This window comes from Ramlibacter sp. P4_H7 (assembly GCF_056400765.1).
In genome coordinates, this window is sequence record NZ_JBFUKP010000001.1 from 548,767 (window position 1) to 603,767 (window position 55,001).

Annotated in this window: 54 protein-coding genes and 5 tRNA genes (2 of these 59 only partly in view); 17 read left to right on the plus strand and 42 right to left on the minus strand. The window is 67.6% G+C overall.

Features of this window, described 5'->3' with window-relative positions; all coding sequences use genetic code 11:
• Window positions 1–61: the 3' portion of a MurR/RpiR family transcriptional regulator gene (locus AC1DSA_RS02755; protein ID WP_477885801.1), read on the plus strand. Its footprint begins 788 nt before the window's first position; the window shows 61 of its 849 coding nt (coding positions 789–849); the start codon falls outside the window, past its left edge; the stop codon is at window positions 59–61.
• Between the two features lie 71 nt (window positions 62–132).
• On the opposite strand, the gene AC1DSA_RS02760 is transcribed toward AC1DSA_RS02755, so the two are convergent.
• The 8 genes from AC1DSA_RS02760 to AC1DSA_RS02795 form a co-directional block, all read right to left on the minus strand.
• Window positions 133–1,134, minus strand: coding sequence for an ABC transporter ATP-binding protein (locus AC1DSA_RS02760; RefSeq protein ID WP_477885968.1), 1,002 nt, complete (start codon window positions 1,132–1,134; stop codon window positions 133–135).
• 59 nt (window positions 1,135–1,193) lie between these two features.
• Entirely contained in the window at window positions 1,194–2,201 is a 1,008-nt protein-coding gene (locus AC1DSA_RS02765) for an ABC transporter ATP-binding protein (RefSeq protein WP_477885802.1), read from the minus strand.
• The gene (locus AC1DSA_RS02770) at window positions 2,201–3,133 is read right to left on the minus strand and encodes an ABC transporter permease (protein ID WP_477885803.1); all 933 of its coding nucleotides are present in this window, start codon (window positions 3,131–3,133) and stop codon (window positions 2,201–2,203) included. Before AC1DSA_RS02770 ends, AC1DSA_RS02765 begins: the two co-directional genes overlap by 1 nt.
• A gap of 4 nt (window positions 3,134–3,137) precedes the next feature.
• The gene (locus tag AC1DSA_RS02775; protein ID WP_477885804.1) at window positions 3,138–4,712 is read right to left on the minus strand and encodes an ABC transporter substrate-binding protein; all 1,575 of its coding nucleotides are present in this window, start codon (window positions 4,710–4,712) and stop codon (window positions 3,138–3,140) included.
• 51 nt (window positions 4,713–4,763) lie between these two features.
• Complete coding sequence (locus tag AC1DSA_RS02780; RefSeq protein WP_477885805.1) at window positions 4,764–5,987, minus strand: M20 aminoacylase family protein; 1,224 nt, start codon at window positions 5,985–5,987, stop codon at window positions 4,764–4,766.
• Window positions 5,987–6,967, minus strand: a complete 981-nt coding sequence (locus AC1DSA_RS02785; protein ID WP_477885806.1) for an ABC transporter permease — start codon at window positions 6,965–6,967, stop codon at window positions 5,987–5,989. Before AC1DSA_RS02785 ends, AC1DSA_RS02780 begins: the two co-directional genes overlap by 1 nt.
• 83 nt (window positions 6,968–7,050) lie before the next feature.
• Window positions 7,051–7,812, minus strand: a complete 762-nt coding sequence (locus AC1DSA_RS02790) for a DUF3047 domain-containing protein (RefSeq protein WP_477885807.1) — start codon at window positions 7,810–7,812, stop codon at window positions 7,051–7,053.
• Between the two features lie 89 nt (window positions 7,813–7,901).
• Entirely contained in the window at window positions 7,902–9,032 is a 1,131-nt protein-coding gene (locus tag AC1DSA_RS02795) for a porin (protein WP_477885808.1), read from the minus strand.
• A 298-nt stretch (window positions 9,033–9,330) separates the two neighbouring features.
• Here AC1DSA_RS02795 and coq7 point away from each other — a divergent pair, with 298 nt between their 5' ends.
• Window positions 9,331–9,948, plus strand: a complete 618-nt coding sequence (gene coq7, locus AC1DSA_RS02800) for a 2-polyprenyl-3-methyl-6-methoxy-1,4-benzoquinone monooxygenase (RefSeq protein WP_477885970.1) — start codon at window positions 9,331–9,333, stop codon at window positions 9,946–9,948.
• A gap of 30 nt (window positions 9,949–9,978) precedes the next feature.
• On the opposite strand, the gene AC1DSA_RS02805 is transcribed toward coq7, so the two are convergent.
• Window positions 9,979–10,443 (minus strand): OsmC family protein, encoded by a 465-nt coding sequence (locus AC1DSA_RS02805; RefSeq protein ID WP_477885809.1) that lies wholly within the window; start codon window positions 10,441–10,443, stop codon window positions 9,979–9,981.
• Window positions 10,444–10,739: 296 nt separating this feature from the next.
• Here AC1DSA_RS02805 and ilvA point away from each other — a divergent pair, with 296 nt between their 5' ends.
• Window positions 10,740–12,311 carry a threonine ammonia-lyase, biosynthetic gene (gene ilvA / locus AC1DSA_RS02810; RefSeq protein WP_477885810.1) on the plus strand — a complete coding sequence of 524 codons (1,572 nt, stop codon included), beginning with the start codon at window positions 10,740–10,742 and terminating at the stop codon, window positions 12,309–12,311.
• A gap of 8 nt (window positions 12,312–12,319) precedes the next feature.
• A complete protein-coding gene (locus tag AC1DSA_RS02815; protein WP_477885811.1) occupies window positions 12,320–13,066 on the plus strand; it encodes an adenosylcobinamide-GDP ribazoletransferase in 747 nt (248 codons plus the stop codon).
• On the opposite strand, the gene AC1DSA_RS02820 is transcribed toward AC1DSA_RS02815, so the two are convergent.
• The gene (locus AC1DSA_RS02820) at window positions 13,039–13,530 is read right to left on the minus strand and encodes a type II secretion system protein N (RefSeq protein ID WP_477885812.1); all 492 of its coding nucleotides are present in this window, start codon (window positions 13,528–13,530) and stop codon (window positions 13,039–13,041) included. The two genes, AC1DSA_RS02815 and AC1DSA_RS02820, sit on opposite strands and share 28 nt — an antisense overlap.
• Window positions 13,531–13,552: 22 nt before the next feature.
• Between AC1DSA_RS02820 and gspG the strand changes: the two genes are divergently transcribed.
• Genes gspG through gspE form a run of 10 tightly spaced genes read left to right on the plus strand, consistent with a single transcriptional unit; the run spans window position 13,553 to window position 22,532 of the window.
• Entirely contained in the window at window positions 13,553–14,011 is a 459-nt protein-coding gene (gene gspG, locus AC1DSA_RS02825; protein WP_477885814.1) for a type II secretion system major pseudopilin GspG, read from the plus strand.
• Entirely contained in the window at window positions 13,959–14,450 is a 492-nt protein-coding gene (locus tag AC1DSA_RS02830) for a GspH/FimT family pseudopilin (protein WP_477885816.1), read from the plus strand. Before gspG ends, AC1DSA_RS02830 begins: the two co-directional genes overlap by 53 nt.
• Window positions 14,447–14,806: a type II secretion system minor pseudopilin GspI gene (gene gspI, locus AC1DSA_RS02835; RefSeq protein WP_477885818.1), complete on the plus strand. Its 360-nt coding sequence runs from the start codon at window positions 14,447–14,449 to the stop codon at window positions 14,804–14,806. Before AC1DSA_RS02830 ends, gspI begins: the two co-directional genes overlap by 4 nt.
• A complete protein-coding gene (locus tag AC1DSA_RS02840) occupies window positions 14,806–15,459 on the plus strand; it encodes a PulJ/GspJ family protein (protein WP_477885820.1) in 654 nt (217 codons plus the stop codon). The genes gspI and AC1DSA_RS02840 overlap by 1 nt, the downstream gene beginning before the upstream one ends.
• Window positions 15,456–16,415: a type II secretion system minor pseudopilin GspK gene (gspK, locus tag AC1DSA_RS02845; RefSeq protein ID WP_477885822.1), complete on the plus strand. Its 960-nt coding sequence runs from the start codon at window positions 15,456–15,458 to the stop codon at window positions 16,413–16,415. The genes AC1DSA_RS02840 and gspK overlap by 4 nt, the downstream gene beginning before the upstream one ends.
• 30 nt (window positions 16,416–16,445) lie before the next feature.
• Window positions 16,446–17,654 carry a type II secretion system protein GspL gene (gspL, locus tag AC1DSA_RS02850; protein WP_477885824.1) on the plus strand — a complete coding sequence of 403 codons (1,209 nt, stop codon included), beginning with the start codon at window positions 16,446–16,448 and terminating at the stop codon, window positions 17,652–17,654.
• Entirely contained in the window at window positions 17,651–18,130 is a 480-nt protein-coding gene (gene gspM / locus AC1DSA_RS02855) for a type II secretion system protein GspM (protein WP_477885826.1), read from the plus strand. The genes gspL and gspM overlap by 4 nt, the downstream gene beginning before the upstream one ends.
• 3 nt (window positions 18,131–18,133) lie before the next feature.
• Window positions 18,134–18,925: a type II secretion system protein N gene (gspN, locus tag AC1DSA_RS02860; RefSeq protein WP_477885828.1), complete on the plus strand. Its 792-nt coding sequence runs from the start codon at window positions 18,134–18,136 to the stop codon at window positions 18,923–18,925.
• Between the two features lie 17 nt (window positions 18,926–18,942).
• Window positions 18,943–21,126: a type II secretion system secretin GspD gene (gspD, locus tag AC1DSA_RS02865; protein WP_477885830.1), complete on the plus strand. Its 2,184-nt coding sequence runs from the start codon at window positions 18,943–18,945 to the stop codon at window positions 21,124–21,126.
• Between the two features lie 2 nt (window positions 21,127–21,128).
• A complete protein-coding gene (gspE, locus tag AC1DSA_RS02870) occupies window positions 21,129–22,532 on the plus strand; it encodes a type II secretion system ATPase GspE (protein ID WP_477885832.1) in 1,404 nt (467 codons plus the stop codon).
• Here the strand turns inward: gspE and AC1DSA_RS02875 are convergent.
• The 3 genes from AC1DSA_RS02875 to AC1DSA_RS02885 all read right to left on the minus strand — a co-directional run bounded on the left by AC1DSA_RS02875 (window position 22,529) and on the right by AC1DSA_RS02885 (window position 23,772).
• A complete protein-coding gene (locus AC1DSA_RS02875) occupies window positions 22,529–22,744 on the minus strand; it encodes a hypothetical protein (protein WP_477885833.1) in 216 nt (71 codons plus the stop codon). The two genes, gspE and AC1DSA_RS02875, sit on opposite strands and share 4 nt — an antisense overlap.
• Window positions 22,741–22,953 (minus strand): hypothetical protein, encoded by a 213-nt coding sequence (locus AC1DSA_RS02880; RefSeq protein WP_477885835.1) that lies wholly within the window; start codon window positions 22,951–22,953, stop codon window positions 22,741–22,743. Before AC1DSA_RS02880 ends, AC1DSA_RS02875 begins: the two co-directional genes overlap by 4 nt.
• A 96-nt stretch (window positions 22,954–23,049) precedes the next feature.
• Window positions 23,050–23,772 carry a haloacid dehalogenase type II gene (locus AC1DSA_RS02885; protein ID WP_477885837.1) on the minus strand — a complete coding sequence of 241 codons (723 nt, stop codon included), beginning with the start codon at window positions 23,770–23,772 and terminating at the stop codon, window positions 23,050–23,052.
• A 58-nt stretch (window positions 23,773–23,830) separates the two neighbouring features.
• Here AC1DSA_RS02885 and AC1DSA_RS02890 point away from each other — a divergent pair, with 58 nt between their 5' ends.
• Together AC1DSA_RS02890 and AC1DSA_RS02895 are read left to right on the plus strand one after the other, a co-directional pair.
• Entirely contained in the window at window positions 23,831–24,820 is a 990-nt protein-coding gene (locus AC1DSA_RS02890; RefSeq protein ID WP_477885839.1) for an MlaD family protein, read from the plus strand.
• Window positions 24,817–25,425, plus strand: a complete 609-nt coding sequence (locus AC1DSA_RS02895; RefSeq protein WP_477885841.1) for an ABC-type transport auxiliary lipoprotein family protein — start codon at window positions 24,817–24,819, stop codon at window positions 25,423–25,425. The genes AC1DSA_RS02890 and AC1DSA_RS02895 overlap by 4 nt, the downstream gene beginning before the upstream one ends.
• A 6-nt stretch (window positions 25,426–25,431) precedes the next feature.
• On the opposite strand, the gene AC1DSA_RS02900 is transcribed toward AC1DSA_RS02895, so the two are convergent.
• The 20 genes from AC1DSA_RS02900 to AC1DSA_RS02995 form a co-directional block, all read right to left on the minus strand.
• On the minus strand, window positions 25,432–25,989 hold the full coding sequence (locus AC1DSA_RS02900) for a cytochrome b (protein WP_477885843.1): 558 nt from the start codon (window positions 25,987–25,989) through the stop codon (window positions 25,432–25,434).
• An 88-nt stretch (window positions 25,990–26,077) separates the two neighbouring features.
• A tRNA-Phe gene (locus AC1DSA_RS02905) sits at window positions 26,078–26,153 on the minus strand.
• Window positions 26,154–26,202: 49 nt separating this feature from the next.
• On the minus strand, window positions 26,203–26,916 hold the full coding sequence (locus tag AC1DSA_RS02910) for a response regulator (RefSeq protein ID WP_477885845.1): 714 nt from the start codon (window positions 26,914–26,916) through the stop codon (window positions 26,203–26,205).
• Between the two features lie 44 nt (window positions 26,917–26,960).
• Window positions 26,961–29,273: a sensor histidine kinase gene (locus AC1DSA_RS02915; protein WP_477885847.1), complete on the minus strand. Its 2,313-nt coding sequence runs from the start codon at window positions 29,271–29,273 to the stop codon at window positions 26,961–26,963.
• Complete coding sequence (locus tag AC1DSA_RS02920) at window positions 29,219–29,836, minus strand: DUF4390 domain-containing protein (protein WP_477885849.1); 618 nt, start codon at window positions 29,834–29,836, stop codon at window positions 29,219–29,221. The genes AC1DSA_RS02915 and AC1DSA_RS02920 overlap by 55 nt, the downstream gene beginning before the upstream one ends.
• Window positions 29,811–31,151 carry a 16S rRNA (cytosine(967)-C(5))-methyltransferase RsmB gene (gene rsmB, locus AC1DSA_RS02925; protein WP_477885851.1) on the minus strand — a complete coding sequence of 447 codons (1,341 nt, stop codon included), beginning with the start codon at window positions 31,149–31,151 and terminating at the stop codon, window positions 29,811–29,813. Before rsmB ends, AC1DSA_RS02920 begins: the two co-directional genes overlap by 26 nt.
• Window positions 31,152–31,232: 81 nt before the next feature.
• Window positions 31,233–31,796, minus strand: coding sequence for a LemA family protein (locus tag AC1DSA_RS02930; RefSeq protein WP_477885853.1), 564 nt, complete (start codon window positions 31,794–31,796; stop codon window positions 31,233–31,235).
• 68 nt (window positions 31,797–31,864) lie between these two features.
• The gene (gene rpoC / locus AC1DSA_RS02935; protein ID WP_477885855.1) at window positions 31,865–36,091 is read right to left on the minus strand and encodes a DNA-directed RNA polymerase subunit beta'; all 4,227 of its coding nucleotides are present in this window, start codon (window positions 36,089–36,091) and stop codon (window positions 31,865–31,867) included.
• A 20-nt stretch (window positions 36,092–36,111) separates the two neighbouring features.
• Window positions 36,112–40,224, minus strand: a complete 4,113-nt coding sequence (gene rpoB, locus AC1DSA_RS02940; protein WP_477885857.1) for a DNA-directed RNA polymerase subunit beta — start codon at window positions 40,222–40,224, stop codon at window positions 36,112–36,114.
• A 301-nt stretch (window positions 40,225–40,525) separates the two neighbouring features.
• Window positions 40,526–40,903 (minus strand): 50S ribosomal protein L7/L12, encoded by a 378-nt coding sequence (gene rplL / locus AC1DSA_RS02945; RefSeq protein ID WP_477885859.1) that lies wholly within the window; start codon window positions 40,901–40,903, stop codon window positions 40,526–40,528.
• Window positions 40,904–40,948: 45 nt separating this feature from the next.
• Window positions 40,949–41,455 carry a 50S ribosomal protein L10 gene (rplJ, locus tag AC1DSA_RS02950; protein WP_477885861.1) on the minus strand — a complete coding sequence of 169 codons (507 nt, stop codon included), beginning with the start codon at window positions 41,453–41,455 and terminating at the stop codon, window positions 40,949–40,951.
• A gap of 266 nt (window positions 41,456–41,721) precedes the next feature.
• Complete coding sequence (gene rplA / locus AC1DSA_RS02955) at window positions 41,722–42,432, minus strand: 50S ribosomal protein L1 (RefSeq protein ID WP_477885863.1); 711 nt, start codon at window positions 42,430–42,432, stop codon at window positions 41,722–41,724.
• Window positions 42,433–42,864: a 50S ribosomal protein L11 gene (gene rplK, locus AC1DSA_RS02960; protein WP_477885865.1), complete on the minus strand. Its 432-nt coding sequence runs from the start codon at window positions 42,862–42,864 to the stop codon at window positions 42,433–42,435.
• Between the two features lie 142 nt (window positions 42,865–43,006).
• A complete protein-coding gene (gene nusG / locus AC1DSA_RS02965; RefSeq protein WP_477885867.1) occupies window positions 43,007–43,612 on the minus strand; it encodes a transcription termination/antitermination protein NusG in 606 nt (201 codons plus the stop codon).
• Entirely contained in the window at window positions 43,612–43,995 is a 384-nt protein-coding gene (gene secE, locus AC1DSA_RS02970) for a preprotein translocase subunit SecE (protein WP_477885869.1), read from the minus strand. The genes nusG and secE overlap by 1 nt, the downstream gene beginning before the upstream one ends.
• Before the next feature lie 96 nt (window positions 43,996–44,091).
• Window positions 44,092–44,167 (minus strand) — tRNA-Trp (locus AC1DSA_RS02975).
• A 52-nt stretch (window positions 44,168–44,219) separates the two neighbouring features.
• The gene (gene tuf, locus AC1DSA_RS02980) at window positions 44,220–45,410 is read right to left on the minus strand and encodes an elongation factor Tu (protein ID WP_171561488.1); all 1,191 of its coding nucleotides are present in this window, start codon (window positions 45,408–45,410) and stop codon (window positions 44,220–44,222) included.
• Between the two features lie 42 nt (window positions 45,411–45,452).
• Window positions 45,453–45,527, minus strand: a tRNA-Thr gene (locus AC1DSA_RS02985).
• 39 nt (window positions 45,528–45,566) lie between these two features.
• Window positions 45,567–45,640, minus strand: a tRNA-Gly gene (locus AC1DSA_RS02990).
• A 107-nt stretch (window positions 45,641–45,747) separates the two neighbouring features.
• Window positions 45,748–45,833, minus strand: a tRNA-Tyr gene (locus tag AC1DSA_RS02995).
• Between the two features lie 169 nt (window positions 45,834–46,002).
• Between AC1DSA_RS02995 and AC1DSA_RS03000 the strand changes: the two genes are divergently transcribed.
• Window positions 46,003–47,136, plus strand: a complete 1,134-nt coding sequence (locus AC1DSA_RS03000; protein ID WP_477885871.1) for a patatin-like phospholipase family protein — start codon at window positions 46,003–46,005, stop codon at window positions 47,134–47,136.
• Here AC1DSA_RS03000 and AC1DSA_RS03005 read toward each other — a convergent pair.
• The 9 genes from AC1DSA_RS03005 to pepN form a co-directional block, all read right to left on the minus strand.
• Window positions 47,133–47,888, minus strand: coding sequence for a uracil-DNA glycosylase (locus AC1DSA_RS03005; RefSeq protein ID WP_477885873.1), 756 nt, complete (start codon window positions 47,886–47,888; stop codon window positions 47,133–47,135). The two genes, AC1DSA_RS03000 and AC1DSA_RS03005, sit on opposite strands and share 4 nt — an antisense overlap.
• Before the next feature lie 2 nt (window positions 47,889–47,890).
• A complete protein-coding gene (trpC, locus tag AC1DSA_RS03010; RefSeq protein WP_477885875.1) occupies window positions 47,891–48,685 on the minus strand; it encodes an indole-3-glycerol phosphate synthase TrpC in 795 nt (264 codons plus the stop codon).
• Window position 48,686: 1 nt separating this feature from the next.
• Window positions 48,687–49,718, minus strand: coding sequence for an anthranilate phosphoribosyltransferase (gene trpD / locus AC1DSA_RS03015; RefSeq protein WP_477885877.1), 1,032 nt, complete (start codon window positions 49,716–49,718; stop codon window positions 48,687–48,689).
• 19 nt (window positions 49,719–49,737) lie between these two features.
• Entirely contained in the window at window positions 49,738–50,400 is a 663-nt protein-coding gene (locus AC1DSA_RS03020; RefSeq protein ID WP_477885879.1) for a LysE family translocator, read from the minus strand.
• Between the two features lie 10 nt (window positions 50,401–50,410).
• A complete protein-coding gene (gene ltaE, locus AC1DSA_RS03025) occupies window positions 50,411–51,454 on the minus strand; it encodes a low-specificity L-threonine aldolase (protein WP_477885880.1) in 1,044 nt (347 codons plus the stop codon).
• Window positions 51,451–52,023: an anthranilate synthase component II gene (locus AC1DSA_RS03030; RefSeq protein WP_477885881.1), complete on the minus strand. Its 573-nt coding sequence runs from the start codon at window positions 52,021–52,023 to the stop codon at window positions 51,451–51,453. The genes ltaE and AC1DSA_RS03030 overlap by 4 nt, the downstream gene beginning before the upstream one ends.
• Window positions 52,020–53,540, minus strand: a complete 1,521-nt coding sequence (gene trpE / locus AC1DSA_RS03035; protein WP_477885883.1) for an anthranilate synthase component I — start codon at window positions 53,538–53,540, stop codon at window positions 52,020–52,022. Before trpE ends, AC1DSA_RS03030 begins: the two co-directional genes overlap by 4 nt.
• Before the next feature lie 248 nt (window positions 53,541–53,788).
• Window positions 53,789–54,799, minus strand: a complete 1,011-nt coding sequence (glsA, locus tag AC1DSA_RS03040; RefSeq protein WP_477885885.1) for a glutaminase A — start codon at window positions 54,797–54,799, stop codon at window positions 53,789–53,791.
• Between the two features lie 26 nt (window positions 54,800–54,825).
• On the minus strand, window positions 54,826–55,001 hold the final stretch of the coding sequence (gene pepN / locus AC1DSA_RS03045) for an aminopeptidase N (RefSeq protein ID WP_477885887.1). The gene runs 2,467 nt beyond the window's last position; the window shows 176 of its 2,643 coding nt (coding positions 2,468–2,643); its start codon lies beyond the right edge, outside the window — the gene reads right to left on this strand; the stop codon is at window positions 54,826–54,828.

Genomic DNA, 55,001 nt, shown 5'->3' on the forward strand with positions numbered 1-55,001 from the left:
CCGGCTGCAGCCGCTGCTGCGCGAGATGAAGAACAACCTGCGGACGAAGCGCTACGCGTGAACGCTGGGGTTCCTTCGTCACCTCCAGCCTACCGTGGCGCCGCAGGCTGGAGGTAAGCGCAGCGAACCCGTCTAGATCCGCCCCTCCTGCACCGCGTGGCAGGCCACCCGAACCCCCTGGATCTCCAGCAGCGCGGGACGCTCGGCACGGCAGCGGTCGTTGGCATGCGGGCAGCGCGGGTTGAAGGCGCAGCCGCTCGGCGGGTTGAGGGGATTGGGGACTTCGCCCTGCACCGGCGTGCGCGCGCGGCCCGTGTCCTTCATCTTCGGGATCGCGTCCAGCAGCATGCGGGTGTAGGGATGCCGCGGCTGCGCGAACAGGTGGTGCTTGCCGGCGAGCTCCACCAGCCGGCCCAGGTACATCACGCCCACCTGGTCGCTCACGTGGCGAACCACCGCCAGGTTGTGCGAGATGAAGAGGTAGGTGAGGCCGTGCCGGCGCTGCAGGTCCTTCATGATGTTGAGCACCTGCGCCTGCACGCTCACGTCGAGCGCGGAGGTCGGCTCGTCGCACACCAGGAACTCCGGCTGCGTGGCCAGCGCACGTGCGATCGAGATGCGCTGGCGCTGGCCGCCGGAGAACTGGTGCGGGTACTTCACCATGTCCAGCGGGCTCAGGCCCACCGACTGCAGCAGTTCGCCGACGCGGGCCTTCAGCTCGATGGCGTTGGTGATCAGGCCGTGTTCCTTCAGCGGCTCGGCCACGATGTCTTCCACCACCCAGCGCGGATTGAGGCTGGCGTACGGGTCCTGGAAGATCATCTGGATGCGGCGACGCAGCTGTCGCCCCTCCGGCGTGCGGAAGGCCGCATGCGCATCCTGTCCGTCGAAGGTGAAGCCGCCGCGGGTGGGTGCGTACAGGCCCACCAGCAGCCGGGCCACCGTGCTCTTGCCGCAGCCGGACTCGCCCACCAGCGCCAGCGTCTGCCCCTTCTCGATCTCGAAGCTCACGCCATCGACGGCATGCAGCAGCTGGCGCGGCTTGCGTTCCAGCATGCGGTTGAGCCAGGGCGCGGAAACGTCGAAGGTCTTGGCGAGGTCGTGCGCCTGCACCAGCGGTGCGCCGCGCGCCATTCCTGCGGGCTGCGCGGGGGAGCCAGGCAACGCGTCCGCGACGGGCAGGACGGTGCTGCTCATCCGGGCAGCTCCGCGTTCGCGTCGTGCAGCCAGCACGCCGCACGGGTGGCGCCTGCGTGGAGCAGCTCCGGCCGTTCGTGCATGCAACGGGCGAAGGCGCGCGGGCAGCGCGGGTGGTAGGCACAACCCGCAGGGATCGCATTCAAACGGGGCATCGCACCATCGATCTGGTTCAGCTGTTCGCGATCGGAATCCATGTCGGGAATGGACGCCATGAGTCCCAGGGTGTACGGGTGCGCGGGCTGGTGGATCACCTCGTGCACCGGTCCGAGCTCGACGACGCGGCCGGCGTACATCACGGCGACCCGGTCGCAGGTTTCGGCGATCACGCCCATGTCGTGCGTGATCAGCATGACGGCGGCGCCGCGGTCCCGGCAGATGCGCTTGAGCAACTGGATGATCTGCGCCTGGATCGACACGTCGAGCGCCGTGGTGGGTTCGTCCGCCACGATCAGCTTGGGCTCCGCAGCGAGCGCGAGCGCGATCACCACGCGCTGGCGCATGCCGCCGGAGAACTGGTGCGGATAGTGATCGATGCGCTCGGCGGCGGCCGGAATGCCGGTGTCTTCGAGCAGCCCGACGGCGCGCCGCCGCGCTTCCTCGCGGCTGACCGGCAGGTGGGCCTGGATCGTCTCGATCAGCTGGCGCCCGATCGTGTACAGCGGATTGAGCGAAGTCAGCGGGTCCTGGAAGATCGCGCCGATCTTGCGGCCGCGGATGTGGCGCAGCCGTTCGAACGGCAGGTTGTCGATGCGTTCGCCTTCCAGCACCACTTGGCCGGAGGCGATGCGTCCGGGGGGTTCCAGCAGGCCGATGATCGCGGCGCCAGTGAGCGACTTGCCCGCGCCGGACTCGCCGACCACGCCGAGGATTTCGCCGGGCGCGATGTCGAAGGACACATGGTCCAGCGCGCGCAGCGTGCCGCGCCGGGTGGGGAACTCGACGACGAGGTCCTGGACCTGGAGGAGCCGGCCCGCGCCGGAATCAAGCGTGGAGGCGGACATCAGCGCAGGCGCGGGTTCAGTGCGTCCCGCAGCCAGTCGCCCAGGAGGTTCACGGACAGGGCGATCAGGATCAGCATGAGGGCGGGGAAGACGGTGATCCACCACTCGCCGGAAAAGAGATAGTTGTTGCCGACCTGGATCAGGGTGCCCAGCGACGGCGAGGTCGGCGGCACGCCCACGCCCAGGAAGGACAGGGTGGCCTCGGTGATGATGGCGGTGGCAAGCTGCACCGTCGCCAGGACCATCACGGGGCCGGTCACGTTGGGCAGCACGTGGTGCATCATGATGCGCACGGGCGCCACACCCGTGACGCGCGCGGCCTGCACGTATTCCTTGTTGCGCTCCACCAGCGTGGATCCCCGCACCGTGCGCGCGTACTGGACCCAGCCGGTGAGCGTGATCGCCAGGATCAGGACGCCGAAGGCCACCGTGTTGTGCGCATTGGGAAACAGCGCGCGACCCACGCCGGCGATGAGCAAGGCCACCAGGATGGGCGGAAAACTCAGCATCACGTCGCACAGGCGCATGAGGAACGCGTCGAGCCAGCCGCCGCGGAAGCCTGCGAGCAGCCCCAGGCTGACGCCGATCAGCATCGACAGCAGCACCGAGACGATGCCGACCACGAGCGAAATGCGCGCCCCGTACATCAGCGCCGAAAGAATGTCCCGGCCCTGGTCGTCGGTGCCCAGCAGGTAGGTGCGGGAGCCGTCCTCGGGACGCGCCAGGGGGTGCGCCTCGAACGAGGGCTTCAGCCGGGCGTGGCTCAGCTCCAGCGTGGCAAGGTCGAACGGGTTGTGCGGCGCCACCAGCTCCGCGAAGACCGCCGCGAAGATGCATGCGAAGGCGATCGCCGCCGCCAGCATGGCGACGGGCGAGGTGCGGAAGCTGTGGGCGACGTCGCCGTCGAGCCAGCGCTGGAGCGTCAGCTTCACGCCGTCACTTCTTCACGCTGATCCACTTGAAGGGCATGAAGTTGTCGGCGAGCTGCACCAGATCGACCTTCTTGGACACGCCCCAGGCCAGCGACTGCTGGTGCAGCGGCAGGTGCCCCACGTCGGCGGCGTGCAGCTCGAAGGCCTCCTTGATCATGGCGGCGCGCTTGGCCTTGTCGGTCTCCGACTGGATGGTGCGCGTGAGCTGGTCCACCTTGGGATTGCAGTAGCTGCCCAGGTTGAACTGGCCGGTGCCCTTGTCGTCCGGGCAGGCCATCAGGGCATTGAGCGCGTTGTGCGCGTCGTAGGTGCCCGGCGTCCAGCCCAGCAGATAGAAGCTCGTGTCGCGGCGCAGGATCTTCGGGAAATAGGTGCCCTTGGTCTCCGCGGCGAGGTTGATCTTGACGCCGATGCGCGACAGGTTCGCCGCCACCGTCTGGCAGATGCGCGCATCGTTGACGTAGCGGTCGTTCGGGCAGTTCATCGTCACCTCGAACCCGTTCGGGTAGCCGGCGTCGGCCAGCAGTTTCTTGGCGGCCTCCGGGTCGTAGGGCAGGCGCTTGTTCTGGCTGGCGTCGAAGCCGTTGATGCCGGGACCCACCATCAGCGCCGTCGGCTTGGACGCACCGCGCATCACCGTCTTCTGGATGCCGTCGATGTCGATCGCCTCGTAGAAGGCCTGGCGGACGCGCTTGTCCTTGAAGGGGTTCTTGCCCTTCACGCTGGAATAGAGCAGCTCGTCGCGCTTCTGGTCCATGCCCAGGAAGATGGTGCGAAGCTCGGGGCCGACCATGACCTTTGCGTTCGGCGAGGCGTTCACGCGGTCGATGTCCTGCACCGGAACCGGTTCCATCACGTCCACTTCGCCGGACAGCAGGGCGGCAACGCGGGTCGCATCGTTGCCGATGGGCGTGAAGATCACCTCCTGCACGTTGCCGTCGATCTTGCCCCAGTAGTTGCCGTTGCGGACGAACGTGGTGCGCACGTTGGGCTGGCGCTCGCGCAGGCGGAACGGGCCCGTGCCATTCGCGCGGAAGGACGCCGCGTTCTCGATGCCCTTGCGGCGATCGACCGGGCGCGTGGCCTGGTTTTCCTCGCACCACTTCTTGCTCATGATGTACACGAGCGAGATCACGTCGGGCAGGATGGGGAAGGGGCTCTTCGTCTCGATCTCGACGGTGTGGTCGTTGACCTTGCGCACTTCCTTCAGGTCGTTGGTATAGCTCTTCATGTCGGAGCCATCGGCCTGGGTGCGCGCAAAGGAGAACAGGACGTCGTCGGCTGTGAACGGCTTGCCGTCGTGGAACTGGACGCCCTTGCGCAGTTCGAATCGCCAGACGGTGGGCGAGGTCTGCTTCCACGACGTCGCCAGTGCCGGCGCGACGCTCAGGTCCTTGTTGCGGCCGACCAGGGCCTCATAGACGTTGCCGGTCACGGACAGCTGCAGCGACTCGTTGAGCGAGTGCGGATCCATCGAGAGCGAGTCGCCCTGGTTGGCGATGCGCGCGGTCTGCGCCTGGGCGAAGGCCGCTGCGGCGATCAGCGCCGCGGCCGCGAGCACTCGGGTCTTTGTTTTCATGGTCGGAACTCCTGTTGGAAGTGATGCCCTGATGGAATGGATTGCGCCGCGCTATGGGCCGGCCAGCGGCAGGCCTTGCTCGATCAGGCTCGCATGCAGCGCCGAACCGAGCGGGAGGATTTCGTCGTTGAAGTCGTAGCGCGTCATGTGCAGCATGCAGCTGCCCTCGCCGCCCTGGCCGATGCGCAGGTAGGCGCCGGGCTTCACCTGCAGCATGAAGGAAAAATCCTCGGCCCCCATGCTGGGGTCCATGTTGCGAACGACGTTCTCGGGACCCACCAGCGACTCGGCGACGTCGGCCGCGAACTCGGTCTCGCGCGGCGTGTTGATGGTGGCCGGATAGATGCGTTCGTAGTGCACGGTGGCGGTGGCACCGAAGCCCAGGGCGACGGCGCTGCAAAGCTCATGCAGGCGTTTCTCGATCATCTCCTGCACATCGGGGCTGAAGGTGCGCACCGTGCCGACCAACGTGGCCTTGCCGGGGATCACGCTCATGGCGTGGAGGTCGCCGGCCTGCATTGCGCACAGGCTGATCACCGCACCGTCGATGGGCCTCACGTTGCGCGAGACGATGCTCTGCACGGAGGTGATGATGTGGGCCGCGACCAGGACCGGGTCGACCGCCAGGTAAGCATGCGCGCCGTGCCCGCCCTTGCCGGTGATCTCGATCGTCACGCGGTCGGCTGAAGCCATCATGGCGTGGTGGCGGACGCCGAAGCGGCCCGGCTTGAGCCCCGGCCAGTTGTGCATGGCGTAGACCGATTCCACCGGAAAGCGCTGGAACAGGCCGTCCTCGATCATCGCCTTGGCGCCCGCGAAGCCCTCTTCGCCGGGCTGGAAGATCAGCACTGCCGTGCCATCGAAATTGCGCGTCTCCGCCAGGTAGCGCGCCGCACCCACGAGCATGGCCACATGGCCGTCGTGGCCGCAGCCATGCATCATGCCGTTGCGCGTGGACTTCCAGGGGAAGTCGTTGTTCTCGCTCATCGTGAGTGCATCCATGTCCGCCCTCAGCCCGATCATGCGGCCCGAGTTGTTGGAGCGCCCTCGCACCACGCCGACCACGCCGGTCCTTCCGATGTTCGTGTGCACTTCGTCCACCCCGCAAAGGCGCAGCGCCTCCTGCACTCGCGCGGCGGTATAGACCTCCTCGAACCCCAATTCGGGATGCGCGTGCAGGTCGCGCCGCAGCGCGGTGAGCTCGGGGTGGAACCGTGCGATGTGCGCAAAGGGGCGCGCGTGGGCGAGCCGCGGATTGGCAGCGGGGGCCGACATCAATGTCCTCCCGCCGTGCCCACGCGAAGGCGCGGGTCGACAGCGAAATAAAGCAGGTCCACGACCAGGTTGATCACGACGAAGATCAGGGCGATCAGGCACAGGTAGGCTGCCATCACCGGGATGTCGGCGAAGGTCACGGCCTGGATGAACAGCAGCCCCATGCCGGGCCACTGGAACACGGTCTCGGTGATGATCGCGAAGGCGATCAGCATGCCCAGTTGGAGGCCGGTGATCGTCATCACCGGGACCAGCGTGTTCTTCAGTGCGTGGCCGAAATGGATCGTCCGGTTGGGCAGACCGCGCGCGCGCGCGAACTTGATGTAGTCCGTGCGCAGCACTTCCAGCATCTCGGCCCGCACCAGTCGCATGATCAGGGTCAGCTGGAAGATCGCCAGGGTCAGCGCGGGCAGGACGATGTGGTGCCAGCCGTCGCGGGTGAGCAGGCCTGTGTGCCACCATCCCAGTTGCACGGTCTCTCCCCGTCCGAAGCTGGGGAACCATCCCAGCGTGACCGAGAACACGAGGATCAGCAGGATGCCGATCAGGAAAGTCGGCAGCGAAACGCCCAGCAGTGAGAGCGTCATGAACACCTGGCTGGTGAAGCTCCCGCGGCGCAGCGCCGCGTACACGCCCATCGGGATGCCAAGCAGCAACGCGAGCAGCGCGGCGACGACGGCGAGCTCGAAAGTCGCGGGAAAGCGCTCGGAGATCAGCCTGGAAACCTTGGCGCCCTGGCGCAGGCTCAACCCGAATTCGCCCTGCACCGCGTTGAGGAGGAAATGCCAGAACTGCACGAAGAAGGGCTGGTCCAGCCCCAGTGCCGATCGGAGCTCCCGGATCTGCTGGGGCGTGGCGTCCTGCCCAAGGAGGAACACGACGGGATCGCCCACGTACTGGAACAGCAGGAAGGCAATGTAGGCGACCACCACCATGACCACCAAGGCCTGGAACAAGCGGCGCAGGATGAAGGCAAACATTCGTGGTCGCGCTGAGGGCTGCCGATGCTAGCAGAGCAATCTGCGTGCCGACACGCGGGGTTTCCTTGACGCTGCGGCAGCAATCAGAGGGCGGAGGTCGGAAGCAGCTGCACCGGGCCGTACCAGGCACTCGACCGAGACTGCGTGTTGTCGCTGTCGGACATGATCGCGATGCCGACCAGCGCACCCGGCTTTTCGCCGAACACGCGCTCGTAGTCGGCGCGAACGTCCCGCTCGTATTCGAGCCACTGATTGAGGCCACGCTTGCCCGACTCGACCACCAGCTTGCGCACTCGGTCCGTGCGGGGACTCTGAATGATGCTGCCGAGTGGACGATGGTTGCACCACACGTACATCAGGGTCGCATACGGCAGCGGCTCGCCGGTCAGGGCCCGTGCCAGTTCGGACAGGGCTGCATCCTTCGGCGAGAAACGCGAGCGGTCGCCATCGAATGCGAGGACGATGCGCACCGGGGCATCGTCTTTGTCGCGCAGGGCCATGTCGGCTCCATCGATCAGCGCCGGCACGTTCCACGAGAAGCGAACCTTTCCCAGGTGCTCGGCTTCGATGCGCAGGGCCTGCTGCACCACGCTCATCGATGACTGTGCGTCCGCCGAGACTGCATCCCTGCCTTCGCGCCGGGCGTACTCGAAGCGGGTGGCCGTCTTGCCCGGAAAGGTGCGATGCGCCCAAGCCGCGCCGCGCTGGCCCCCCGACTGCTCGGCCCAAGGCGAAGTGGCGATGTCCTGCTCCTGCCGTGGGGCGCTGCTGCAGCCCGCGAGCCCCCCAACGACCACGCCAATGGCCACAGCACGACGCAGGCATACCGGTCCCAAACGTTTCATGGAGGTGGATTGAACACGAAAAAAAGCCGCCCGAAGGCGGCTTTTCAAGTTTCTTGTTTTCTGCACCGGCCTTGCGGCCGGTTCGAAAATCAGAAGCTGTGGCGGAGGCCCAGGTCGAAACCGTCGGTAGAACCGCCGAGTTCGGTCGTGACGCGGCCGTTGTTGAACGCGACACCGTTGCCCTTGTTGTTCACACGGGCGTAGGTCGCGTACAGAGCGGTACGCTTGGACAGGTTGTGCACGTAGCCGATGGCGAACTGGTCGGCATCATCCACGGCGGCACTGATCGGGGTCTTCACGTTGGCATGGGCCCAGGACAGGCGGATTTCACCCGCGCCCACCGGAATCAGGCCACCGATCAGGTAGGTGTCCTGCTTCGGGTTCAGGGTGCTGCGGATCTCGTCACGGCCCCACTGGCCCATCAGCTTGGCCATGCCGAAGTCCCACTGGCCGCCGATGTTGGCGACGCGGTAGTTGCCGCCGAGCGTCGGAACCGCCACGGTGCTGGCCGAGTACTTGGTCTCGCCATAGGACACTGCAACGTTGAACGGGCCGGAAGCGAAGCCCAGGCGGCCACCGATGTAGCGACCGTCGTCCTTGTTGGCCGAGTTGCTGGCGTTCTCGCCCATCGCGTACATGAACTGGCCATAGAAGCCACCCAGGTTCGGCGGCAGGAAGTAGCCGATGGAGTTGGAAGCGCGCGTGGACGTCAGCAGGGCAGACTGGCCGCCAACGCCGGTACCGGCGCTGATGCTCAGGTTGCTGTAGGAGCCGACACCGTTGGTGCCGAACGGATCGAACACGGTCAGGTTCCAGAAGGTCGGGACATAGTCACGGCCCAGGCGCATCTCACCCCAGTTGCCGGCCAGGCTGACGGTCGAACGGCGGTTGAAGACGAGACCTTGACCGCCAACGGTACCCAGCGCAACGCCGGAAATTTGGTTGTTGGTGTTGCTGGTGTCGCCCGTGCCGTTGTCCGGGTTCAGGCCGGCTTCCAGCCAGAAGGAGGCGGACATGCCACCACCCAGGTCTTCCGTACCACGGAAGCCCAGACGCGAGCTGTTGTAGCCCGAGTCGGTCAGGCGGCTGACGTGACCGTTGCCGTCGCCCTTGACGTAGTTGTAGTTGACGTCAACGATACCGAACAGGGTCACCGAAGACTGGGCGGACGCCGCTCCGGCGGCAGCCATCACGGCCAGCGCGATTAGGGACTTTTTCATGCAAGTTTCTCCAAGGTTAAACATAGGGCTCCGGTTACGCATGGGTTGTCGAATGCAGGCACGCTCGCGTCCCCACCGGATCCCCGGGCCAACCTCCTTTTGGGAAGTTGTTGCTATTCCACCAGAGCGCCTTTTCTGACGCAAAGTATTTAGCCCGCGGAATTGCCATTCGTTGTGGTCGGACAACAAGAAACTGCGGCTGAGTGGATCGAGCGCAACAGCCACCTTTTTGCATTTCGCATCCCAAAAAAGGCGCCGCTGCCTCAACTGCCGCCAAGCGGCCACTAAACTGCCTTCCATGGACCGTTTTCTTGGCGCTTTCGACCAGGCCTTGCGCACCCTGTTTGCGAAGCCGCGCGGGACGCGGCCATGCCCCGTCGTGCCGGCCGACTCCACGCAACTGGGCGCGCAGGAACGCAGCCACGCTGCGGCCCTGATGCGCGTGAACCATGTCGGGGAGATCTGCGCCCAGGCCCTTTACACGGCCCAAGCGATGGCGACGCGCAATGAGGCCCTGCGCACGCAGTTCGAACAGGCCGCCCGGGAAGAGACGGACCATCTCGCCTGGACCCAATCGCGCCTGGATGAACTCGGCTCCCGCCCTTCCTTGTTGAATCCCGTCTGGTATGCCGGGGCTTTCGCGATCGGACTGGCCGCCGGCAGGCTGGGCGACCGCGTGAGCCTGGGCTTCATCGTGGAAACGGAAAGACAGGTGGAAGCCCACCTGCAGGGGCATCTTGACCGGCTTCCAGCGGCAGACCACGCTTCCCGGGCCATCGTCGCCCAGATGAAGGATGACGAGGCGGCGCACGCAAAGCTGGCCCAGACGTCGGGAGCGGCGGAGCTCCCCGCGCCTGTGAAACTCGCCATGCGCGCCGCCGCCAAGGTGATGACCACGACCGCGCACTATCTCTAGGCCTGGGCGGCCTCTAGGCTTGGGCGGCCTCTAGGCTTGGGCGGCCGCGTCCTCCACCAGGTCGAAGCTGGTCGTCATCTCGGCCGTCTTCGCGAGCATCGCGCTCGCCGAGCAGTACTTTTCGTGGCTCATGGCGATGGCGCGCTCCACGGCAGGCGCCGGCAGCTTGTGCCCGCGCACCGTGAAGTGCATGTGAATCTTCGTGAACACCTTCGGGTCGGTCGCTGCCCGCTCCGCACTGAGTTTCACGGAGCAGCCTCGCACGTCATGGCGGCCCCGCTTCAGGATCAGCACGACGTCGTAGGCGGTGCACCCGCCCGTGCCGGCCAGCACCGTCTCCATCGGTCGCGGCGCCAGATTGCGCCCCCCATTCTCAGGACGCGCCTCGTCCGGCGCTCCATCCATCACCAGCACGTGTCCACTGCCGGTTTCCGCCAGGAATCCCATCCCGGAGCGCGCGCCGGTCGCGCCGGTCCACGTCACTGTGCATTCCATCGTTCTTTCCTCGCCGAAAGCGCCATGCGCCCGTAACTTTCTCGAATGACTCGATGCCGCAACGTGGCTTGTGCATTGCAGCAAAAGTCGGTCTATACTGGCTTCACAGCATAGCGATTCGCTAAGCCCGCCTGCAGGAGCAGCCCATCCGCAAATTGCGTCGATGTTGCATTGCAGGCCGCAAAGTTGTCTCCTCCACCTCCTCCATTGGTGGATTCAGCCCCTGGATCGCAAGGTCCGGGGGCTTTTTTCTGCCCCGGCGCCGCCGCCGCCAGGGCTCTTATGATTCCCGCTCCATGAAGAAACACCTGCAGCCGGAGGACTACCTCAAGAAGATCCTCACGGCGCGCGTCTATGACGTAGCCATCGAATCGCCGCTGGAGCCGGCGCGTGCGCTCAGCCGTCGCCTGCACAACAAGGTGCTGCTCAAGCGCGAGGACCAGCAGCCCGTCTTCAGCTTCAAGCTGCGCGGGGCCTACAACAAGATGGCCCATCTGGCGCCGGAGCAGCTGCAGCGCGGTGTCATCTGCGCCTCCGCCGGGAATCACGCGCAGGGCGTCGCCCTGGCGGCGCACCGCATGGGCGCGCGGGCGGTGATCGTGATGCCGGTGACGACCCCTCAGTTGAAGATCGACGCGGTGAAGGCGCTCGGCGGGGAGGTGGTCCTGCACGGCGACAGTTATTCGGATGCCTACGAGCACTCGCTCAAGCTGTGCGAGCAGCAACAGCTGACTTTCGTCCATCCCTTCGACGACCCGGACGTGATCGCCGGGCAAGGCACCATCGCCATGGAGATCCTTCGCCAGCACCAGGGTCCCCTGGACGCGGTGTTCGTCGCCATCGGCGGCGGCGGCCTGATCTCCGGCGTGGCGAGCTACATCAAGTGCGTGCGCCCGGAAGTGAAGGTCATCGGCGTGCAGATGAGCGATTCGGATGCCATGGCACGCTCGGTTGCGGCGAAGAAACGGGTCGCGCTGGGCGACGTGGGGTTGTTCTCCGACGGCACGGCGGTCAAGCTGGTGGGCGAGGAAACCTTCCGCCTCACGCGCGAACTGGTGGATGAATTCATGCTGGTGGACACCGATGCCGTGTGCGCAGCGATCAAGGACGTGTTCGTCGATACCCGCAGCATCGTGGAACCCGCAGGCGCCCTTGCCGTGGCGGCGATCAAGCAGTATGTGGCCCAGCGCAAGTGCCGCGGCGAGACCTATGCGGCGATCCTGTGCGGCGCGAACATGAACTTCGACCGCCTGCGCTTCGTCGCCGAGCGGGCGGAAGTCGGCGAGGAGCGCGAAGCGCTGTTCGCCGTGACGATTCCCGAGGAACGCGGCAGCTTCCGGCGCTTTTGCGAGCTGATCGGCACGCTGCCCGGCGGCGCGCGCAACGTCACCGAATTCAATTACCGCATCGGCGACGCCGAGCACGCGCACGTGTTCGTGGGCCTCACCACGCACGGCAAGGGCGAGTCCGGCCGCATCGCGGGCAACTTCACACGGCATGGCTTCGAGGCGCTGGACCTCACGCACGACGAACTGGCCAAGGAACACATCCGCCACATGGTCGGCGGCCCTTCCGCACTCGCCAAGGACGAACGCCTGCTGCGTTTCATCTTCCCGGAACGTCCCGGTGCGCTGATGAAATTCCTGTCGAACATGCGCCCGAACTGGAACATTTCGCTCTTCCACTACCGCAACCAGGGCGCCGACTACGGTCGCATCCTCGTGGGACTGCAGGTGCCCCGGGGCGACGACCGGGCTTTCCAGGCCTTCCTCGACACCTTGGGCTACCCGTATGTGGAGGAAACTGGCAACCCGGTCTACCAACTCTTCCTGCAGGCTCGCTCTCCCGGCGTCCCGAGCGCTGGCTAGCACCGACCATGGCCGCCGTGCGTGAAGCCCTGAACCTGTTCGCCCGCCAGTTCGCACTCGCGCTGCACCACTCCACCCGACTGCGCTTCGGCGGAACGTGGGCCCCGCCCGCCGACGCCGATCCCGACACGCTGCGCGCGAGCGATGCCCACCTGCCGGGGGCAGGCTGGATCGTCGGCCTGGCCGCCTGCCTGTCGTTCGCGGTGGTGGCGCTGCTGCTGCGCGGCAACCCTTGGGGGCCCGCGGCAGCTGCGATTGCCAGTGTCGCAGCCACGCTGCTGATGACGGGCGCTCGGGCTGAAAGCGCGCTGTTCCGTACAGCCGACCAGTTGGGGGCGGCGACTGCTGTGCCCGGTGCGAGCGGCCGGGGCGTGCTGGCGCTCGTCCTGGTGCTCACGGGCAAGATCGTCCTGCTGGCGGCAATGGCGTCCGTCTCCGAGGCGCGCGTGATGGCGGCGCTGTTCGCGGGCCACGTGCTCTCGCGGCTGGCACCGGTGGTGCTTGCCCAACGTGACCCGGATGCGAGGGACCCCCGCGTCCTGCGGGTGGCTGCGCTCTGGTGCCTGGCACCGCTGCTGCTGATGATTGCGGCGGGCGGAGCGCCGTTTGTGGTGCTGGCGTTGCTGGGCGGATCCCTGGCCTGCTATGCGATGCTGCGGCGTTTTGCGGGCGGCCCGCGCACATCCGAGCTCGCCGCCGCCAGCCAGCCGCTGAGCGAACTCGCCTTTTACCTGGGGGCTTCGATCGGCGCCTGAGCGGTGGCGCCGCGCGATGCAGGAAGGTCCAGCGTGACCGTCGCCGGCCCGCCCATGGCGGCTCCGAGCATCGCCTGCCGTCCGCGCACCGACTGGAGCACCAGGCCCTCCGCGACGCTGGCGCCCACCTTGAACGACTTGGCCGGGCGCCCGTCGACCGCGATGAGCGCGGCACCAGCGCCGGATTGGATCCCGGCCACCACCCCGACCAACTGGAAGCGACTGGCGAGGGAAGGGACGAGGGCTCCTGCCGCAGGGAGCGCCGAAGGTGCACTGCCAAGCAGCCGGGCCAGGGCCACCGGGTCCGAAGGCGCCACGGCGCGCAGGGGCGGGACCGGCACGTTGGCGCTGCGGCCGGTACCGCCGAGCTTGAGCCCCCAATAGACAGCGCTGATGCCCACCAGCGCCCACAAGGCGAAGCTGGTGCCACGCACCGTCCAGGTGGTGGAATTCGGAGTCCACATGGGGACGATTATCATTGAACCGATGCAGTCCCTTCCCGCTACCCGCCTCCGCGCCCGGATCCGTGCACGCGTCACCCAGGCCGGCTTCACGCTGATCGAGCTGATGGTGGTGCTTGTCATCATCGGCGTCCTGGCCGCGCTGATCGTCCCGAACGTCCTGGATCGCGCCGATGACGCGCGCGCCACCGCCGCCCGGACCGACGTCAACAACCTGATGCAGGCGCTGAAGCTCTACAAGCTCGACAACCAGCGCTACCCCACCACCGAGCAGGGCCTGCAGTCCCTGGTCGCCAAACCCAGCGCGAGCCCGGCCCCCCCCAACTGGAAACCGTACCTCGACAAGCTGCCCAACGACCCCTGGGGTCGTCCCTACCAGTACCTCAGCCCCGGGGTGAAGGGCGAAATCGACGTCATGTCCCTCGGCGCGGATGGCCAGCCCGGTGGCGACGGCAAGAATGCGGACATCGGCTCCTGGCAATAGGAGCGCCCTCCCCGGCCGGAGCGCTTCCGGCTTCACGCTGCTGGAACTGCTTGTCGTGGTGGCGATCATCGCCGTGGCCTCGGCCGGCGTTTCTTTCGCCTTGCGGGACCAGGCCGGCGTCCCGCTGGACCGCGACGCGCAGCGCCTGGCCGCCTTGCTCGAATCGGCGCGCGCCCGCTCGCGCCTGAGCGGCCAGCCGGTCCGTTGGGTGGCGGACGCCGAAGGCTTCCATTTCGATGGCCTCCCCAACGATGCGTTGCCGCACAACTGGTTGTCCCCCGACACCCGCGCCGTGGGCCGGGCTGTCCTGTTGCTCGGACCGGAACCGGTGATCGGTCCGCAGCAGGTGGCGATCGTGAGCGCGACGCATCCGGGACCGACTGTGGTCATCGGCACCGACGGCCTGCGTCCCTTCACGGTGCGGAACCAACAGCCATGAACCGTCGTGCCCGCGGCTTCACGCTGATCGAGGTGCTCGTTGCGTTGGGCATCGTCGCGGTGGCCCTGGTGGCCGGCCTCCAGGCCAGCGCCGCGCTCACCAACAACGCGCAACGCCAGGGCGACGTGCTGCTCGCCCATTTGTGCGCCGAGAACGAACTGGTGCGCCTGAAGCTGGCCAAGCAACTGCCTCCGGTGGGAGACAGCGACCTGGCGTGCGAGCAGGCCGGCCATGCCTTCGTCGTCCGGATGCGCGTCGCGCCCACGCCCAATCCCAGCTTCCGCCGCGTGGATGCGCAGGTGTTCGATGGCAGCGCGCCGGTCCTGCGGCTGTCCACCGTCATGGGGCGCTACTGATGCGGCGCGACCGCGGCTTCACCCTGGTCGAACTGCTGGTGTCGCTGTTCGCGCTGGCGCTGCTCGCCGGCCTCAGCTGGCGCGGCCTGGACGGCATGATGCGCGCGCGTGACCAGACCCAGACCTATGCGGACGAAATCCTCACCCTGCAGACCGGGCTGGCGCAGTGGGGCGCCGACCTCGATGCGATCACGGCGCTGCCGCCCACGCCTTCGATCGAGTGGAACGGCCGCGTGCTGCGCCTCACCCGGCGCAGCAGCCTGGCCCCTGCGGACGGTGCTCGCGTGGTCGCCTGGACGCAACGGCAAGGGCAGTGGCTGCGCTGGGAGTCGGGGCCGCTGCAGACGCGCGGCGAACTGGAATCGGCCTGGCTGGACGCCGACCTGTGGTCGCGCAACCCGAGCGACGCCATGCGGCGCCAGGAGGTCGCGATCGGCCCGCTGCAGGACTGGCAGATCTTCTACTTCCGCGAGAACGCCTGGAGCAATCCGCAGTCGACGTCGGCCGGGTCCACGCCGGCAACGGCCACATCCCCGGCCACTGCGGCCGGTGGCCTGCCCGACGGCTTGCGGCTGGTGCTACAGCTGCCTGCCGGTCGTGCGATCAGTGGCCGGCTGCAGCGCGACTGGATGCGCCCGACGCTGACCCCATGAAGCGCCTGCAATCCGGTGCCGCGCTGCTTGCGGCCATGCTCACGGTGACACTGGTCGCCACCTTCGCCGCCGGGGCGATGTGGCAGCAGTGGCGCAGCGTGGAAATCGAGGCCGCGGACCGCTCGCGCGTGCAATCCGCCTGGATTCTCAACGGCGCACTGGACTGGGCACGGCTGATCCTGCGCGAGGACTTCAACGCCGACCGCACCGACCACCTGGCGGAGCCCTGGGCCGTGCCCTTGCAGGAGGCGCGCCTGTCCACCTTCCTGGCCGCCGACCCGTCCAACAATGCGGACACGTCCGGTGCCGACAACGTCTTCCTCTCCGGCGAAATCAGCGACCTGCAAGCGCGCATGAACGTCGCGACCCTGGTGCAGGCAGGTTCGGTGCAGACCAAGTCGCTGGAGAACTTCCAACGCCTCTTCGACATCCTCGGCTTGCCGCAGGACCAGCTCACGCGGATGGCGGAGAACCTGCGCTCCGCCTCCGACATCAGCGTGGACAACCGCAACGCCGCGCGGGCGCCGCTGATGCCCCAGCGGCTCGAGCAGCTCGCCTGGCTGGGCGTGGCGCCGGAAACGATTGCCGCACTGGGACCGTACGCCACGGTGCTGCCGTCGGCGTCCACCAAGGTCAACATCAACACCGCGACCGCGGAGGTGCTGTACGCCATCGGCCGCAACCTGAGCCTGGCGGATGCCAAGCGGCTGGTGGTGGAGCGTGAGCGGCAGCACTTCCGCAACGTCGCGGACGCCACCAAGCTGGTCCAGGGTTCACAGTTCGACCTGACGCAGGCTTCGGTGGACACCCAGTACTTCGAGGTCCGGGGCCGGCTGAGGCTGGAGCAGGTGGTGATCGAGGAGCGGTCCGTCGTGCAGCGCATTGGCCCGAACGTGCGCACCTTGCAACGGGAACGCGGGGCCTTCGAGAACTTCAACCAGGCCGTCGTCCGCTGAGGAAGGCGCACCTACAATGCCTCGCAGTCCATGAGCTCCCTCATCGTTTCGCTGCCGCTCGAGCCCGCCACCGGCGCGACCGAGTGGCCATATGCCGTCACCGAGGACGGCAGGGACCTCACCGACCAGGGGCGCGCCCCGGCTGCGCTGCTTCCCTTGCCGCGCGGCGCCGGCGCCGAAGTGGTGGCGGTGGTGCCGTCCCAGGCCCTCGCCTGGCACGAGGTCGATCTGCCCAAGGGCGTCACCGCCGGCTCCGCGCGCTTGCGTGCCGTGCTGGAGGGCTTGCTGGAAGAACAGCTGCTGGACGAGACGGATGCAGTGCACCTCGCCTTGGCGCCGGGCGCGCGTGGCGGCGAGCGTGCCTGGGTTGCCGTGTGCGACCGCGGCATGCTGCGCGGCGCTTTGCAGGTGCTCGAGGCAGCCGGGCGCACGGTCGGCCGCATCGTCCCGGAGTTCACTCCGGACGGCAAGCCTGCCCTGACCGTCCTCGGCGACCAGGAACACCCGGTCATGGTCGCCAGCGGCATGGGGGGCGTCCTGGCCCTTCCGCTGTCCGCCGCCACCTTGCCGATGCTGCCCCCGTTGCCGCGGGATGCACGCCACTACGCCGAACCCGCGGTCGCATCGATGGCCGAACACTTGCTGGCCCGACGCTGGAAGCTGCAGCAGGCGCCGCAGCGCTGGGTCCGGTCGGCGCGCACCCGCTGGGACCTGGCGCAGTTCGAATTCGCCAGCTCGTCGCGCGCCCGCGCCCTGAAGAAGTTCAGCGCTGGCTGGACCGAAGTGCTGCGTGCGCCCGCCTGGAGACCGGCGCGCTGGGGCGTGGTCCTGCTCGTGGTGGCGAACTTGCTGGGGCTGAACGCCTGGGCCTGGAAGGAGCGCAGCAGCCTGGAAGCCAAGCAGGAGGCCGTGCGGGCGACGCTGCGCGAGACCTTTCCACAGGTGAAACTGATCGTTGATGCGCCGGTGCAGATGGAGCGTGAGGTCTCCGCGCTGCGGCAGCAGACCGGCGCCGCCTCGCCGCGCGACCTCGACGCGCTGATGACTGCGCTGGCGCTGGCCCTTCCTGCGGGACGCTTCCCGAACAGCATCGAGTACGGTGGCGGGCAGCTGCGCGCGGGCGGCCTCGCCCTGTCGCCGCAGGAACTCAGTGGCGTGGTGGCGCAATTGAAGCCCCTGGGCTACGGCGCGACGCCGGAGGGCGAGTCGCTGGTGATCGCCGCGGAGGATGGACGATGAACACGTCGATGCTGCGGCAACGCTGGACGATGCTCGCGCCGCGCGAGCGCATGCTGGCCGCCTCGGCAGCGGCAATCGTTGTCCTGGCCATGCTGTGGTGGGTGGCGCTGGGCCCGGCACTGGCGACGCTCCGTGCCGCGGACGCGCAGCATCGCGCGCTGGACGCGCAGCTCCAGTCCATGAAGCGCATGCAGTCCCAGGCGCGCGCCATGCAGGGCCAGCCCCGGCAGAACCCGAACGAGGCGATCCGCCAGTTCGAGGCGTCGATCCGCCAGCAGCTTGGCACGGCGGCCCGCTACACCATCGCGGGCGACCGCGTGACCGTGACGCTCACGAACGCACCCGCCGGCGCCTTCGCGCAATGGCTGTCCCAGGTCCGGACCAACGCCCGGGCGATTCCTGGCGAAGCCAAGCTGGCGCGCAATGCCGCCAGCGGCTGGGACGGCACCCTGGTGCTGACGCTCCCGGCGCGTTGAGCCGTGCAACGCGTTCCTGCCACCCGCAGCGATGCGCCCTGGGCGTGGGCGACCGCCGGCGCAGCCCTCGGGACACTCCTGGCGTTCCTGGTCTTCGCCCCCGCACGCTGGCTGGCGGCCGGCGTCGAGCAGGCCACCGGCGGCCAGGTGCTGCTGGCCGACGCGCGCGGCAGCATCTGGACTGGTTCGGCCCAGCTCGTGCTCACCGGCGGAGCAGGTAGTACCAATGCCACAACACTTCCCGGCCGCCTCGCTTGGAAGGTCCAACCCCGCTGGGACGGGGTCGCGGCCTCCCTGCGCGCCGAGTGCTGCACCCCCCAACCGGTCGCCTTGCGGGCGCACTGGCGCTGGGGCGGGGTGCGATTGCAGGTTGGCGACGGCACGAGCCAGTGGCCGGCCGCGGTCACCGCCGGACTCGGCACCCCCTGGAACACTTTGCAACTGGACGGTGAAGTTCGGCTTGCCACACAGGGCCTTTCAGTAGAATGGGTCGCAGGACGTCCTGCCATGGCCGGCCGGGCGGAGTTGGTCGCGTTGCGCGTCGCGTCGCGCCTGTCGACACTGAGGCCCATGGGCAGCTACCGCATCACCCTGGAAGGCGGGGCGCAGTCCACGCTGCGGCTCGAGACCCTGGAAGGCAGCCTGCAACTGTCAGGCAGCGGCCAGTGGGTGGGAGGTCGGCTCCGCTTCCGCGGCGAGGCCAGCGCGGCGCCCGAGCGCGAAGCGGCCCTCGCCAACCTGTTGAACATCATCGGGCGGCGCAGCGGGGCGCGTTCGCTCATCTCCATAGGCTAGGCCCCGGGAAACACTGCATGAATTACCGTTTCGCTGCCGCCTCGCTGGCCGTTGCCCTGTTGCTGGGCGCGGCGCCGGGCGTGCATGCCCAGCGCGCCACCGAGCCGATCACGCTGAACTTCGTCAACGCCGACATCGAAGCGGTGGCACGCACCATGGCCGCCATCACCGGCCGCAACATCGTCGTGGACCCGCGGGTCAAGGGCACGATGAACCTGTCCACCGACCACCCGGTGCCGCCTGCGACGGCCTTCAACCAGTTCGTGTCCACGCTGCGCCTGTCCGGCTTCACGGTGGTGGAGTCCGGCGGGCTGCTGAAAGTCGTACCGGAAGCCGAGGCCAAGCTGCAAGGAGGCTCCGTCACCGTGGGCGGCACGGCGGGCGGCAGCCAGATCGCCACGCAGATCTTCCGCCTGAACTTCGAGAATGCCGCCAACCTGGTGCCGATCCTGCGTCCGCTGATCAGCCCCAACAACACCATCAACGTGAACCCCGGCAACAACTCGCTGGTGATCACGGACTATGCCGACAACCTGCAGCGTATCTCCCGGATCATCGCGGCGCTGGACGTCTCGAATGCCACCGACGTGGAGGTGATCAACCTGCAGCACGCGGTGGCCGTCGACCTCGCGCCCGTCGTGCAGCGGCTGGTGGAGGCGTCGGGTGCCACCGCAGGCGGCGGCGCGCCCGCGGCGGGACAGGGCCAGACCGATACCTCGTTCCGCACCACGGTGCTGGCCGAGCCGCGCAGCAACTCGCTGATCGTGCGGGCGTCGAATCCGGCCCGCTTGAACCTCGTGCGTTCCTTGATCGCGCGGCTCGACACGCCCGGCGCGGTCGGCGCCGCCAGCAACATCCATGTGGTGTACCTGCGCAATGCGGAAGCGACGAAGCTGGCCGTGGTGCTGCGCGCCGCGATCGCCAGCACGAGCACATCCCTGACCGGCGGCGGGGCGGCGGGTGCTGCGGCGAGCGGCGGCACGCCCAGCGCCCCCCTGGTCACCAGTGGCCTCAGCGGCGCAGGCAGCGGCACCGGCACCAGCGCCGCGAACGCGCCGATCACGCCCTCCGCGCAGCCATCGACGGGCGGCCAGGTGCAGGCGGACCCGGCGACCAACTCGCTCATCATCACGGCGCCAGAGCCGCAATACCGGCAACTGCGCGCGGTCATCGACCAGCTCGACGGGCGTCGCGCACAGGTGCTGGTGGAAAGCCTGATCGTGGAAGTGAACGCCGACAAGGCGGCCGAATTCGGCATCCAGTGGCAGAACGTGCTGGGCACCCAGAACAGCAGCCTGATCGGCGTGCTCGGCAGCAACTTCACCATAGGCGGCACCAACATCATCGACCTGGCCACCAAGGCGGCCAGCGGCGGCGCCGTGCCGTCGCCGGGCTTCAACTTTGGCACGGTGCGCAACATCAACGGCACCTACGTACTGAACTTCCTGGCGCGCTTCTTCCAGAGCAGCGGCGACGGCAACGTGCTGTCAACCCCGACCCTGCTGACCCTGGACAACGAGGAAGCCAAGATCGTGATCGGCCAGAACGTCCCCTTCGTCACCGGCCAGTTCACCAACACGGGCACCTCCAACAGCTCGGTGAACCCGTTCCAGACCATCGAGCGCAAGGACGTCGGCCTGACGCTGCGCGTGAAGCCCCAGATCAACGACAACGGCACCGTGCGCCTCACGATCTACCAGGAAGCGTCCAGCGTGAAGGCCGGCACTGAGAAGGACCTCAACGGCCCGACCACGAACAAGCGGCAGATCGAATCGAACGTGCTGGTCGACGACGGTGGGGTGATCGTGCTGGGCGGCCTGCTGCAGGACCAGTACTCCGGCAACGAGCAGAAGGTGCCCTTCCTGGGCGACGTGCCCGTAATCGGCAACCTGTTCCGCACGGAGACGCGCTCGCGCAGCAAGACCAACCTGATGGTGTTCCTGCGCCCGGTCATCATGCGGGACTCGTCGGAAACCGACGCCATTTCCATGGACAAGTACAACCTCATGCGGGCCAGGCAGCAGGTCGTCCAGCCGGCGCCCAATCTCCTGCTGCAAGGCGTGCCGAGCGCGCCGCTCGCACCCGAGTTCGCCTGGCCCAACGCCGCCACGCCCGGAACATCTGCACCGCCCAAGACGGGCTCGCCCTTCGACCCGGCCCCGGCCCCGGTCCCGTCCAGCAACGCGCCGGTCACGCGCTAGCCATGCGCTACCCCCTGCCCTACGCCTTCGCGCGCAGCCAGCAACTGCTGCTGGAAGACGACGGCGCGCAGCTCGTCCTCTGGCATTCCGGCAAGCCGGCGCCCGCGTGGAGCGAGGTGATGCGCAAGTTCCCGGTGCGCAACCTGCAGCAGTTGGAGCCGGCCGCGCTGGCGCAACGCATCAGCGCCGCCTACGCGCAGGGCGAGTCCAGTGCCGCCACCGTGGTGAGCGAAGTGCAGAACGACGCCGACCTCACGCGCATGATGCAGGAGCTGCCGGCGGTGGAGGACCTGCTGGAGGCCAGCGACGACGCGCCGATCATCCGCATGCTCAACGCCCTGCTCACGCAGGCGGCGCGCGACGGCGCCAGCGACATCCACATCGAACCCTACGAGCGTCACTCCAGCGTGAGGTTCCGCGTGGACGGCACCTTGCGCGAGGTGGTGCAGCCGAATCGCGCGCTGCACGCGGCGCTGATCTCGCGCCTGAAGATCATGGCGGAACTGGACATCGCGGAGAAGCGACTGCCGCAAGACGGCCGCATCTCCCTGCGCATCGGCACGCGCGCGGTGGACGTGCGGGTCTCCACCCTGCCCAGCGCCCACGGCGAGCGGGCGGTGCTGCGCCTGCTGGACAAGAGCGACAGCCGCATCAGCCTGGAGGCGGTCGGCATGACGGGCGACACGCTGGACCGCTTCCTGGACCTGATCACCCAGCCGCACGGAATCATCCTGGTCACCGGGCCCACCGGCTCCGGCAAGACCACCACGCTCTACGCCGCCCTCAGCCGGCTCGATGCCGGCAGCAGCAACATCATGACGGTGGAGGATCCGATCGAGTACGAGCTGCCCGGCATCGGCCAGACGCAGGTGAACCCGAAGATCGACCTCGACTTCGCCAAGGCACTGCGCGCGATCCTGCGGCAGGACCCGGACGTGATCATGATCGGCGAGATCCGCGACTACGAAACGGCGCAGATCGCGATCCAGGCTTCGCTCACCGGCCACCTGGTGCTGGCCACGTTGCACACCAACGATGCCGCAAGCGCCGTGACCCGCCTGACGGACATGGGCGTGGAGCCCTTCCTGCTGAGTTCCTCATTGCTGGGCGTGCTTGCGCAGCGGCTGGTGCGCAAGCTGTGCGAACACTGCAAGGGCGCCGCGGACGGCGCGGCGCGTGGCTGCGCCCACTGCGGCTACACCGGCTACCAGGGCCGCAAGGGCATCTTCGAGCTGATGCTGGCCGACGACCGCATCCGCAGCCTGATCCACAACCGCACCTCCGAGGCGGACATCCGCACCGCCGCGCTGGCTGCGGGCATGCGCCTCATGCGCGAGGACGGCGATCGCCTGGTGCGCGAGGGCATCACCTCGCGCGAGGAAGTGCTGCGCGTCACGCGCGACTAGCGCGCACGCTCTGGCGGATTGCCGGGGCCCGGTTCCTTGACCGGGTACTGCGGGCCGCGCTCCTGCTCGATCGGCGGCACCTTGCGTTCCTGCTCCGTCGGCGCGGGTTGGGGCTGCTGCTGTTGCTGCGCCTTCGGCCTGTCGCTGGCGTTCGCGTTGCGGGCCGACGGCTTGAACTGGGCCTTGAACATCACCATCGCGGTCTCGCTCATTCCGGCGTCTGCACGAAGTTGGTATGGCCGCCAACGCCTTCCTGCTTGCCTTCGTCCGAGCCTTGCTGGTTCGGCACCAGTTCGCGCGGATCTTCATCCGCCTGGGGCCTGGGTTGGGGAATGGTGCCGCGCTCCGGTTGCGGATGCGCCAGCCCGTGGTCGATGGGGGTGCGATCTTCAGGCATGGAGGGTTCCTTCTTCCAGGCCATGGTGCGACGCCTCGTGCACGACCCGGCTAGGCCGCGTGCGCGGCCCGGCCTAGGCGGCACCCGCGCTGGGCTGTCAGCACGTGACTACATGCAGGCTCAGCAGCCAAGCTGGTCGGCAAGGTCCGACAAGCTGGCGCTGTGCAGGTCGTTGCCCGGCTGGGGGCGGACGTCCTTGGGATGGGAGGATCCGAACTCCAACGCGCGCTCCACATAAGCGGTGCGCAGTCCGCACGCACGGGCGCCCGCGAGGTCGTCGTGGTGGGCCGCGACCAGCATCACGCGCTGGGGCGCGACGTCGAACACCCGTGCCACGCCGAGGTAGGTGGCGGGGTCGGGCTTGTAGGCCCGGAACACTTCGGCGGACAGCACGCAATCCCAGGGCAGCCCCGCGCGCTTGGCCATGCGGGTGAGCAGTCCCAGGTTGCCGTTGGACAGCGTACACAGGATGTAGCGGCGCTTCAGGCGCTGCAGGCCCTCGACCGCCTCCGGCCAGGGATCGAGCCGGTGCCAGACGTGATTGAGGTGCCGCCTGGCTTCGTCGTCCAGGTGTTCCAGGCCGAACTGCGGCAGGATCTGGTCGAGGACCATGCGGTGCAGGTCGTCGATCAGCCTCCACCCCAGCTCACCCGACATCACGCGCGCCATGGCAGGCCGGTAGCCCGCGCGCCAGGCCCGTGCGAAGGCATCGCCATCGACCTGCGGATGCAGTGCCTTCATTTCCCGCACGATGCTGCCGTGCCAGTCGACGACAGTCCCGAAGATGTCGAAGGCAAGAACCTCGACAGATCCGGCATCTTTCCACCGATTGGCAGCATCCATGCGAACAGTGTAGGCTGCTGCATCCTGTTGCGCAGGCGCACGGAAGGGATGCACGAGGATGACCACGAGTCCGGAGAACAAGGCGAGGTGGCTGTTCGCGGCCGCACTGGCCGCGGTCGCAGCGGGCGTGATGGTGTGGCTGATCGCGTCGGCGGCGCGCTACGCCACCTACGAGATCCGTTCGCAGGACGCCGTCTCCGGACTGGTGCGCGGCGCACCCGTGGAGTTCCACGGCGTCGAAGTCGGCAAGGTGCAGGTGGTGGAACTGCTGCAGCCGAAGCTCGTGCGGGTGCTGATCGAAGTCCGCCGGGATGTTCCCGTCACTTCCGCGACGGTGGCCACCATCACGGGCCGTGGACTGGCTGCACGCGGATTCACGGGGTACGTCTATGTCAACCTGGAGGACACCGGCCGCGCCGGGCAGGCCCTGGCCCCTGCCCGCGACAGTCCGTATCCGCTGCTGGCCAGCGCGCCGGCCCAGGTGGTGAGCATGGACACGACGATCGAGCAGATGAACCAGACCGTGCAGAACGTCGGCGCGCTCCTGCAGACCGTGTTCGATCGCAAGACGGTCGCCGCGCTGAAGGATTCGCTCGCGAGCCTGGAACAGGTGACGCAGACCCTGTCGGCCAACAACCAGAAGCTGGGCGCCATCATCGCCAATGCGGAGAAGGCGAGCGCCCAGATGCAGCCACTCCTGCAATCGAGCAACGACGCCGTGAAGACGTTGCAGGAAGAAGTGCTGCCCCGGACGCGCGAAACGCTGGTGCGGCTGGACGGCCTTTCGACCTCGGTGAACGAGCGCATGAGCGTGATCCTGCGCAACACAGAACAGGCGAGCACGCGCTTCGAACCGCTGCTGCAGTCGAGCAACGATGCGGTGCTCTCCCTGCAGACGCAGATCCTTCCGGAGGCCCAGCGCACGCTGACGCGTCTGGACCAGCTGTCGACGACGCTCAATGAAACGACGACGCGCATCAAGCGCAATCCCTCGCTGCTCCTGCGCGGCGGCAACACGACGCCGCCCGGGCCGGGCGAGGCGCAATGACGCGCGCCCTCCCGAACGCACTCTCCGTCATCGTGCTCGCAGCGGGCCTGGCCGGCTGCGCGCTCGGGCCGCCAGGCGACCCGACGATGACTTCCGCGCTGCTGGACCAGATGCCTGCGCAAGTGCCGCATCGAGCGGCGGGCGCCAACACCCTGCTCGTGTTCCCGCCCGAGGCGAGGCCCGCCATCGACACGCCGCAGATGGCCTACAGCCTGCGTCCGCACCACCTGGCCTACTACGCCCAGAACCAGTGGGCGGAGACGCCGCCGCAGATGCTCCAGCCTCTGGTGGTGCGCACGCTGGAATCGACGGGAGCGTTTCGCGCCGTGGTGACCTCACCGCACACGGGCGCCTACGCGCTCGGCCTGCGCACGGAGATCATGGAGCTGGTGCAGGACTTCGCGCAGGAGCCTCCTGCCGTGCGCCTGTCGCTGCGCGTGCGCTTGAGCGACGGGAGCGCGAACCGCGTGCTCGCCACGCGCGAGTTCACCGTGAAGCAGCCGATGCAGCAGGGAAGTCCCCAGGCCGGCGTAGCCGCGGCCAACGCGGCGATGGCCAGCGCGCTGGAGCAGCTCGCCGGCTTCGTGCTCGACAACAGTCCCTGAGCCGACCTACGCCCCCGGCAGCATCCTTCGCAAGGTATCGTCCCGCAGCTGGAGGTGGTGCCGCAGCGCCGCACCGGCGTGCAGCAGCAGGAACAGCAGCAGCGCGTACGCCAGCCACCGATGGACGTCGATGAACAGGTGGAAGAGGAATTCGTTGTTCGCCACCAGGTCCGGGATGTCGAACGCGCCGAAGAACGTCAGCGGATAGCCGCCGGCCGAATTCAGGATCCAGCCGGTGAGCGGGACGGCGAACATGAGTGCGTAAAAAGCGAGATGCACGAAGCGCGCGGCGACCTGCTGCCATTCCGGGAGACCGTCGACCAGCCGTGGCAGCAGGTTGGCCCACCGCCAGAGCAGGCGCACGCCCACGGCGAACAGCGCGCCCATCCCCAGCGCCTTGTGCACCAGGATCACGGTGATCTTCCAGGTGTCGAAACCCACGTCCGGCAATCGGACCATGTACAGGCCGGTGCCAAGCAAGGCGATCAGCAGCGCGGCCATCCCCCAATGCAGCAGCATGGCGATGCTGCCATAGCGCTCGACGGTGTTGGCCAGCGGGGTCATGGGCGTTGGCGCCCAGTGTAGAAAGCTTTGCGCCCGCCGGAAACAGCGATGCCCCGGACCGCAAGGGGTGCCGGGGCATCGGGGATCCTGGTGGCCTGGGGCGGAATCGAACCACCGACACGCGGATTTTCAATCCGCTGCTCTACCAACTGAGCTACCGGGCCGTGAGCCGGAAATTATATCAGAGGGGCCGCTGCCCTCTCCGCCCCGCGCTCAGGCCGCGGAGCTGCTGCGCTTGTTGCGCGAGAGGTCGACGCCCAGCTGCTTCAGCTTGCGATACAGGTGCGTGCGCTCCAGCCCGGTCTTCTCCGCCACACGCGTCATGGAGCCACCTTCTCGGGCGAGGTGGTACTCGAAGTAGCACTTCTCGAATTCGTCGCGCGCGTCGCGCAGCGGTTTGTCCAGTTCGAAGAGCTGCCGCGCCTGCGGCCCCATCTCCACCACCGGCGGAATGGTCTGGCCGCCGGTCATGGCCGCTTCGACCGTGAGCTCCGGCACCGGCATCGGCACCACGCCTGCCATGCCGGGCTTGCGCATGGCGGGCACGGCTGCCGCCGCACCTCCGTTGCGTGCGAGGCCGGTTTCCACGGCCTTCAGCAGCTTCTGCATGGTGATCGGTTTTTCCAGGAAGGAGTGGGCGCCGATCTTGGTCGCCTCCACTGCCGTCTCGATCGTCGCGTGACCGCTCATCATGATGACGGGCATCGTGAGCAAGCCGGTCGTGGACCATTCCTTCAGCAGCGTCACCCCGTCGGTGTCCGGCATCCAGATGTCCAGCAGCACCAGGTCGGGCCGCATGCGCTGGCGCGCCGCCCGGGCCTGCGCCGCGTTTTCCGCGAGTTCGACGGTGTGTCCCTCGTCGTTGAGGATTTCGGACAACAGATCCCGGATCCCGAGCTCGTCATCCACCACCAGTATGTTTGCCATCGCCCTCTCTGCGTTTGGACCGTCACGTCGTGAAGGCCGCGTTGTTAGCCCGCAACTCCAAATGATAACGACACTTGGGCCCCGTGCACGATTCCATCTGCAGTCCGGTTCTTCAGGTCGACACGAGCCGCATGCTCATCCGCGATTTTTTTCACGACGGCCAGTCCGAGGCCGGTCCCCTTGGTCTTCGTGGTCACGTAGGGCTCGAAGGCCCGCTTGAGGATGTGCTCGGGGAAGCCGCTGCCGTTGTCCTGCACCACCAACCGCACACGCCGGGACGCCTCGCTCCACTGCGTGCGGATCAGCACGTCCGGGTGCGGGCGGCCTTCGGTGGCGTCCTGCGCGTTCTGCAGCAGGTTGTGGATCACCTGCCGCAGCTGCTGCGGGTCGCCCAGGATGCGCGGCGCGGCGGGGTCCAGCTCGACGCGCACCGGCACCTGGCCGCGGGTGGCATCGCCCTCGCGCGCATAGAGGTGCAGCACGTCGTTCACCAGGGAATTCAGGTCGACCGGCTTGAGTTCCGCGGCGGGCAGCCGCGCATAGTCGCGGAACTCGTTGACCAGCCGCTTCATGGAATCCACCTGGTCGACGATGGTGTGCACTGCCTTGCCCAGCACCAGCCGGTCCGGCTCCGCGAGCTTGCTCGAAAGCTTCATCTCCAGGCGCTCGGCGGAGAGCTGGATCGGCGTCAGCGGGTTCTTGATCTCGTGCGCCAGCCGCCGCGCCACCTCGCCCCAGGCTTGCGCGCGCTGGGCGGACACGATCTCGGAAATGTCGTCCAGCACCAGCAGCCGCGCGTCGCCGGGCATGGCGGCGCCCCGCGCCACCAGGGTCACCACGTTGGCCTGCGCTGCGCCGGGCCGGGCCAGGTTCAGCTCGAACGACTGCTGCCAGTGGTCCACCACCTGCGTCTCGGTGAGGAACTCGTCGAAACGCTGCTGCACCGCCGCGCCGAAGGCCTCCAGCCCGGGCACGTCGGAGAGGCGCCGGTCCTGGTAGTCCTCCAGCGGGAAGCGCAGGATGCGCGAGGCGCCGGGGTTCGAGGTCAGGACCCGGCTCTCCCGGTCCAGCACGATCACGGCCGCCGTGAGGTTGTCCAGGATCGTCTGCAGGTTGGCGCGGGCGGCGCTCACCTGGTCCATGCTGCGTTCCACCGCCGCGCGCGCATCGGACAGCTGCTGCGTCATCTGGGCGAAGGAGCGCGTCAGTCCACCCAGTTCGTCCTTGCCCTGCAGAGCCGGCTTGGGTGACAGGTCGCCCGCGGCGACTTCGCTCACGCCGGCGGCCAGCAGCAGCAGCGGGCGGGCCAGCTGGTTGCCCAGGACGATGGCCAGCAGAACGGCGCCGAACACCGCCAGGAACAGGCTCAGTGTGAGCGTGCCGATGTACATGCGGCGCAGGCCTTCGCGCGCCAGCGCCCGCTCCTGGTACTCGCGGTTGGCCTCCTGCACCGCGATCGCATTGGCGACCAGCGCGGGGGCGATCGGCACGGTGACCTGCAGGTAGCGCGACTCCGCCAGCAACCCCAGGCTGGGCTGCGGCACGGGCACGACCGCCTTGATCCGGGCATTGTTGTTCTGCACGGCGCCCGGATCGTCCAGCCCTTCGACGATGGTGAAGGCCCGTTGCGCGCGGACCGTGCGCAGCTGTTGCGGCGTCGGCCGCTCGGGATTCAGCTGGAAGCGCGACTGCCCCGTGCTGGCGATCATCTGCCCGGCCGAACTCCACAGGATCACGTCGCTGGCGCCCATCTGCTCGCGGATGCGTTCCAGCGCCAGCGCGGAGGATGCGTCGGACACGTCGGCGAGCTGGCCCGCCGCGCCGCGGCTCTTGGCGGCCAGGTCGCTGGACAAGCTGTCCAGCGTGGCCCGCCCCAGGTTCAGGCCGGCTTCCAGCGCGCCTTCGACCTTCACGTCGAACCAGCTTTCGATGGAACGCGAGACAAACTGGTAGGAAACGACGTAGATCAGCACGCCTGGCATCAGACCCACAAGCGCAAAGATCGCCGCCAACTTCACCAGCAGGCGGCTGCCGAACTTGCCGCGCCGCAGGCGGGAGGCCAGCCGCACGAACACCCAGAGGATGACCGCGAGCAGCATGCCCGCCACCACCATGTTCAGCGCGAACAGGCGGCCGTAGTTGCGCTCGTAGAAATCGCGGTTGTTGGTCGCCTGCGTGAGCAGGAACATCAGCACGATCGCGATGCCGATGGCCACTGCGACGCCGACGACGATGGCCCAGCGCCAGGCGCGCGAACTCTCGATCAGCTTGCGCGGCGGTCCTTCTGGGGGACGGGGCAGGTTCACCGCGGGTTGTCCAGCACGAGGCGTTGGGTGCGAACGGCCAGGATGACCCATTCGGCCTGGCCGACGGCGCCGATCTGGAACGGTCGCGGCAGCTGCGACATGTCGAGCCGGAACCGGAAGTCGATGGTGTGTGTAGCCTCCGGGTCCACGTCCGCCGCGTCGGCGATCCGCCAGCGGGAGACGCGCTGGATGGCCGCCACGGCTTCCTCGCGCGTGTCGAAGGTCTGGCCCAGCACCATGCCGGAGCTGCCGATCGGCGCCGACGACACCTGCAGGCGCCAGCGCCGCGTCAGCGGCTGGTAGGCCAGGCGCATGTGGCGGGCGGAGTAGGCGACGCGCTTGTCATACCAGTACCAGCGGTCCCGGTAGATCGTCGCCTCGGCCAGGAAGAACATGGGGATGCCCTTGGCCAGCGCATCCTCCACCACTTGCGGCAGCTCGAAGTGCACGGTCGCGCCCAGCATGACGCCGTCCTCGGAGCGGTCGACCTGGAGCTGGGTCACTTCGGCGGAGTTCACCTGGGCCCAGGCGGCGGTGGCGCCCGTCAGCAGCACCAGGCAGGCGCACAGCCACGACCGGGCCAGCCGCTCAATCGCCGAGGCGGGCCGGTGCATCCAGTGCACTCTTTTGCAGCACCGCGTAGAAGAAGCCGTCGTGGTCACTGGGTTGATTGTCCGGGACACCCCCGGCCTGGGCTTGGTTGCCGGGCAATAAATGGCCGGGGCCGGGCCCCAAAAGAGCCGTGCTGTTGTGCGCAAGAAACGCATCGATCTGGGCCTGGCCCTCGGCATGAAAAACAGAGCAGGTGCAGTACACCAACCGGCCGCCGGGATGCAGCAACGGCCAGAGCGCAGTGAGCAACCGCTTTTGCTGCTCCGCCAGCTGGGCCACGTCCCCCGGCCGCCGCAGCCACCGCACGTCGGGGTGCCGGCGCACGATGCCGGAGGCGGTGCAAGGCGCGTCCAGAAGGATCGCATCGAAGCCCTGCCCGTCCCACCAGGAGGCCGGCGCACCGGCGTCCGCCGTGCGCACGTCGGCCTTCAGGCCCAGGCGCTGCAGGTTCTGGTGGATGCGCTCGCAGCGCACGGCGTCCACGTCCAGCGCCAGCACCTGCGCATGGGGCGCGAGTTCGCACAGGTGCGCCGTCTTGCCGCCGGGGGCGGCACAGGCATCCAGCACACGGGCCTGGGCGGGCAACCCTGGCACCATCAGCTGCGCGGCCAGCTGCGCGCCGGCGTCCTGGACCGACCAAAGTCCGTCGGCGAAGCCCGGGATGGCGTCCACCGGGTGCGGGCGGTCCAGCAGCAGGCCGTGCTCACCCACCGGCTCGGAGTCGATGTGGCCGGCCCGCAGCAGGTCACGCAAGGGCTCGCGCGAGATGCGGTGGGTGTTCACCCGCAGCGTCATCGGCGCGGCACGGTTGTTCGCCTCGAGAATGTCCTGCCAGTCTTCCGGGTAATCGTGCTGCAGGCGGGCGATCCACCAGCGCGGATGGTTCCAGCGAGCGACGGGGTCGTCGCTGCTGGCGGCGACCAGCTGCTCGCGCTCGCGCAGGAAGCGGCGCAGGCAGGCGTTGACGAAGCCCTGCTGGTTGCGCGTCTCGTGCTGGCGCTTGGCGGCCTCTACCGTCTGGTCGACCAGCGTGAAAGGGGGATAGGGAGCATCTTCGTCGCGCCAGGCCAGCGCCAGCGCCGTGCAAAGCAGGGCATCGGCTGCGGGAGGCGGCGCGCGCTGGGCCAGCAGCTTGCGCAGCGCTTCGGCGCGCCCGAGGTGACGCAGCACATGGAAGGTGAGTGCCTGCACGCCCGGACGCAGTTCCGGCGCCACTTGCGCCAGTGCCGGTGTCGCCGAGCTTCCGTGGCGCACGGCCGCCAAAACGGAAGCGGCAGCCTGCAGCTGCCGCCAGAGGGGTGGCGCCGGACCTGTCATCCGGCGATTGTGGCACCCCGGTCGGCCACCCTCGCCTGGCCCACGTGTTGGGCCAGAAGTTCTGCGCCGAGATGTTCGTTTTCAGGGCCGCGCGCGCAGGCCGCGAGCGGCGTGAAACCCGAACAGCCAGGCGAGCAGGACCGCGGGGAACTGCGCGATCGCCTCGTTGTAGCGGCTGACCGCCTGGTTGAACTGCTCGGTGGCGGCCTGCGTCATGCGCACGACCTGCTCGCGCTCGCCGCTGAAATCTTCCGGCAAGCGCGGACCGGCCAGATCGTGGGCGTCGTCCCGCTCGGCGCGGTCCCACGCCATGCCGAGGATCTCCTGGGCCGCCCCGAGCGCGGCGATGCGCTCCGGGTCCAACGGCCTGGCCTTGGCCGAGGCCAGCGAGGCGGACAGCTGCGCCGCCGCCCCCTGCAGCCCGCCCCAGAAGGCGCTGCCGCCAGTGAATTGCGATTGCTGCTGGTCCTCTTCCGGTGGCACGCAGCCGTGCACCAGCTGCACCTGCTTGAGCAATTCGGACTCCAGCGCGGCGAAGGCCGCGTTGGCATCCGAGCGCAGGCGCACCAGCCGGTTGTAGGCGCCCACCGACCAGAAGACGGTGAACGCGGCGATGACCCAGGGAAGAAACGACGACGTCTGCATGGCCCCAAGGAAAAAAGCGCCACCGCCCGGCAGGGCAGTGGCGCTTGGCAGTTTAAGGCGGACCGCGCTTATTCGGCGGCGGCGGTGCCCTCATTCGTCTCGGAGACGCTGCCTTCCGTCACGGCGGCGAGCTCCGCCGCTTCGGCGTCGGCGATGGCGCGGCGCTCGGCCTCGTCCATCTGGTCCTTGGCCTTGCGCGCGACGTGGTACGCCATGCCGGTGCCGGCCGGGATCAGTCGGCCGACGATGACGTTTTCCTTCAGGCCACGCAGCTCGTCGCGCTTGCCCATGATCGCCGCCTCGGTCAGCACCCGCGTCGTTTCCTGGAAGGAAGCGGCGGAGATGAACGAGTCGGTCGACAGCGAGGCCTTCGTGATGCCGAGCAGCAGGTTGCTGTAGGTCGGCGGGATCTTGCCCTCGCCGCGCAGGCGGTCGTTGGTGTCCAGGATCTCCGAACGCTCGACCTGCTCGCCGGCAATGTAGTCGGACTCGCCCACGTTCTCGACGATCACGCGGCGCAGCATCTGGCGAACGATCACCTCGATGTGCTTGTCGTTGATCTTCACGCCCTGCAGGCGGTAGACGTCCTGCACTTCATCGACGATGTAGCGCGCCAGTTCCTCGGAGCCCAGCAGGCGCAGGATGTCCTGCGGATCGGCCGGGCCGTCGACCACGGATTCGCCCTTGTTGACCACCTGGCCTTCGTGCACCAGGATGTTCTTCTCCTTGGGCACCAGCTCCTCGTGCACGCCGCCTTCCGGATCGGTGATCTGCAGGCGGATCTTGCCCTTGGTCTCCTTGCCGAACGACACCGTGCCGGTCATCTCGGCCAGCACGCCCTTGTCCTTGGGCGAACGGGCTTCGAACAGCTCCGCCACGCGCGGCAGGCCGCCCGTGATGTCGCGGGTCTTCTGCCCTTCGACCGGGATGCGGGCCAGCACTTCGCCCGGGCCGACGTCCTGGCCGTCGCGCACCTGCACCAGCGAGCCGACCTGGAAGGCGATCGTCACCGAGTGGTCGGTGCCGGGGATCTTCACCTCGTTGCCGGCCGGGTCGACCAGCTTCACCTGCGGACGCACCACCTTGGCGGAGCCGCGGCGCTTCGGGTCGATCACCACCAGCGTGGACAGGCCGGTGACCTCGTCCACCTGCTTGGCGACCGTCAGGCCCTCTTCCACGTTCTCGAACTTCACCTTGCCGGCGAACTCCGTGATGATGGGTCGGGTCAGCGGGTCCCAGTTGGCCAGGATCGTGCCGGCCTTGATGGTCTGGTCGGCCTTCACCGCCAGGATCGCGCCGTACGGCACCTTGTGGCGCTCGCGCTCGCGGCCGTGCTCGTCGTGGATCACGATCTCGCCGGAACGCGAGATGACGACCAGCTCGCCCTTGCTGTTGGTCACGTAGCGCATCGTGGTGTTGAAGCCCACCGAACCGGAGGACTTGGCATCCACGCTGGAAGCCACGGCGGCGCGCGAAGCGGCGCCACCGATGTGGAACGTGCGCATCGTCAGCTGCGTGCCCGGCTCGCCGATCGACTGGGCGGCGATCACGCCGACCGCTTCGCCGACGTTCACCAGGCCGCCGCGGCCGAGGTCACGGCCGTAGCACTTGGCGCACAGGCCGAAGCGCGTGGCGCAGTTCAGCGCGGTGCGGACCTTGACTTCGTCGACGCCGGCTGCTTCCAGCTCGTCGATCAGGTCTTCGTCCAGCATCGTGGCGGCACTCACCATCACCGCACGCGATTCCGGGTGCAGCACGTCCTCGGCCGCGACGCGGCCCAGGATGCGGTCGCGCAGCGACTCGATCACTTCGCCGCCCTCGACGATGGCGCGCATCAACGCGCCGTCGGCGGTGCCGCAGTCGACCTCGGTCACCACCAGGTCCTGCGTCACGTCCACCAGGCGGCGGGTGAGGTAGCCCGAGTTCGCGGTCTTCAGCGCCGTGTCCGCCAGGCCCTTGCGGGCGCCGTGGGTGGAGATGAAGTACTGCAGAACGTTCAGGCCTTCACGGAAGTTGGCCGTGATGGGCGTCTCGATGATCGAGCCGTCCGGCTTGGCCATCAGGCCCCGCATGCCCGCCAGCTGGCGAATCTGCGCGGCGGAACCACGGGCGCCGGAGTCGGCCATCATGTAGATGGAGTTGAAGGACTCCTGGTCCACTTCCTTGCCGTGGCGGTCGATGACCTTTTCCTTGGCGAGCTGGGCCATCATGACCTTGGACACTTCGTCGCCGGCCTTGCCCCAGATGTCCACCACCTTGTTGTAGCGCTCGCCGGCGGTGACGAGACCCGAGACGTACTGCTGCTCGATCTCCTTCACTTCCTTTTCGGAGCGTTCGATGATGGCGGCCTTCTCCGGCGGCACGAGCATGTCGTCCACCGCGATGGAGATGCCGGCCTTGGTCGCCAGGCGGAACCCGTTCTGCAGCAGCTTGTCGGCGAAGACCACGGTTTCCTTCAGGCCGCACTTGCGGAAGGAGATGTTGATCAGCTTGCTGATCTCCTTCTTCTTCAGCGCCTTGTTCAGCACGCTGAAAGGCAGGCCCTTGGGCAGGATCTCGGACAGCAGCGCGCGGCCGGCCGTGGTGTCGAACAGGCGGGTGTGCGGCACGAACTGGCCGCTGTCCTTGTCCTTCTCCCACTCCACCAGGCGCACGGCGATCTTGGCGGTCAGTTCGACCACGCCGCACTCCAGCGCGCGCAGCACTTCGGCCACGTCGGTGAAGACCATGCCTTCGCCCTTGCCGTTGGTGCGCTCACGGGTCGTGTAATACAGGCCCAGCACCACGTCCTGCGAGGGAACGATGGAGGGCTCGCCGTTGGCGGGGAACAGCACGTTGTTGGAGGCCAGCATCAGCGTGCGGGCTTCCATCTGCGCTTCCACCGACAGCGGGACGTGGACGGCCATCTGGTCGCCGTCGAAGTCGGCGTTGAACGCCGCGCAGACGAGCGGGTGCAGCTGGATCGCCTTGCCTTCGATCAGGATCGGCTCGAAGGCCTGGATGCCCAGGCGGTGCAGCGTGGGGGCACGGTTCAGCAGGACCGGGTGCTCCTTGATCACCTCTTCGAGGATGTCCCACACGACCGGCGTGCCGGCTTCCACTTCCTTCTTCGCCGCCTTGATGGTAGTGGCGATGCCCATGGCTTCCAGGCGCGAGAAGATAAAGGGTTTGAACAGCTCCAGCGCCATCAGCTTGGGCAGGCCGCACTGGTGCAGCTTGAGGGTCGGGCCCACGGTGATCACCGAACGGCCGGAGTAGTCGACGCGCTTGCCCAGCAGGTTCTGGCGGAAGCGGCCGCTCTTGCCCTTGATCATGTCGGCCAGCGACTTCAGGGCACGCTTGTTGGCGCCGGTCATCGCCTTGCCGCGACGGCCGTTGTCCAGCAGGGAGTCCACGGCTTCCTGCAGCATGCGCTTCTCGTTGCGCGCGATGATCTCGGGCGCCTTCAGCTCCAGCAGGCGCTTCAGGCGCGAGTTGCGGTTGATGACGCGGCGGTACAGGTCATTCAGGTCGGAGGTCGCGAAGCGGCCGCCGTCCAGCGGCACCAGCGGACGCAGGTCCGGCGGCAGCACGGGCAGCACTTCCATGACCATCCAGCCCGGCTTCATGCCGGACTTCTTGAAGGCCTCGAGCACCTTCAGGCGCTTGGCATTCTTCTTGACCTTGACTTCGGAGCCGGTCAGGTCGCCGCGCAGCTTCTCGATCTCGATGTCGAGGTCGATGCCTTCCAGCAGGTCCTTGATGCCCTCGGCGCCCATCTTGGCGATGAACTCGTCACCGTATTCCTTGCGCTTGGCGTCGTAGTCGTCCTCGGACATGATCCCGAACTTCTTCAGCGGGGTCATGCCGGGGTCGGTGATTACGTAGGCTTCGAAGTACAGCACGCGCTCGATGTCGCGCAGCGTCATGTCGAGCACCAGGCCCAGGCGCGACGGCAGCGACTTCAGGAACCAGATGTGCGCGCAGGGCGCGGCCAGGTCGATGTGACCCATCCGCTCGCGGCGCACCTTGGTCTGCGTCACTTCGACGCCGCATTTCTCGCAGATCACGCCGCGGTGCTTCAGGCGCTTGTACTTGCCGCACAGGCACTCGTAGTCCTTGATCGGGCCGAAGATCTTGGCGCAGAACAGGCCGTCCCGCTCCGGCTTGAAGGTCCGGTAGTTGATCGTTTCCGGCTTCTTCACTTCGCCGAAGGACCAGGAACGGATCTTCTCGGGCGAGGCGATGCCGATGCGGATGGCATCGAAATGCTCGTCCGGCGTGAACTGCTTGAACAGGTCGAGTAGCGATTTCATGTAACTCTGTCCTTTCCTGCTTAGGAGCGCTCGAGCTCGATGTCGATGCCGAGCGACCTGATTTCCTTCACCAGCACGTTGAACGATTCCGGCATGCCGGCATCGATCGCGTGCTCGCCCTTGACGATGGACTCGTACACCTTGGTGCGGCCCTGCACGTCGTCGGACTTGACGGTGAGCATTTCCTGCAGCGTGTAGGAAGCGCCGTAGGCTTCCAGCGCCCACACTTCCATCTCGCCGAAACGCTGGCCGCCGAACTGCGCCTTGCCGCCCAGCGGCTGCTGCGTGACCAGGCTGTAGGGACCGGTCGAGCGCGCGTGCATCTTGTCGTCCACCAGGTGGTGCAGCTTGAGCACGTGCATGTAGCCGACGGTCACCGGGCGCTCGAACTGGTCGCCGGTGCGGCCGTCGCACAGCCAGGCCTGGGTGCGCGTGGCCGTGAGGCCCTTGCGCTTGGCCACTTCCTCGGGGAAGGCGACCTTCAGCATGCCGCGGATCTCTTCCTCGGAAGCGCCGTCGAACACCGGCGTCGCGAAGGGCACGCCCTTGGAAAGCTGGCCGGCCATCTCGAGCACGTCGTGGTCGGACAGTTCGTTCAGCGCTTCCTTCTTGCCGGACTTGTTGTACAGCTGGTCCAGGAAGGAACGCACCTCGGCGATCGCGGACTCCTGCTGCAGCAGGTCGCCGATGCGCTGGCCGATGCCCTTGCCGGCCCAGCCCAGGTGCACTTCCAGCACCTGGCCCACGTTCATGCGCGAAGGCACGCCCAGCGGGTTCAGCACGATGTCGCACGGCGTGCCGTCGGCCATGTAGGGCATGTCCTCGACCGGAACGATCTTGGACACGACACCCTTGTTGCCGTGGCGGCCGGCCATCTTGTCGCCCGGTTGCAGCCGACGCTTGACGGCCAGGTAGACCTTGACCATCTTCAGCACGCCCGCCGGCAGCTCGTCGCCCTGCGTGAGCTTCTTGCGCTTCTCTTCGAAGGCCAGGTCGAAGCTGTGGCGGGTCTGCTCCAGCGAGTTCTTGATGGACTCGAGCTGCGAGGCCACTTCATCTTCGGCCGGGCGGATGTCGAACCAGTGGTACTTCTCGACGGAGTCGAGGTACGCGCGGTCGATCTTCGCGCCCTTGTTCAGCTTCTGCGGGCCGCCGTTGGCTTCGCGGCCATTCAGCAGCTTGGCGATCCGGTCGAACGCGTCGGCTTCGACGATGCGCAGCTGGTCGTTCAGGTCCAGGCGGAAGCGCTTGAGCTCGTCGTCGATGATCTGCTGGGCGCGCTTGTCGCGCTGGATGCCTTCACGGGTGAAGACCTGCACGTCGATCACGGTGCCCTGCGAGCCCTGGTCCACGCGCAGCGACGTGTCCTTCACGTCGGACGCCTTCTCGCCGAAGATCGCGCGCAGCAGCTTTTCTTCCGGCGTCAGCGTGGTCTCGCCCTTCGGCGTGACCTTGCCCACCAGCACGTCGCCCGGCTGGACTTCGGCGCCGACGTAGATGATGCCGGACTCGTCCAGGCGATTGAGCTGCTGCTCGGACAGGTTCGGGATATCGCGGGTGATTTCTTCCGGGCCCAGCTTGGTGTCGCGCGCCATCACCACCAGTTCCTCAATGTGGATCGAGGTGTAGCGGTCTTCGGCGACGACGCGTTCGCTGATCAGGATCGAGTCCTCGAAGTTGTAGCCGTTCCAGGGCATGAACGCCACCAGCATGTTCTGGCCCAGGGCCAGTTCACCCAGGTCCGTCGACGCGCCGTCGGCGATCACGTCGCCCTTGGCGATCTTGTCGCCGCGCTGGACGATCGGACGCTGGTGGATGTTGGTGTTCTGGTTGGAACGCTGGTACTTGATCAGGTTGTAGATGTCCACGCCGACTTCGCCGGCCTGGGCTTCCGCGTCGTTCACCCGCACCACGATGCGGGTGGCGTCGACGTAGTCGACCACGCCGCCGCGGGTGGCGGTCACCACCGTCCCGGAGTCGATCGCGGAGACGCGCTCGATGCCGGTGCCGACGAAGGCCTTCTCGGGGCGCAGCACGGGCACGGCCTGGCGCTGCATGTTGGCGCCCATCAGCGCCCGGTTCGCGTCGTCGTGCTCCAGGAAGGGCACCAGCGAGGCGGCCACCGACACGATCTGCGCGGGCGACACGTCCATGTACTGGATGCGCTCGGCGCCCACCAGGATCGATTCGCCCTTCTCGCGCGCGGACACCAGGTCACCGGTGAGGCGGCCGTCCTTGTCCAGCGTGGCGTTCGCCTGGGCGATGACGTACTTGCCTTCCTCGATGGCGGACAGGTAGTCGATGTCCATCGTGACCTTGCCGTCGCGCACGCGGCGGTACGGCGTCTCGATGAAGCCGTACTCGTTCAGGCGGGCGTACAGGGCCAGCGAGTTGATCAGGCCGATGTTCGGGCCTTCCGGCGTCTCGATCGGGCACACGCGGCCGTAGTGCGTGACGTGCACGTCGCGCACTTCGAAGCCGGCGCGCTCGCGCGTCAGGCCGCCCGGGCCCAGTGCGGAGACCCGGCGCTTGTGCGTGATCTCTGACAGCGGGTTGGTCTGGTCCATGAACTGCGACAGCTGCGACGCGCCGAAGAACTCCTTGAGGGCCGCGGAAATCGGCTTGGAGTTGATCAGGTCGTGCGGCATCAGCGGCTCTTGCTCGGCCTGGCCCAGGCGCTCCTTCACGGCCTTCTCGATGCGGGCGAGGCCGGTGCGGTACTGGTTCTCGGCCAGCTCGCCGACGCAGCGCACGCGGCGGTTGCCCAGGTGGTCGATGTCGTCGACTTCACCGCGGCCGTTGCGCAGGTCCACCAGGATCTTCACCACCGACAGGATGTCGTCGTTGGTCAGGACCATCGGGCCGTCCGAGGTGTCGCGGCCGACCTTGGCGTTGAATTTCATGCGGCCCACGCGCGACAGGTCGTACGTGTCCGGGTTGTAGAACAGGCGCTGGAACAGGGCCTGCACCGCGTCCTCGGTCGGCGGCTCGCCGGGGCGCATCATGCGGTAGATGGCGACGCGGGCGGCGAACTCGTCGGCGGTCTCGTCGATGCGCAGCGTCTGCGCGATGTACGGGCCCTGGTCCAGTTCATTCGTGTAGATGCACTGGATTTCCTGGATGTGGGCCGCGCGCAGCTTCTTCAGCAGCGCTTCGGTCAGCTCGTCGTTCGCCTTGGCGATGATCTCGCCCGTGTCCGGGTCGATGATGTTGCGGGCGACCACGCGGCCGACCAGGAAGTCTTCCGGCACGCTGATGTGCGTGGTGTTGGTCGTTTCCAGCTCGCGAGTGTGGCGGGCGGTGACGCGCTTGTCCTTCGCGACCACGACCTTGCCGGACTTGTCGGTGATGTCGAAGCGGGCGACTTCACCGCGCAGGCGGTCGGCCACGAACTCCAGCTGGGCGCCGCTGTCCATCAGGCGGAAGTTGTCGTTGACGAAGAAGTTCGCCAGGATCGTTTCCGGCGTCAGGCCGATGGCCTTGAGCAGGATGGTGACCGGCATCTTGCGGCGGCGGTCGACGCGGAAGTACAGCACGTCCTTCGGGTCGAACTCGAAGTCGAGCCAGGACCCACGGTAGGGAATGATCCGCGCCGAGAACAGCAGCTTGCCCGAGCTGTGCGTCTTGCCCTTGTCGTGCTCGAAGAACACGCCCGGCGAACGGTGCAGCTGGGAGACGATCACGCGCTCGGTGCCGTTGATGATGAACGAGCCCTTGTCAGTCATGAGCGGCACTTCGCCCATGTAGACCTCCTGCTCCTTCACTTCCTTCACGACCTTGGAGCCGGGAGTGGAGGATTCGCGGTCGTAGATGATCAGCTGCACCTTGGCGCGCACGGCCGAGGCGAAGGTGAGTCCGCGGGTCTGGCACTCGCGCACGTCGAACGCGGGCTTGGCCAGGTTGTATTCGATGAACTTCATCTCCACGAACCCGTTGTGCGACACGATCGGGAAGGCGGAATCGAACGCGGCCTGCAGGCCCTCGATCGTGCGCTTCTGCGGCGCCACGTCGGCTTGGAGGAAGGCGGTGTACGCATCCTTCTGCATCTGCAGCAGGTACGGCACTTCGAGCACGCTGTCGCGTTTGCCGAAGCTCTTGCGGATGCGCTTGCGTTCGGTATAGGAATAGGCCATGAAATCTCCGGGCTAGTGAATCTCGTAGATTCGGCAACTGTCGGGCGCCGGGCGGGGCGCGTTCTTGGCGGGTTGGCCTCTACCAACCTTGGCGGACGGCCCGGCATTGCACCGGACCCGAACCAAGCAGTCTTCTGCAGTCGGATCAGAAAACACTAAAAAACATTCCCGGTCGGGGAGTGCTTTTTGGTGCTTTGTGCCTGGGGCACAAAACCCGCCTGCGGGCGGCGGACGCCGCGCTCTACAAGCGGCAAAGGCTGGAGGCCTTTTGGGGGCCTCCAGCCTTCCAGGGTGAACGCAATTACTTGAGTTCGACCTTGGCGCCGGCGTCTTCCAGCTTCTTCTTGGCAGCTTCGGCGTCGGCCTTGTTCATGCCTTCCTTGACGGGCTTCGGAGCGCCGTCGACCAGGTCCTTGGCTTCCTTGAGGCCCAGGCCGGTGATTTCGCGCACCGCCTTGATGACGGACACCTTCTGGGCGCCGGCTTCCATCAGCTGGACGGTGAACTCGGTCTTCTCTTCGGCCACGGCGGCCGCGGGGCCAGCGCCACCGGCGGCCGGGGCGGCCATGGCGGCGGCGGACACGCCGAACTTCTCTTCAATGGCCTTGACCAGGTCATTGAGTTCCATGACGGACATGCTGTCCAGCGCGGTCAGGAATTCGTCTTTGTTGAATGCCATTTTGATCTTTCCAGAATAAGTTGGTGTTGCGTAGGGACGCTGTGCTCAAGCGGCAGCAGCGGCGCCTTCTTCCTTCTTTTTCGCCAGAGCGCCCAGCACCACCGCGGTGCGGGAGATGGGCGACATCAGCAAGCCGCAAAGCTGCGCCAGCAGCACTTCCTTGGAGGGAATGCTGGCCAGCTGCTTCACGCCGTTGACGTCCAGGGTCTTGCCCGCGAATGCGCCACCGCGAATGACCAGCTTGTCGTTGGTCTTCGCGAAGTCGGCCACCACCTTGGCGGCGGCCACGGCATCCACGGAGAAGCCGTAGATCAGCGGACCGGTCATCTGGTCACCCGCCACTTCGAACTGGCTGCCCTTCACGGCGCGGCGGGCCAGGGTGTTCTTCAGAACACTCAGGTCCACGCCAGCGCCGCGCGCGGCAACGCGCAGCTTCGTCATGTCGGCGACCGTGATGCCGCGGTATTCCGCCATCACCAGCGTTTGAGCTTTAGCGGCGAGGGCGGTCACTTCTTCGACGACCGCCTGCTTCTCACTGCGATTCAGACTCAAGGTCTACTCCTTTGATTGCGCTCGGGTTGCCCCTCGCGCGCCCTTGTTCAGCGACCAACTGTCTTCGGAAATCTCTCGATATCTTTCAGTCAGCGGGATCGCCATCTGCGTTGGCCCGGAGCCGGAGGCACCCTCCGATTCCTTCGATTAAGAGAGCTCACGCCCTCGCCAACGGTCTTGGATGGCCCGCCGGTTCGCTTGCGCGGGGCCCGGCGGCCCACCACACCAGCCGGCACCCCCTTGCGGGGACGCCGGCCAATTTCTTCTTACGCCTGCGCGCCCTGGCCGGACACCGTCTGGGTGTCGACGCGCACGCCGAGGCCCATCGTGGACGACACGGCCACCTTGCGCAGGTAGACGCCCTTGCTGGACGCCGGCTTGGCCTTGTTCAGCGCCTCGATCAGCGCGACCAGGTTGCCCTGCAGCTTGGCCGCGTCGAACGAGCGGCGGCCGATGGTGGCGTGGATGATGCCGGCCTTGTCGGCACGGAACTGCACCTGGCCCGCCTTGGCGTTCTTCACCGCGGTGGCCACGTCGGGCGTCACGGTGCCGACCTTCGGGTTCGGCATCAGTCCGCGCGGGCCCAGGATCTGGCCCAGCGTACCGACGACGCGCATCGCGTCCGGAGCGGCGATCACCACGTCGAACGGCATGTCGCCGGCCTTCACGCGGGCAGCCAGGTCGTCCATGCCGACCACGTCGGCGCCGGCGGCCTTGGCCTCTTCAGCCTTGGCGCCCTGGGCGAACACGGCGACGCGCTTGGTCTTGCCGGTGCCGTTGGGCATCACGACCGCGCCGCGAACGACCTGGTCGGACTTCTTCGGGTCGATGCCCAGCTGCACGGCGACGTCGATGGACTCATCGAACTTGGCGGTGGCAGCCTGCTGCACGATGCCCAGGGCTTCGCCCAGGGGATACAGCTTGGTGCTGTCGACCTTGCCGTCGAGGGCTTTCATTTTCTTGGTGAGCTTGGCCATTTAGACGCCCTCCACCGTGACGCCCATGGAGCGGGCGGAACCAGCCAGGGTCTTGACCGCGGCATTGATGTCCGCGGCGTTCATGTCCTTGAGCTTGGTCTTGGCGATCTCTTCGAGCTGCGCGCGGGTGATCTTGCCGACCTTGTCCGTGTGCGGCTTGGCGGAACCCTTGTCCAGCTTGATGGCCTTCTTGATCAGGGTCGTCGCGGGCGGCGTCTTGATGATGAAGGTGAAGCTCTTGTCCGCGAACGCGGTGATCACCACCGGCAGCGGCAGACCGGGCTCGACGCCCTGGGTCTGGGCGTTGAACGCCTTGCAGAACTCCATGATGTTCAGGCCGCGCTGGCCCAGCGCGGGACCGATCGGGGGCGACGGGTTCGCCTTTCCGGCCGGGACTTGCAGCTTCACGAAGCCGACAATCTTCTTTGCCATGTCTAGATTTCCTTGCGGGTGCTAACGCCTGGGTCTCTCGACCTCGGCTCCCCGGGGTTAACGGCTCCCTGCTGCCACCTGATCGCCGAGCCGGAAAGCGATCTGGCCGAGGGACGAAGCAGCCAGGTGCTTCGTCCCGTGATTACGTCTTTTCGACCTGCGAGAACTCGAGCTCCACCGGCGTGGCACGACCGAAGATCGTGACCGACACGCGGACCTTGCTCTTTTCGTAGTTGACTTCCTCGACCGTGCCGTTGAAGTCGGTGAACGGGCCGTCCTTGACGCGCACGTACTCGCCCGCCATGAATTCGACCTTGTGGCGGGGCTTCTCGACGCCCTCTTCCATCTGACCCATGATCTTGGCGACCTCTTCGTCGCTGATCGGGGCAGGCCGGTTCTTGGCGCCGCCCACGAAGCCCGTCACCTTGTTGGTGTGCTTCACCAGGTGCCAGGACTCGTCGTTCATGACCATCTGCACCAGCACGTAGCCGGGGTAGAAGCGGCGCTCGGAGGTGCGCTTCTGGCCGTTCTTGATCTCGACCACTTCCTCGGTCGGCACCAGGATGTCGCCGAACATGTTCTGCATGCCGGCGCGGTTGATCCGTTCGCGGATGTTGCGCTCGACCGCCTTCTCCATGCCGGAATAGGCGTGCACGACGTACCACCGCAGGTCGGGGTTGGCGGCCTTGGCGGCGACACCCGGAGCTTGCGGCTGGCCTTCGGCCGCGGCGTTTTCGATCTCGCTCATTACTTCTTCCACCCCAGGATCAGGTCGTAGAACACCCACTCGAGGGTCTTGTCGGTCAGCCACAGGAAGAGCGCCATGATCACGACGAAGCCGAACACGTAGAGGGTCATCTGGATGGCCTCCTTGCGGGTCGGCCACGCCACTTTCTTGACTTCCTTGACCGCGTCGCGGCCGAAGCCGATGAATTCCTTGCCGGACTCGGAGGTAAGGAACACGGCCACCGCGGCGATCACGCCCACGATCAGCACGCCCCACTGCACCAGCTGGCCCTGCTTGCCCAGCAGGTAGAACGCCGCCAGCGAGGCGATCACCAGCGCAATGGCTGCGCCCACCTTGGCCTTGTCGGCCCCGGTGGAAACCGTTTCAACTTGGGTCGTTGCCATCTACTGGGAGTCTTCCTGCTTCAAAATCGGCGTCCACTCAGAGACGCTGAAGCCCGTCGCTGGGACGGGCTCGGTTGTTCGGGATTGCCACTCAGGTGGCAGGGGCAGTAGGAATCGAACCTACAACCTTCGGTTTTGGAGACCGACGCTCTGCCAATTGAGCTATACCCCTCCGTAATCCAGTTTGGGGAACCCGCCATTATGGCCGATCCCCAAAACCCTTGTCACTCCATGATCTTGGCGACGACGCCGGCGCCGACGGTCTTGCCGCCTTCGCGGATGGCAAAGCGCAGGCCTTCTTCCATGGCGATCGGGGCGATCAGCTTGACCGTGATGGTCACGTTGTCGCCGGGCATGACCATTTCCTTGTCCTTGGGCAGCTCGATCGCGCCGGTCACGTCCGTGGTGCGGAAGTAGAACTGCGGGCGGTAGTTGTTGAAGAACGGCGTGTGGCGGCCGCCCTCGTCCTTGCTCAGCACGTAGATCTCGGCGGTGAAGTGGGTGTGCGGCTTCACGCTGCCCGGCTTGGCCAGGACCTGGCCGCGCTGCACTTCTTCGCGCTTGGTGCCGCGCAGCAGGATGCCTACGTTGTCGCCGGCCTGGCCCTGGTCCAGCAGCTTGCGGAACATCTCCACGCCCGTGCAGGTGGTCTTCACSGTGGGCGTCAGGCCCACGATCTCGATTTCCTCGCCGACCTTGATSACGCCCCGCTCCACGCGGCCGGTSACAACCGTGCCGCGGCCGGAGATGGAGAACACGTCTTCCACCGGCATCAGGAAGGCGCCGTCCACGGCACGCTCCGGGTTGGGGATGTAGCTGTCCAGCGCGTCGGCCAGCTTCATGATGGCCTGCTCGCCCAGCTCGCCCTTGTCGCCTTCCAGCGCCAGCTTGGCCGAGCCCTTGATGATGGGCGTGTCGTCGCCGGGGAACTCGTACTTGGACAGRAGYTCRCGCACCTCCATCTCCACCAGYTCCAGCAGYTCSGCGTCGTCCACCATGTCGCACTTGTTCATGAACACGATGATGTAGGGCACGCCCACCTGGCGGGCCAGCAGGATGTGCTCGCGCGTCTGGGGCATCGGGCCGTCGGCGGCCGACACCACCAGGATGGCGCCGTCCATCTGGGCGGCRCCGGTGATCATGTTCTTCACGTAGTCGGCGTGGCCGGGGCAGTCCACGTGCGCGTAGTGGCGCGCCTTGGTCTCGTACTCCACGTGCGCGGTGTTGATCGTGATGCCGCGCGCCTTTTCTTCCGGCGCCGCGTCGATCTGGTCGTACGCCTTGGCCTCGCCGCCGAACTTGGCCGACAGCACCGTGGTGATCGCCGCCGTCAGCGTCGTCTTGCCATGGTCCACGTGGCCGATGGTGCCCACGTTGACGTGCGGCTTCGTGCGCTCGAACTTACCTTTTGCCATTTTTTTCGACTCCGAAAAAAGTAACGGTCACTGCGTGAAAACTGGTGCCCTTGGCGGGAATCGGACCCGCGACCTCTCCCTTACCAAGGGAGTGCTCTACCACTGAGCCACAAGGGCGAAACCTCATTTCGCCTGGGTCGACATCGACGGGGTTCCTGGAGCGGGAGACGGGAATCGAACCCGCGTCATTAGCTTGGAAGGCTAAGGTTCTACCATTGAACTACTCCCGCGTCGGGGTCATTCAACGGCATCTCAGCACGTCTGACGCAGGCGCCCTTGCTGCCATGAAACTCATCTATTCGACACATTCGCCGGCTTCCAAACTGCTGTGAAAGCCTGGTGGAGGAGGTTGGATTCGAACCAACGTAGGCGTAAGCCAACAGATTTACAGTCTGCCCCCTTTAGCCACTCGGGCACCCCTCCGGCGAGGAACCTCGGACTATAGCACGGTTCCGACAGCCGGTCGGCTCCTCCTCCCACGTGCGCGCCAGGGCGTGCCGCGTTTTTCGCCGCGCGGGGTGGCCTGATACAAGCCTGACGGGCGTCCGGGGCTGTCACCTGTTTCCGGGCGGATGTTGCTACCGTGGTCGCCATGCGCATGCTCAACCTCGCCCTGCAGGGCGGTGGGTCCCACGGGGCCTTCACCTGGGGCGCACTCGATGCCCTGCTCGAAGACGGCCGCCTCGGATTCGAGGGCCTCAGCGGCACCAGCGCCGGCGCGGTGAACGCCGTCGCCCTGGCCGGCGGCTGGGCCAAGGCCCTGGCCGCCGGCCGCGATCCCCGTGAAGGCGCCCGGGAGAAGCTGGCCGGCATCTGGTACCGCGTCAGCGCGCTGGGCAGCCTGGGGACGCTGCAGCAGCAGTTCATGCGCATGCTTTGGGGCGGGCTGCCGCCGGCGCTGTCGCCCGGCAACCTGATCGGCAACGCCTGGCGCGGGATGCTGTCGCCCTACCAGAGCAACCCGCTGGACATCAACCCGCTGCGCACCATGCTGGAGGAGGAGATCGACTTCGGCGCGATCGCCGCCCAGCGCGACCTGAAGGTGTTCGTCTCGGCGACCCACGTGACCACCGGCAAGGCCGTCGTGTTCACCGGCAGGCAGCTCGATGCGCGCGCCGTGCTGGCATCCGCCTGCCTGCCCATGCTGTTCCAGGCCGTGGAAATCGACGGGGAGCCCTACTGGGACGGCGGCTACTCCGTGAACCCGGCGCTGTCGCCCCTGATCAAGGACTGCGCGACGGCGGACCTGCTGCTGGTGCAGATCAACCCGCTGGCGCGCGCGCAGGCGCCCAAGACCTCGGCCGACATCGTCGACCGCGTCAACGAGCTCACGTTCAACGCCAGCCTGCTCACCCAGATGCGCGCGATCGATTTCGTCAACCGGCTGGTCGCCGAGGGCGCCGTCTCGCACGCGCGCTGCAAGAGCGTGCGCGTGCACCGCATCGACGGCAGCCCCGCACTGGACGCCTATCCCACCTCCAGCCGGGCATCGGCGGACGGCGCGATGATCAGCCAGCTGTTCGAGGCGGGCCGCGCCACGGCGCAGCAGTGGCTGCAGCAGCACTTCGAGGCCATCGGCCACCACGCGACCGTCGACATCCGCCGCGACTACCTGGACGACACTCGGCTGGAACTGCCCCATCCGCCGAGCGCCGCGCCGCGCTCGGTCGGCCGCGGTTTCCGTCCCTGGCTGGCCCGGCTGCTGCGCCAGCAGCACACGCCCTAGAAGACCTCGGACACACCCCGCTGCGCCAGCCAGTCGCGCGCCTGGCGAAAGCAGCCGCTGCCCAGGAAGGGCGCGGGCGGCCGGGACGCGGACAGCGGCGAGGGATGGTTGGTTTGCAGCACCAGGATCTCGCGTCCATGCTGCTGCGCCGTGGCCTCGATCAGGCCTGCCTTGGCCTGCGCGTACGCGCCCCACAGCAGGTAGACGCAGGGCGAAGCTGTCGCCGCCACCCGCGCGATCAGCTGGTCGGTCAGCGCCTCCCAGCCTTGCTTCGCGTGGCTGGCCGGCTGCCCGTCCTCCACGGTCAGGCAGGCGTTGAGCAGCAGCACGCCGCGCCGCGCCCAGTCCACCAGGGAGCCGGAAGCGGGCGCGCCGCCCAGTTCCTTGAAGATGTTGCGCAGCGACGGCGGATGCTTGACGCCCTCGGCCACGGAAAACGCGAGGCCCTCGGCCTGGCCGGGACCGTGGTACGGGTCCTGGCCCAGCACGACGGCATGCACCGAAGGCAGCGGCGTCAGTTCCAGCGCGCGCAAGGGGTGCGGCGGATAGATCACGGCGCCGGCCGCCAGCCGGCCTTCCAGGAAAGCCGCGAGACGCTGCCCGTCCGCGCTCGCGAGGAAGTCTTGCACCACCGGACGCCAGCCGTCCGCCAGCGGCCAGGCCTGCGGCGTCCACGCCAGCAGCCGTTTCGGTTGCGCGGCCGGCTCGAGCTCCGCCCAGGGCAGTTCGGCCTGCGCCTTGCGGCCCGCCACGGTCAGCCGCCGAAGAGTTCGGCGAGCGCGGCGCCCGGATCGTCCGCGCGCATGAAGGCCTCGCCGACCAGGAAAGCGTGCACGCCGGCACCGCGCATCCGCTGCACGTCCTCGCGCCGCAGGATGCCGGATTCCGTGACCAGCAACCGGTCGGCCGGAACGTCCTTCAGCATGCCCAGCGTGGTGTCCAGGCTCACTTCGAAGCTGCGCAGGTTGCGGTTGTTGATGCCCACCAGCTTCGTCTTCAGCCGCAGCGCACGCTGCAGTTCCGCGGCATCGTGCACCTCGACCAGCACCGCCATGTCGAGCATGCGGGCGATGCCCTCCAGCTCGGCCATCTGCGCGTCGGACAGGCAGGCCGCGATCAGCAGGATGCAGTCGGCGCCCATCACCCGCGCCTCGTAGACCTGGTAGGGATCGACCAGGAAGTCCTTGCGCAGCACCGGCAGGTCGCAGGACGCCCGTGCCTGCTTCAGCGCGTCGGTGCTGCCCTGGAAGAACTGGCGATCGGTCAGCACGGACAGGCAGGCTGCGCCGTTCTCGGCATAACTCTGCGCGATGTCGGCCGGAATGAACTCTTCGCGCAGCACGCCCTTGCTGGGACTCGCCTTCTTGATCTCGGCGATCACCGCCGCCTTGCCGGCCGCGACCTTGGCCCGCAGCGCGCCTTCGAAGTCGCGCGTGAGCACGCGGCTCAGCGCGTCCTCCCGCATCGCCTCCAGAGGCTTCTTCTTCTTGGCGGCCGCGACCTCCTCGCGCTTGACCGCGACGATCTGGTCCAGGATGTTGTCGCTCATGTCACCCTGCCAGCGTCTTGGACACGCGCACCAGCTGTTCCAGCTTGGCCTTGGCCGCGCCGCTCTCCAGCGCGACGCGGGCCTTCGCGATGCCCTCGGCAATGGTCGGCGTCACATTGGCCGCGTACAGCGCCGCGCCGGCGTTGAGCACCACGATGTCTCGGGCGGCGCCCGGCTGGTTGTCCAGCACCTGGCGCAGCAGCGCCAGCGACTCCTGCGGCGTCTCGACCTTGAGGGTGCGATTGCTCGCCATCGGCATCCCGAAGTCTTCCGGATGGACCTCGTACTCCACGATCTCGCCGTTCCTCAGCTCCCCCACCATGGTGGCGGCGCCCAGGCTCACCTCGTCCATGCCGTCGCGGCCATAGACCACCAGCGCGTGCTCGGCGCCCAGGCGCTGCAGGGCACGGACCTGGATGCCCACCAGGTCCGGATGGAACACTCCCATCAGGATGTTGGGCGCGCTCGCCGGATTGGTCAGCGGCCCCAGGATGTTGAAGATCGTGCGCACGCCCAGCTCCTTGCGCACCGGCGCGACGTTCTTCATCGCGGGATGGTGGTTCGGCGCGAACATGAAACCGATGCCGGTCTCCTCGATGCAGCGCGCGATCGCTTCCGGCGACAGGTTGATGTTCAGTCCCATCGCTTCCAGCACGTCGGCGCTGCCGCTCTTGCTGGAGACGCTGCGGCCGCCATGCTTGCTCACCTTCGCCCCGGCCGCGGCCGCCACGAACATGGAGCAGGTGGAGATGTTGAAGGTGTGCGAGCCATCGCCGCCGGTGCCGACGATGTCGACCAGGTGCGTCTTGTCCGCGACGTGCACCTTGGTGGAGAACTCGCGCATCACCTGCGCCGCGGCGGTGATCTCGCCGATCGTCTCCTTCTTGACGCGCAGGCCGGTGATCAGCGCCGCCGTCATCACCGGCGACAGCTCGCCGCTCATGATGTGCCGCATGATCTTGAGCATCTCGTCGTGGAAGATCTCGCGGTGCTCGATCGTGCGCTGCAGGGCTTCCTGGGGGGTGATGGGCATGGCGGCTCCTCGAAGGCGGTTATCGGGTGGGATTCTCGGTCAGCGCCAGCTTCAGCCCGAAGGCGATGAACATGGCGCCGGCGGCGCGGTCCAGCCAGTGCATGCCGCGCCGCACGGCACCGTGGCGCGCCATCCAGGCGGCGGCCAGCGCCCACGCGGAATTCACGGCGACGCTGTTGATGTTGAACAGGGTGCCCAGCAGCACGAAGGCCAGCGCCTTGTGCTCGGTGCCCGGCGCGATGAATTGCGGCACGAAGGCCAGGAAGAAGATCGCCACCTTGGGGTTCAGCACGTTGGTGAGGAATCCACCGCGAAACACTGCAAGCAGTCCGGGGTGCGGCTGCCGCTCTTCGTAGGCTGGCGGTGAGCTGCGCGAACCCCAGCCCTCCCCGGTCGGCCGCGAGCGCAACAGCTCCACGCCGACCCACAACAGGTACGCGGCCCCCGCCCACTTCAACACCGTGAATGCGGTCGCGGAAGCGGCCAGCAGCGCACTGACGCCGATGGCCGCCGCGAACACGTGCACGAAGCAGCCGGCGGTGATGCCGAGCCCGGCGGCGACACCGGTCCGCGCACCGGCGCGCAGCGCGTTGCTGACAATGTAGAGGACGTCGGGGCCCGGCGTGAGGTTGAGGAGGAGCCCCGCGAACACGAACAGGACCAGGTGCTGTGCGTCCGGCATGCTGGCGTCCTCAGGCGCGGAAGAACGCGCGGATGGCGGAGATCGCGCGGGCTATGCCGGCCACGTCCACGTCCAGGTGCGTCACGAAGCGCAGGCGGTACAGGCCGGTCGCCAGCACGCCTTGCCGGTTCAGGTGCTCCAGCAATTCGGCCGAGCGCTCCCGGGCCGCTCCGACCAGGTCCACGAACAGGATGTTGGTGTGCGGGGCTTCCACCTGCAGGCCCTCGATGCCGGCGAGCCCCTCGGCCAGCCGGCGGGCCAGTGCATGGTCCTCGGCGAGTCGCTCGACCTGGTGGTCCAGCGCGTGACTCGCCGCGGCGGCCAGCAGGCCGGACTGGCGCATGGCACCGCCCGCCATCTTGCGGATGCGCCGGGCGCGCGCAATGAAGTCCCTGGTCCCGCACAGGGCCGAGCCCACCGGCGCTCCCAGTCCCTTGCTGAAGCAGACCGACACGCTGTCGAACAGCCCGGCGATCCGGCGCGCCTCGCTGCGCGCGTCGCCGCCGCGGGCTGCGGCTTGCGCGACGGCGGCATTGAACAGGCGCGCACCATCGAGATGGGTGGCCAGTCCCTTGCTGCGCGCCAAGGAGGTCGCCTGCTGCAGGTACGTGAAGGGCAGCAGCTTGCCGCCCAGCGTGTTCTCCAGCGCCAGCAGGCGGGTGCGCGCGAAGTGCGGGTCGTCCGGCTTGATCGCCGCCTCGATGTCGGCGATCGCCAGCGAGCCGTCTGGCTGGTGGTTCAGCGGCTGCGGCTGCACGCTGCCGAACACCGCGGCGCCGCCGCCTTCCCAGCGGTAGCAGTGCTGCATCTGGCCGACGATGTACTCGTCGCCCCGCTGGCAGTGCGACAGCACGCCGCACAGGTTGCTCTGGGTGCCTGTGGGCACGAACAACGCGGCCTCGAACCCGAGCAGCGAGGCGATCTTGTCCTGCAGCGCGTTCACGCTGGGATCGTCGCCGAACACGTCGTCGCCCAGCGGCGCCGCGGCCATCGCCGCGCGCATGCCCGCCGTGGGCTGGGTGACGGTGTCGCTGCGCAGGTCGACGGTCTTCATGCCTTCTGCTCCAGGAAGTTCTTCAGCATCGCGTGCCCATGCTCGGTGAGGATGGACTCCGGATGAAACTGCACCCCCTCCACCGCGAGGGTCTTGTGGCGCACGCCCATGATCTCGCCGTCCTGCGTCCAGGCCGTGACCTTCAGGTCGGCCGGGCAACTGGCGCGCTCGATCGCGAGCGAGTGGTAGCGGTTCACCGTGAACTGTTCCGGCAGGTCCGCGAACACGCCTTCGCGTGTGGTCGTGATCACGCTGGTCTTGCCGTGCATCAGCTGCTGCGCGCGGACGATCTTGCCGCCGAACGCGGCGCCGACCGCCTGGTGGCCGAGGCAGACTCCCAGGATCGGCAGCTTGCCCGCGAACTGCCGGATCGCCTCGACCGAGATGCCGGCTTCGGCCGGAGAGCAGGGACCCGGGGAGATGACGAGGCGGTCCGGCTTGCGTTGCGCGATGCCGGCGACATCGATCTCGTCGTTGCGCACCACTTCCACGTCCGCGCCGAGCTCGCCGAAGTACTGGACCAGGTTGAAGGTGAAGCTGTCGTAGTTGTCGACCATGAGGAGTTTCATTCCAGGCCCTCCTCGACGACTTCGGACGCGCGCATCAGCGCCCGCGCCTTGGCTTCCGTTTCCTTCCACTCCAGCTCGGGCACCGAATCGGCGACAACGCCGGCGGCCGCCTGCACGTAGAGCGTCTGGTCCTTGATGATGCCCGTGCGGATGGCGATGGCCACGTCCATGTCGCCCGCGTAGCTCAGGTAGCCGCAGGCGCCGCCGTAGATGCCGCGCTTGTTCGGCTCCAGATGGTCGATCAGCTCCATCGCGTGCACCTTGGGCGCACCGCTCAGCGTGCCGGCCGGGAAGGTCGCGCGCAGCACGTCCATGTTGGTCATGCCGTCCTTCAGGATGCCTTCGACGTTGCTCACGATGTGCATCACGTGGCTGTAGCGCTCCACCACGAAGGCCTCGGTCACCTTGACCGATCCGGTCTTGGCGATCCGGCCGATGTCGTTGCGCGCCAGGTCGATCAGCATCACGTGCTCGGCGCGTTCCTTGGCGTCGCCCAGCAGTTCCTGCTCCACCGCCCGGTCGACTTCCGGCGTCGCCCCGCGCGGGCGCGTGCCGGCCAGCGGGCGGATCGTGACCTTCTGGCCTTCCGGCGTCTGCTCCTGCCGCACAAGGATCTCGGGCGACGCGCCGACGACGTGAAAGTCACGCCCGTCCGCCGTGGCGCCGGTGAAGTTGTAGAAGTACATGTACGGGCTCGGATTCAGCGAACGCAGCGCGCGGTACAGCGACAGCGGCGACTCGGTGTAGCGCTTCTTGATGCGCTGGCCGACCTGCACCTGCATGAAATCGCCTGCGGCGATCAGCTCCTTGGCCCGCTCCACGGCCTTCAGGTAGTCGGGCTTCGCGAATTCGCGTTCCGCCGCGAAGGTCTCCGACTGCCGCACGGTCGGCGCGCTGACCGAGTACTTCAGCTGGTCCTTCAGCTCGCGCAGGCGGCGCTTGCCGGCGCCGTAGGCCTCGGGCTTGCCGGGGTCCACGTAGACGATCAGGTACAGCTTGCCCGACAGGTTGTCGATGACCGCCAGCTCCTCGCACTGCAGCAGCAGGATGTCCGGCGTGCCCAGCGTGTCGGTCGGGCAGGTGTTCTCCAGCTTCTTCTCGATGTAGCGCACGGTGTCGTAGCCGAAATAGCCGGCCAGGCCGCCGCAGAAGCGCGGCAGGCCCGGACGCAGCGCGACCTTGAAGCGTTGCTGGTAGGCCTCGATGAAGTCGAGCGGGTTGCCCGCGGCGGTCTCCACCACCTGGCCGTCGGTGACGACCTCGGTCCGGGCGGCGGCACCGAAGCCACTGGCGCGCAGGAAGGTGCGCGCCGGCAGGCCGATGAAGCTGTAGCGGCCGAAGCGCTCGCCACCCACCACCGACTCGAGCAGGAAGCTCAACCGGCCGGCGCCCTTGGCATGGGCCAGTTTCAGGTACAGCGAGAGGGGGGTTTCCAGGTCCGCGAACGCCTCGGCGATCAGCGGGATGCGGTTGTAGCCCTGCAACGCAAGGCTCTTGAATTCAAGTTCAGTGATCAAGGGTGAGCCTCCACAAGCTCGGCGGCGCAAGGGCCGCGGGATCCGACGGTGCCTCCTGGCCGGAGGCGCGGGCGCACGGGACGCCCCGTGCTTTCAGGCGCGCACTGGATCAGGCTTACGCCAGGGCCAGGCTCCCCGGTCGCTGCAACCTGTGATCATGGTGCGGTGGATGAACATGGGACCAGTGTAGCAAAGGCCGCCGCGCCGCCAAGCGGTGGCCCCGGCCTGCGTCGGGTGGTGACGGACCGCTAGGTACGCGCCGCCGGGGCCGACACGAACAGGTTCAACCCGAGCCGCTGCGAGAGGAAGCGCGTGGCCAGCTGGCCGCGCACGCTGTTGCCCGCCGCATCCAGCGGCGGCGAGTAGGTGGCGACGGCGCCCTTGCCGGGGGCGACGGTGACGATGCCACCGCTCACCCCGCTCTTGCCCGGCAATCCGACGTCGTACAGCCAGGTGCCCGAACGTTCGTACAGGCCCGCGGTGGCCATGACCGCCAGCACGTGGCTGCAGGTGGTCGCCGACACCACCTGCTCGCCGGTCAGCGGGTTCACGCCTCCGCCCGCCAGCGTCGCGCCCATCACGGCGAGGTCGCGGGCGGTCACCAGCAGCGAGCATTGCCGGGTGTAGACGTCGATGGCTTCATCGGGATCGCAGTACAGGCGCTCATAGCCGCGCAGCAGGTGCGCCAGGCCGGCGTTGCGCTGGTTGGTCGCGGCTTCCGACTGGTACACGCGCTCGTCGAAGCCGAGCGCCCGGCCGGCAAAGCGCGACAGCCCCTGCCGGACGTTCTGCCAGCGCTCCTGCGCGGTGCCGCCCGGCACCAGGCTGGTGGTGGCGATCGCGCCCGAGTTCACCAGCGGGTTGGTGGTGCGGTCAGGGCGCAGTTCCACCGCCATGATGGAATTGAAAGGCAGGCCGGTCGCGTCCACGCCCAGCCGCCTGGCGGCCTCGTCCGCGCCCAGCGCATCGCACACGAGCGCGAACGCGAACGGCTTGGAGACGCTCTGGATGGAAAACGGCAGCTCCGCGTCGCCCAGCGCAAACGCGTCGCCGCGGGTGTTGGCCACGCAGATGCCGAACGAAGCGGGATCGGCCTCGGCCAGCGCGGGGATGTAGTCGGCGACCTGGCCGCCGCGCTCGTTGCGGAACTGGGCATACGCCGTCTCGATCAGCCCGAGGACTTCCTGTCGCGCGGGCAGCGTTCCGGTGGAGACGAAGGCCGGCGCGGGCGCCGGTTGGTGGGTGGGGGTGGGACTCATGGCATCCGGTGCTTGCTCGCGTGCGCTCAGGCGAGCGCCTTGCCCACCACCTCCCCGGTTTCCTTGGACAGGCCCGGGGTGGCCGCGATCTTCTGCAGCACCGCGCGCATCAGCGCCTGGCGCCTGGGCTCGAAGCGCCGGTAGCGCTCGAAGTTGCGCACCATGCGCGAGGCCACCTGCGGATTGATCGCGTCCAGCGCCA

Excerpts from the sequence above, each read along its gene's own strand:
- rpoC (WP_477885855.1), bottom strand. The coding sequence starts at position 36,091 with ATGAAATCGCTACTCGACCTGTTCAAGCAGTTCACGCCGGACGAGCAT.
- secE (WP_477885869.1), bottom strand. The coding sequence starts at position 43,995 with ATGGCAACGACCCAAGTTGAAACGGTTTCCACCGGGGCCGACAAGGCC.
- AC1DSA_RS02910 (WP_477885845.1), bottom strand. The coding sequence starts at position 26,916 with ATGGCAAACATACTGGTGGTGGATGACGAGCTCGGGATCCGGGATCTG.
- AC1DSA_RS02895 (WP_477885841.1), top strand. The coding sequence starts at position 24,817 with ATGACGCGCGCCCTCCCGAACGCACTCTCCGTCATCGTGCTCGCAGCG.
- glsA (WP_477885885.1), bottom strand. The coding sequence starts at position 54,799 with ATGAGTCCCACCCCCACCCACCAACCGGCGCCCGCGCCGGCCTTCGTC.
- ltaE (WP_477885880.1), bottom strand. The coding sequence starts at position 51,454 with ATGAAGACCGTCGACCTGCGCAGCGACACCGTCACCCAGCCCACGGCG.
- AC1DSA_RS02815 (WP_477885811.1), top strand. The coding sequence starts at position 12,320 with ATGGCCGCCGTGCGTGAAGCCCTGAACCTGTTCGCCCGCCAGTTCGCA.
- rpoB (WP_477885857.1), bottom strand. The coding sequence starts at position 40,224 with ATGGCCTATTCCTATACCGAACGCAAGCGCATCCGCAAGAGCTTCGGC.
- AC1DSA_RS02885 (WP_477885837.1), bottom strand. The coding sequence starts at position 23,772 with ATGGATGCTGCCAATCGGTGGAAAGATGCCGGATCTGTCGAGGTTCTT.
- AC1DSA_RS02840 (WP_477885820.1), top strand. The coding sequence starts at position 14,806 with ATGCGGCGCGACCGCGGCTTCACCCTGGTCGAACTGCTGGTGTCGCTG.
- AC1DSA_RS02785 (WP_477885806.1), bottom strand. The coding sequence starts at position 6,967 with ATGTTTGCCTTCATCCTGCGCCGCTTGTTCCAGGCCTTGGTGGTCATG.
- AC1DSA_RS02820 (WP_477885812.1), bottom strand. The coding sequence starts at position 13,530 with ATGTGGACTCCGAATTCCACCACCTGGACGGTGCGTGGCACCAGCTTC.
- gspD (WP_477885830.1), top strand. The coding sequence starts at position 18,943 with ATGAATTACCGTTTCGCTGCCGCCTCGCTGGCCGTTGCCCTGTTGCTG.
- AC1DSA_RS02795 (WP_477885808.1), bottom strand. The coding sequence starts at position 9,032 with ATGAAAAAGTCCCTAATCGCGCTGGCCGTGATGGCTGCCGCCGGAGCG.
- AC1DSA_RS02890 (WP_477885839.1), top strand. The coding sequence starts at position 23,831 with ATGACCACGAGTCCGGAGAACAAGGCGAGGTGGCTGTTCGCGGCCGCA.
- AC1DSA_RS02930 (WP_477885853.1), bottom strand. The coding sequence starts at position 31,796 with ATGCAGACGTCGTCGTTTCTTCCCTGGGTCATCGCCGCGTTCACCGTC.
- AC1DSA_RS02775 (WP_477885804.1), bottom strand. The coding sequence starts at position 4,712 with ATGAAAACAAAGACCCGAGTGCTCGCGGCCGCGGCGCTGATCGCCGCA.
- gspM (WP_477885826.1), top strand. The coding sequence starts at position 17,651 with ATGAACACGTCGATGCTGCGGCAACGCTGGACGATGCTCGCGCCGCGC.
- rplA (WP_477885863.1), bottom strand. The coding sequence starts at position 42,432 with ATGGCCAAGCTCACCAAGAAAATGAAAGCCCTCGACGGCAAGGTCGAC.
- trpD (WP_477885877.1), bottom strand. The coding sequence starts at position 49,718 with ATGCCCATCACCCCCCAGGAAGCCCTGCAGCGCACGATCGAGCACCGC.
- AC1DSA_RS02790 (WP_477885807.1), bottom strand. The coding sequence starts at position 7,812 with ATGAAACGTTTGGGACCGGTATGCCTGCGTCGTGCTGTGGCCATTGGC.
- rsmB (WP_477885851.1), bottom strand. The coding sequence starts at position 31,151 with ATGACAGGTCCGGCGCCACCCCTCTGGCGGCAGCTGCAGGCTGCCGCT.
- AC1DSA_RS02760 (WP_477885968.1), bottom strand. The coding sequence starts at position 1,134 with ATGGCGCGCGGCGCACCGCTGGTGCAGGCGCACGACCTCGCCAAGACC.
- AC1DSA_RS02830 (WP_477885816.1), top strand. The coding sequence starts at position 13,959 with ATGGCCAGCCCGGTGGCGACGGCAAGAATGCGGACATCGGCTCCTGGC.
- AC1DSA_RS02875 (WP_477885833.1), bottom strand. The coding sequence starts at position 22,744 with ATGAGCGAGACCGCGATGGTGATGTTCAAGGCCCAGTTCAAGCCGTCG.
- AC1DSA_RS02915 (WP_477885847.1), bottom strand. The coding sequence starts at position 29,273 with ATGGGTCATCCTGGCCGTTCGCACCCAACGCCTCGTGCTGGACAACCC.
- AC1DSA_RS02780 (WP_477885805.1), bottom strand. The coding sequence starts at position 5,987 with ATGTCGGCCCCCGCTGCCAATCCGCGGCTCGCCCACGCGCGCCCCTTT.
- gspK (WP_477885822.1), top strand. The coding sequence starts at position 15,456 with ATGAAGCGCCTGCAATCCGGTGCCGCGCTGCTTGCGGCCATGCTCACG.
- trpC (WP_477885875.1), bottom strand. The coding sequence starts at position 48,685 with ATGAGCGACAACATCCTGGACCAGATCGTCGCGGTCAAGCGCGAGGAG.
- rplL (WP_477885859.1), bottom strand. The coding sequence starts at position 40,903 with ATGGCATTCAACAAAGACGAATTCCTGACCGCGCTGGACAGCATGTCC.
- AC1DSA_RS03030 (WP_477885881.1), bottom strand. The coding sequence starts at position 52,023 with ATGAAACTCCTCATGGTCGACAACTACGACAGCTTCACCTTCAACCTG.
- AC1DSA_RS03020 (WP_477885879.1), bottom strand. The coding sequence starts at position 50,400 with ATGCCGGACGCACAGCACCTGGTCCTGTTCGTGTTCGCGGGGCTCCTC.
- AC1DSA_RS02920 (WP_477885849.1), bottom strand. The coding sequence starts at position 29,836 with ATGCACCGGCCCGCCTCGGCGATTGAGCGGCTGGCCCGGTCGTGGCTG.
- AC1DSA_RS02765 (WP_477885802.1), bottom strand. The coding sequence starts at position 2,201 with ATGTCCGCCTCCACGCTTGATTCCGGCGCGGGCCGGCTCCTCCAGGTC.
- AC1DSA_RS03000 (WP_477885871.1), top strand. The coding sequence starts at position 46,003 with ATGCGCATGCTCAACCTCGCCCTGCAGGGCGGTGGGTCCCACGGGGCC.
- AC1DSA_RS02805 (WP_477885809.1), bottom strand. The coding sequence starts at position 10,443 with ATGGAATGCACAGTGACGTGGACCGGCGCGACCGGCGCGCGCTCCGGG.
- gspI (WP_477885818.1), top strand. The coding sequence starts at position 14,447 with ATGAACCGTCGTGCCCGCGGCTTCACGCTGATCGAGGTGCTCGTTGCG.
- AC1DSA_RS02880 (WP_477885835.1), bottom strand. The coding sequence starts at position 22,953 with ATGGCCTGGAAGAAGGAACCCTCCATGCCTGAAGATCGCACCCCCATC.
- gspG (WP_477885814.1), top strand. The coding sequence starts at position 13,553 with ATGCAGTCCCTTCCCGCTACCCGCCTCCGCGCCCGGATCCGTGCACGC.
- ilvA (WP_477885810.1), top strand. The coding sequence starts at position 10,740 with ATGAAGAAACACCTGCAGCCGGAGGACTACCTCAAGAAGATCCTCACG.
- nusG (WP_477885867.1), bottom strand. The coding sequence starts at position 43,612 with ATGAGCGAGATCGAAAACGCCGCGGCCGAAGGCCAGCCGCAAGCTCCG.
- AC1DSA_RS02900 (WP_477885843.1), bottom strand. The coding sequence starts at position 25,989 with ATGACCCCGCTGGCCAACACCGTCGAGCGCTATGGCAGCATCGCCATG.
- gspL (WP_477885824.1), top strand. The coding sequence starts at position 16,446 with ATGAGCTCCCTCATCGTTTCGCTGCCGCTCGAGCCCGCCACCGGCGCG.
- coq7 (WP_477885970.1), top strand. The coding sequence starts at position 9,331 with ATGGACCGTTTTCTTGGCGCTTTCGACCAGGCCTTGCGCACCCTGTTT.
- gspE (WP_477885832.1), top strand. The coding sequence starts at position 21,129 with ATGCGCTACCCCCTGCCCTACGCCTTCGCGCGCAGCCAGCAACTGCTG.
- rplK (WP_477885865.1), bottom strand. The coding sequence starts at position 42,864 with ATGGCAAAGAAGATTGTCGGCTTCGTGAAGCTGCAAGTCCCGGCCGGA.